Raw genomic sequence first — 57671 nt, 5'->3', positions numbered from 1 at the left:
ACTCCCTACTCCAAAGGTAAAAAGAAACAATACCAAAAGAATAATAGGTGCAAAAAGAATATATATGCTAAGTGGCACCCTGAATACTATCATCATAGCTGCGATGACACCAAATGACACCAGCATCTTAAAACCATTAACAAACATCTTTGATAAAAGAAGTATATATTTAGGCATATAAACTTTAGTAATGATATCCTTACCATTTCTTACCGTATCGATACTTCCATTGATAGTCCTTGAAAAGAATCCCCACATGGTGATACCGGTAAATATGAATATAGGAAAGTAATCTTCTTTGGCTTTAAAAACATAACCGAATATAACAGTATATATAAGCATCATACAAAAAGGCTCTATAAGCCACCACAGCCAGTTAAGATATGAACTTGCCACTTCAGCTCCAAGAGAAGCTTTGGCAGACCATATGGCATATGCCATGTATTTCTTAATATCTCTACCTGTTCTCTTACCATATCTTATAAATCCGCCTATAGTAATAGCATCTTCTGTAAAAAGACATACGATAAACGGAACTACAAATCCAAGCACAATACCAAGCGAGATGTACTTTAGTCTGTAAGACAATGTCATGTCACTAAATCTGAATCCCTTTACACCTCTTAGATATGATACAGAAAAAGAAATGGCGTTTGTTATGCAAAGGTACAGCACAAATAGAGCCAATTTCTTCCTTCTGGAAATCTCTCCATGTCGAAGATAACCATGTATTATAACTGAAAAAAGCCCTGGTACTATGAACATTGAAATAGTCAATAATCTGAGCATTATCTTTCTCTCTTTAAATAACACGTTCTTTCAAAATCCATAAATCTAAAGTGATTATAATCAGGATCAGCAATCTTTTATAAACTCATGATTTTCTCACATAGGTCATCAAAGGTTATTCCCACGGCCTGTGCTTCTTGAGGTATAAGTGAAGTTGGCGTCATTCCTGGCAGGGTATTACCTTCTAAGCAATATATTGTTCCTGTATTAGCCTCCATTCTAAAATCAAATCTTGCATATTTTTTTAGACGAAGAGCGGCGAATGCCTTTTGTGCTATTTCCTTCATTTTCTCTGAACTACAGGTATCAAGATTTGCAGGACAGGTTTCAACTGTAGCACCAGCTTTGTATTTATTTGTATAATCATAGAAACCTTCTTTAGGTTCTATTTCAACTATAGGAAGTGCATCTCCTTCTATAACTCCAATTGAAAACTCTCTGCCGGGAATAAAACGTTCAATGATTATTTCATCCCCATATTTAAAAGTCTCTGAAACTGCTTCAATCAAGTCAGAAGATTTTTGCACAATAGTTACGCCTATGCTACTTCCACCACATGAAGTCTTTACAACACACGGAAAGCCAACATTATTATCAAAAATCATTTTTTGAATTACGTCTATCCGCTCTAAATATTCCTTTTTCAAGCGAAAGCCTTCTGGAGACATAATGCCATTACTTAAAAAAATATCCTTTGTTATCCCTTTATCCATAGACAATGCAGAACTAATATAATCTGTTCCTGTATACTTTATCCCCAACAAATCAAAACAGGCCTGTATTTTACCATTCTCACCATTTTCGCCATGAAGAGCGATAAATACAATATCTGCTTCTTGACATATTGAAAGAACATTGCTCCCAAAATAGCCAACAGCATTATAATTATTGTCCCCGTTATAACAAGTCTGATCTATAACATATTCCCAGTTAATATCCCGATCAAACAACGTTTTAAAATCACAATTCACGGTTAGATCTTTGTCAAAACTTACTCCAGTAGATACATCTAATAAAATGACTTTATGACCTTTTCTTTTCAGAGCATTATATATCTCTTTACCGGAAATAATCGAAACCTCTCGCTCTGTACTAGTTCCTCCTGCAAGAACAACCACACGCATTCTATTCCTCCATTCAAATATACTATATTAGAGTCTACTTCTATATTTCTGGTAGAACCAACATATCTCCAACAATTCTATTCCATTCATCAGGAATAAATTTTTCAAAGCCACACCCCGGATGGAATGTCATCTCACCAACGCAAATCCTTGAATTGTTGTTATACAGATCTATTCTTACAAATGGGAAAGGTGCAGATAGCTTCTTAGCAACATCTATCATCTCGTCAAAATTATTAGGTTTTATTACATTAGGGTTCACTTCACCATCTTCTCTATAGCAAGGTAGAACATTCCATTCCATATCTAGAAATGTTTTGTTCATTTTTGCGGCGGTTCGATTCTCACACACTAAAACTATTTTGGGAGTACCATTAAAACAATGAATTTTATAATCCACTATATCCTCTGAACCATGTTCAATATACTTTTCAACAAAAATACACGGATTGACATTTTGATATCCCCAAAAGAAATGTGAATAAAACAAATTATTCCATGGCTGAATAGCATTACTCATTTTTGCTTTAATCCTCGCCTCATTTGCAGCCGCTTTATTTTCAACAACTTCAGAAAACTCAGGGCCATCTCCCCAGTTAACTTTAATAGCAAACTTATCCGGAAGTTCAGCAAATGATATTTCAGAAGGGCTATCGTATTTCTTAATTACATCTATGGTATAACCTTCTCCTATTCTTTCCTTAACGTATGTTTTCATTTCATACTTATCGCAACATTTTGTTATTAATGGATTATGATAATGCAGATTCAGCCAATGTATTTTCTCATTGAATGTCTTTGGGTTATCTAAATCTGGGAACTCTCCCAAACAATAATAGTATTTCTGTTCAATAAACCACCTCTTAATAGGTTCTCCAAACTCTTTCAATGCATAGTAATTTTTCAATCTCCATCTTGGAACATATATTGTCTGTGAAAACGGCAGTTTGTTGCTTTTTTGAACGCACTTTTTTCTAGTGATTTCAAATCCCATATAATTAAATATATGCTTGATGATATCAAACACTCTTTTTTTCAAATTATCCTCCATTAATCATATATGAACTGATGTCAAGTTCTTCACCTAATATTTTGTCCCATTCTTCCGGCTTTAACACGCTGAACCCACTTCCTGAATAAAAAGTCAATTCACCAACATACAGTTTCCCATTACTTTCGTAAAAGTCTACGCGGACATACGGAAATGGTTCAGCTAGTTTTTCAGCCATATTAATCATCTTTCTATAATTTTCTGGCAGTTTGTCCAATTCTACTTTGGGAATATTTCCAAACTGAAATGGTACTTCTTCGCCATTAGCATCATAGTATGCTCGTTTAGGATTCTTTCCAAAATAATCAATCTCCAAAAGACAGAACCTCATTTTGCCATTTATGCAGAAGGCTTTATATTCTATGGCCGGGTCGGAAAGTTCTAAGTATTTCTCAGCAAAAATAGTGGGTTTAACTGCTTTATACCCTCTATTAAAAGAGCCATAGTAGCTATTATTCCACGGCAAAGTCCACCGTTCTAAAGCTGCTCTAATATAATCTATGTCTGTATTTTGCTTATCTTTAACTATTATATTGAACCCAGATGCCCAGTTTACTTTTAAAACAAAACTATTTGGCAATCTATCTAAATCAATGTCAAATACTGAAGAATAAACTTCTAGTAAAGGAACTGTATGCCCTGGTCCCAACACTTCCTCTACGTATTTCTTCATCTCAACCTTGTCACACGCCCTCTTTATCAAAGGATTGTCATAGTACAATTTAAGCCACAGTACTTTTTCTGAAAAAGTTTTAGGGCTGTCGATATTTGGGTAGTAGCCAACATTCTGATAGAATAATTGTGATATGATAATCCTTTTTACTGACTCATCAAGGTTATCGTCAAGAAAAAAATTAAAGCGGAAATCATTTCGAAACCTTGCCTCCCTAAATGCACTATGCTCAGCTTTGCTTTTTTTATTCCTTTTAACATTTATGAGTATGCTTCTGCTTCCGACTTTAATTGAAAATCCTCTACGTATCCGATTAACTATGAACTGCTTTAATCCCATTATCTTATTTGTCCTTTCATTAAGATGACTTACCCAAAGCATTATTGTATACATTAAAAATTTCATTAACATTTTTTGACGTAGAATAATTTACTTCAGCAATTACTCTTCCGTTTTCAGCGATGCGTCTTGATGATTCTTTATTTCTTACTGCATATTCCACTTTGTTTTGCAAATCGTCTTTAACACCTGCAACATATAGAATTCCAGTTATCCCATCAGTAATAATCTCAGATGTTCCTCCACTATCTGCCCCTACAACTAAGCACCCACTCATCATAGCTTCAACTGTAACTCTCCCAAATGCTTCTGCTCTGGAAGCCATTACTACAATGTCTGATTTCAAATACCAATCTTGAACATTCTCAACATAACCTACGAATTCAAGAGTGTTCTCAAGGCCTTTATTTTTTGCATACTCTTTCAAATAACTAACATAGTCTTGTATACCTCTACCAATAATAAAAGCCTTTATATCCATTTTTCTTCTTAAATCAGCGATTGCATCTATAAATTCCTTTTGTCCTTTCCCATCGCATATACGTCCTACAATAGAAATTGTCGTTAATTTTTTTTTCTAAGATTTTTCTGTTATTACTGAATAATTTAGGATCTATTCCGTTGTATATTACACGTATTGAAGCCTTATTGTTATATAAGCGAATCTTATTAGCAACTGCATTTGATACAGGTATCACGTAATCTGCACTACAAATTGTGTTATAACTTCTTTTTTCATCCCAAAACTGCGCTCCATGATCCTCGGTTATGAACTCTCTCACATGCCATATCAGTGGCACCTTACACATTTTTGCAGCATAAGCGCCAATGTATGTATCACTGGCATTTATGTGGACTATATCAATTTTGTGTTTTTTTATAAAATAGAAAACTTTAGTAATTGAAATGAAATTTAGTAATTTCTTTACTGGAACTTTAATTGCTGCTAAAGAATCTTTTTGCTGTTCCACTGAATACACCCAATTAAATGATTTGATATATTTATAATTAATGCCTTTTTGACTAAGTATTCGCTGACCATCTCCTTTACACGGAAGGATAACAGTCGATGATACATTGAACATATTTAACGACTCACACAAAGTTGCCATACTCAAAAATGCTCCAGAAGATGCATCATTATCAGCAGAAAAGAATAATATATTCATTGTCTATTCCTTAGATAATTATCGATTATCAAAAGCTCACCCATGTCCATTACTTCTCTAGGTGTCTCAGATGGATAGATTCCACCATGCGGAGTAAATGTCATCTCCCCGAAAATTGCCCCATGATCTGTATCGTAAAAATCCACTCTCACAAAAGGAAATCCTTTGCTAAGTATCGATGCGGCTTCAACCATCTGCTTAAGATTAATAGGCTTTTCAGGGTTCTCAAAGCTTTTGTATCTCTCAAGTTTTCCTTCAATTTTATCCCACTCAACTGTCATAAAAGACGCTTTTATCTGTTCCGAATCTTCTCTATCTATTATTAAAATTGCCTTTGGTAATCCAGAAAAACAATAAATTTTATAATCCAGTAAACTATGTCCTCGAGCAGGAAGGAGATACTTCTCACACAATAAATACTTAGATCTGTTTTTGTATTGCAATTCAGAGTACACTCTCCAATACTTCTTTTTCCCCCATTCATTTAACAGGTCTGCTTTTTGCCACAGGTCTACTTTAGTCTTATCAGGACAGATGAAATTATAGCCACTACCAAAATTCCATTTCAAAACAAACGAATCTGGTAAATCTTCCCACGGAACATCAGTAACGTTTTTATAAGCTCCTATTAGTTCATTAAGGCACGTACCAAGACCGCACTTTATCACATAATCCCTAACTGTATATTTATCAGAGCATTTCGCGACTAAGTCGCTTTTTGAATATTCATTTATCTTAAGCCAGGATATTTTCTCAGAAAAGGATTTCGGATTTTTAAGGTCAATAGTATGACCATACATATCCAGAAATCTTAATTGAGTATTTAACTCCGGAGAAATCTCGGATGAAAAACGTAATATTCCTTCTTTTATTCTAACTAGCTCTCCATTTACTTTATTATTCATATTGTTATCAAGCTCGAGTTTTCTGATTATAGTAAAACGAGTGTATATTATGTTTGATACATCTACTTTGTCAAATATTAGTGTCTTAATAACATTTTTATTACTTGGACTAAAATAAATAATTACTGATGCTTCGGAATATATCCAAACTGAGAACATAGATGGTACTTAGATCTTTTCCTAAAATAGATAGGCTAGCATTACTGCATTTCACTTATAGCACAGATTTACTTTATCCTTATAGTGTGAATATCTAAACTAATTATAGTATATTTATAATATCTTATCAAATTATTCTGATACTTCACATATCTTTTTATCAAAAATACAATTCTTGCTACCTGTTTATACTGAGTTTTACGTTTATATTATTATTCCTATTAATATTTTTAGGAATAGACTCCATAATGAAAGTATAAATAGCGATTTCGATGACTGGCTCACATTTCTTGCTCAATTATTCTATTGATAGCACCTGTCAACTCTCCATTTTCATACAGATCTATAAGATGTCTGAAATGTTTATCTGATCTGTAACATGCAAGCCTATGCTGAATATTCCTTGTAATAGCTGTATCAATATATCTTCTGACTGTTTCATTGTCTCTAAATGGTATTAACATAATATGAATAGTATAAGATCTGTCATATAGCTCGTCGTCTGTTGATAACAGAAGTCCCAGGGAATCCGTTCCTGAAAGAATGATCTTCATACCTGTCATAGCATAGACATCCGACAATATGGATGCCGAATCAATTAACTCGCTTATAAGTGTGACTTCGTCTATAAATATGGAAAAGCAGCCCCAAGGCAACCCTAAAGCAACTCTAATGTTTTACATAAGGGTTGCTTTGGGATTGCTTTAAGGGCTGCTTATTTTTACTTCTTGTGTGAAATCTTTATGAAATCTTTCCTAAATAAAAAAGAGGTTAAAAGCATGGCGCTGTCGATGATAAAAAGCTGCTAGCTTGGCTGAATCTGCTCTTAATAAAGCAGATGGAAGACTGGACGAGATCTTAGATTATGCTTGCTCGTTCAGATTGCTTTCCCCAATATAAATTTATAAGCAGGTATTACTTCAATCGTACGACCATCTTTGGTAATTGTTCGTTCTTCCTCATTAGTCACTATTATAAGTCGCTGCACTCCTATAGTTTTTTCAGCGAAAGAGGTAAGACTTTTTGTTTCTCTATCTTCTGCTGCTTCTAAACTGTATGCAACCTGAATAGCACAGTTTTCATCAGGAAGGAAGAAATCAATATCTATTCCTGTTTTAGAGGATTTATAATAATAAACTTCTTCACCATATCTGCGCTTTAAGTATACTGCTACTGCATTTTCCAAAAATGCAGATGGCTTATCTACCAGAAACAATGACAAGAGACCATTATCATAAAAATAAAACCTTGGAGTAATCTCTTTTTCCGCAAACTTAGAGACATAATTTCTGTTTCTAAACAGAAGATAAGCATTTTCTGCGTAAGATACTTATTTTTTATTCTGTACATCACTGCCAATATATGCTAAAATATCCTTTGTGTTCACATCTAGAGCACTGTTATCACAGTCATTTGGCTGTCATGGCGAGTTCTCGCCAGTATTCCACTAACCGTTAGGTAGAACTGGAACTATATTTTTTACAAGGAAGGAAACTGTATGCAAAGTAAATACCAAAGTTTAAAGCACTATTTTCCTGTCATTAGGACACGTGAAGAGATACTTACGGAGATAAGGAGGTCACCTAAGCTTAGTACTATCTTCGATTCGTGGACTACCGAACATCAAGATCTGTTTCTTGATATCTGCACTGGATCCAAGGGGGTTAAGATGCTCTATGACAGCTATTTTAAGGAAATCCTGAATCCGGAGACAAAACCCGAGAGATTATCATGGCTTCTTTCTGTTATTCTGTCTCAGAAGGTAACTGTAAAGCATCAGCTTGCTAATGATAACAACAGATTAGGCGACGAAGCATCTCTTGTCATCACTGACATAGTCGTAGAACTTGAAGATGGGACAATCGCCAATATAGAAGTTCAAAAAATCGGCTACAAATTCGCCGGCGAAAGGGCTTCTTGCTACATGGCAGATCTTCTGATGCGTCAGTACAAACGCATCAAGACGAAGTGTAAGGATTCCAGCAAGAAATTTAATTATAAAGACGTGCCACCTGTCTATACCATCATATTCATGGAATCAAGTCCATCGGACTTCAAGAATTATCCTAACGTTCTGATGCACACCTTCAGGCATAGATCTGATTCCAGTTTAGAGCTAAAAAGCCCCCTAACTGTATTTTTATTCCTATTGATATTTTTAAGGATAGACTCCATAATGAAGGTATAAAAGATGACTTCGATGCCTGGCTCACATTTCTTGGGTGCGATGATATTGAGTATATCAGTACTCTGATAGAGAAGTATCCGGATTTCAAGCCAATGTATCAGGACCTTTATGATATATGTCTCAATGTGGAAGAGGTGATGCAGATGTTTTCCAAAGAACTCCAAGAACTGGATCATAATACAGTTATATATATGATTGATGAGCTTCAGGATCAGCTCGATGAGACAAAAGGTCAACTCGATGAGACAAAAGATCAACTCGATGAGACAAAAGGTCAACTCGATGAGACAAAAGGTCAACTCGATGAGGCTAACGCTACCATATCTGAGAAAAATGCTGCTATATCTATGAAAGATGCTACCATCGCTGAGCTTCAATTAAAGATCAAGGCATTAGAATCCAGATTATCAAAATAAAAAAGTAAAAACGGTCTGCCAATGCAGACCGTTTCATTGTATACAGTTTATTCAAAACGGTCTGCCGAAGCAGACCGTTTCTTTATACCCCTATCGTACCTCTTATCATGATTTTCGCACTATACTTTTTAGATATTCTTCAACATTGTAATAATGTATTCCACAGACTTCTTTCTCTTCTCCCCTGTACAGCACTACCTTCTCTGTTATTGTGCCATATTTAAATTCTGCTTTACTGCACATCTCTTCATTTATAAGATATCTGTACTGATGAGGATCGATCGTATCAGAATGTTTTATTTCATATAGTTTAATAGTATATTCTCTTTCATCTATCACGACCATATCGAATTCACCAATAGGGAAGCTGAGTTTAAACGCTCTCTTACCTTTTGGAAGTGTCTTTATAGTTTCCAACAAGACTATCTCCTCTAGCATACGTCCTTTGACATCTTCTAATATTTTATTGCACACTTCTCCTTTTTCCCTTGCCGGGAGCATATTAAAAAGCTCATCCTTCATAAGTGAAAATACGAGTGCCTGAGCCTGACAATACCGCATACCTGGTTGAGTGAACAGAATTCTCTCTTCAGGCGTACTGCCTTCAATAGATTCACTTGGACAATCTATTATCAGATCCAGCAAGAACAGATATTCTTTGATCTGCGCTATATGGTCTTTGCTGATCTTGACACTGCGCTCATCGCTATTTTTAATATCAAGTATTTCCCTAAGTCTATTAACAACCGCCTTCTCATCAATATAATCCAGAACACTTTCTTTACCTTCCTTGGCTTTTTTCTTCCTATCCATCTGTCTGGCAGAGCCAAGATCATGCGATACAAAATCTTTTTCCAAAACAGCTATTAAAAAACGGTGATTCATATCCTCGATTATTCGATTGATAGCGCCTGTTAATTCTCCGCATTCATACAAGTCAAGAAGATGTCTGAAATGTCCGCCTGATCTATAGCAGGCAAGGCTGTGCTGAATATTCCTTGCTATAGCAGTATCAATATATCTTCGGGCTGTTTCATCATCCCTAAAGGAAGCTTCTTCGTCCAAAAGATCATCTTCAAAGTGTGTCTCGCCAGCTTTAAAAGTGCCTCCGTATCTAATGTATTCATCTATATCGTCTATGCCAAGGAGCTGTGAATACTCTCTAAAAGGGATAAACGTAGTATGAATAGTATAAGATCTGTCATATAGCTCATCATCTGTAGATAGCAGAAGTCCCAGTGAATCCGTTCCGGAGAGAATGATCTTCATGCCAGTCATTGCATAGACATCAGACAATATGGATGCTGAATCAATAAAATCACTTATAAGTGTGACTTCATCTATAAAAACGTATTTGATACCAGATAATTCTAACTTCCTAAGATCTCTGTTGAGCATTGCCATTGTATCTGTTGTAAGCGCTTTGATATAAGCAGTTTGATTTAAAGGGAGTTTAGATATAGCCTGCAATACAAGAGTAGTTTTTCCTGTACGTCTTAGTCCATATACAAGGCAAACCTTACCATAAAAGTCATTTTGTATAAACTTCTCTAATAAGTCAAAACATTCTCTATGTCCGAACTTGCCAACACCTTTGTACATAGATTCAAGTGAACTTCCCATCACTACTCGCATTTCATAAAAAGCACCTGTATTCACCTTCTCTATATCGCTTAAATACAAAGTACTTGCTGTATTCATCTGGGACGTTAGTTCGGTATCCTCATAATCATTTATCAAAGTGCTCTTAAGGATTTTCTCTAATTCTTTACGTCTCTTAACTTTGTATATAACATCTTCTTCTTCAGCTTTTTTGACATAAGAACTCTTCTTAACGCCATCTTCATACCATTGAAGATACATCCTGCGCTTGCCTCGAATAGTCTTATATGTAATATTACCCTTAGGTAATTTTTCTATTGCATTTTCAATCTTTATGTCGCGTCTGTTTTCATACATATGGCAGTTCCTCCATATTTTTATTTTAATCCAAAGGCAGCCCTAAAGCAACCCCATCAACTCTGCTATGGAGTTGCTACAGGGTTGCTTTAAGGCTGCTTGATGGGACTAAAGTACAGCTTGATGAGGCTAAAGCTGCCATATCCGAGAAAGATGCTGCTATATCTATGAAAGATGCTGCCACCATTGATCTCCAATTAAGAATCAAAGAATTAGAATCCAGATTACTTAGATAATATATTTTAAACGGTCTGCCGAAGCAGACCGTTTCATTTTATATAAAAGAAAACTAAGTGAAATTGATAGATTATATATTATAGCTATAATCCATTGCTATTTTTACTCTACAAACTGCGCCAGCAGATCATATACTTCCTCTATAGTATACGCCGCAGTTCCAGTGACTCCTTCTCCGCCGCCTTCTACGCTTTCTGCAGAGTATCCGTCAAAATATACTGTGCTTTCAAGATTCTTGGAAGAATTGTACTGCTCACATCCTGCCATGTTGCCTTCTGCATCATACAGATACATGTCATATGCTATGACGCTTCCGCCATAAATAGTTTCTATTCCGGTCATGGTGCCATCTTCGGACCACATAGGGATACATACATTCCACGTGTCAGAGCTGGTATACATTCCGTATACATACTGTTTTGTTCCTTCATAGAAGTTAAAAGCGCAAGCCACCATAGTTCCCTCTGCGTTGTAGGACACTATGATATCCGGTTCATACTCGCCATACTGATAACAGGCATAAAACAAAGCTGATGCTACTGCGCCGTCCTGACCGTATACAGTTTTATATCTGACTCTTCCTGTGCTGTCCGAGTATGTATCAGACATAAGTTCATCTATTCTTCTTTGTATGTCATCTTCGCTTGTCATGAAGATCTCAGCTATTCCTGAATTATAACGCGCCGCTTTATTATCAGCATATTCACTATTATCAGTTTCTGAAGATGAGTCTTCATCATTATCTGCAGAATGGCTGTCACCAGATTCATCATCTAAATCCGAATCATAGTCTTCCTCTTCTGCATCATCAGATGATTCCACGGTATCTTCAGAATTACCAGTTTCACCATCTCCATTGCCTGCTGCGCCATCTTTGGCAGCAGATTCCGATACGTCACCTGATTCTTGCATAGAAAGTTCTTCATCAGAAGTTTTTTCATCAGATGCCCCTTCCAAGCCGGAACTATCCTCTCCCGATGAATTCTCAGATGAATCATTTGATGTTGCAGCCAAGCTTCCTCCAGTCGCTGAACCCGCGCCTGTTGCACCAGCATTACTTTGTTTCTGGGCTTTAAGCAGTTCATTGGCCTTATTAAGAAGCTCTATTGCTTCATCCTTATGCCCTTTTCTAATAAGAACCTCTGCCTGGCCCAGATAGCCATCCGGATTATCAGGATCTAATTCCTGCAACTTGATAAAATCAGCTTCTGCGCTGTCAAAATGCTCTATGCTATCTCCAAGACACAGATAGGCACTGCCTCTGGCCTTATAAGCATCTGTAAGGCCATCATCTATCTCTATCGCCTTATCGATATACTCGATAGCTTTGCCTGCAGCCACATCGTTGACGCATCTCCAGCTAAGAATCTCCAGCGCAGGATCCAGATACTCATAAGGATCCTGCAAGGGTTCTTCTAGTGTTGATGCACTGCCTGCAGCATCACTTACATCTTTTGGCGAACCATCCGGATTTATAGCGATAGCTTCCGATCCTATATCAGGGTCTTTATGCACGCATCCGCTTGCAAAAGTCATATATACCGATAATGTTAAAACGCTAACTATTAGTAGTGATCTTCTTTTCAAAAAACTCTCCCTGTTTTATGTATTTTTTATCCCATTCATTACTATACTAACATCTTAACCTTTAAAAACGCTTAATTATCCTCAAATGCATGTATGAACAGTCCGCTAAGGAGCTTTGGTTCAAACCATGTAGACTTAGGCGGCATGAGTCTTCCTGCATCAGCGACTGCGAACAGCTCACTAATAGCTGTAGGATACATTGCAAATGCCACCTTCATATCCTCATGGCATCTTCTTTCAAGCTCCTTAAGTCCCCTTATTCCACCTACAAAGTCAATCCTCGAGTCATTCTTAGGATCTTTAATTCCAAGAACAGGTCCCAGTATCTCATTTTGAAGTATTGATACATCAAGTCCCTCCACCGCATCATCTGTGCGCACGGATTCTTTGGCAACAAGTTTGTACCACTTATCATTCATGTACATTGATACATAGTATTTGCCGGAAGGCTTAACAGCATCACTCCCTGCTTCTTCCACATCATACTTTTCCGTAATTTTGTCCATGAATTCCTGATCTGTAAGACCATTCAAGTCCTTAACCACACGGTTATAGTCCATTATCATGAGCTCATTTTCCGGGAAAAGAACTGATAGGAAAAAATCATATTCCTTGTCACCCGTAGGATTTGGATCCTCCCCGCGCCTTTTTAGTGCGACCTTAACAGCTGACGCGCAGCGGTGATGACCATCTGCAATATATATCGAATCTATAGTTTCAAAAGTATCGCTAATCTTCTCGACATCATCCTCATCAGCACAGACCCAGACTCTGTTAAGTGTCCCGTCACCTGATGTGAACTCATAAACAGGTCTTTGCGTATACTTTATCTTCTCTACAGTTTTATCTATCTCTTTGTTATTCCTATATCCCAGGAAAATAGGCCCCGTCTGAGCATTACAGCTATCGACATGGCGGATACGATCCTGTTCTTTTTCTCAAGAGTATTTTCATGCTTTTTGATCACATTATTTATATAATCATCAACACTTGCACATCCTACAAGGCCTGTCTGTGTCCTGCCATTCATAGTCTGTTCGTATACATAAAAGCATGGAACAGAGTCCTGAACATAAGTCCCATCACCTATACGCTGCCATAGAAGATCATGAGCCTTCTGATACACATCGTCTGCATACATGTCGTGCCCCTCTTCAAACTGAGTTTCAGGGCGGTCTATCGCAAGAAATGAAAGCGGCTCCTTGTCCACTTCTTTTCTGGCTTCTGTGGAATTATATACATCATAGGGAAGTGCTGCGCATCTTGCAGCAAGTGATACTTCAGGTCTAAATGCTTTAAAAGGTCTTATCGTTGCCATATTTACCTCATCTTCTCTTTGTAGCCGGTGTACTATTTCAAAAAACGGCTGCTACACCTTGTTATTGAATGATTAAAAATATATCTTATTCAGATCTGTTACTGAAAAAATATATGACTCAAACTTTCCTCTTGGACAGTGAAGTTTGAATATATGAATCTAAAAGAACAAACACATATACAATGATATCAAATTTTGAGTATCATTTGGCATTTTTTATGTGTTTTTTGGTATGTTAATATTTTCTTTTACAACATAACAATGATCTATAAACAGATTGTCCCGGCATATCCATTGGTAATACTGCCCCGGCTGATCGAGTAGGCTGACTCCTACTCGATTTCGCACACGAACATTCCGCACTTAGTGCTCCATGTTCTTACGACCGGCAAATGAATTTGTAGGTCTTGTGCAACAAAAAGGATGCCACGCCCAAAACGCGACATCCTCTATCCGATGCTAAGGACTATGCTATTACCTGTACATCGCAGTGTTGGTTAAAGGACCCAAAATCCGGGTCTGTAAGAGATAACTCAATAAATCGAGTTATCTCTGGGCCTAAAATCCAGGCCTGTAGGAGATAACTCAATAAATTAAGTTATCTCCGGACCTAAAATCTAGGTCTGTTGGAGATAAATTGCTATATAGATCAACCTATCTCCAGCCCTCAAAGGGCTTATCGAAAAAGTCTGCAATATAATATCACAGATCCTTACGAACTACTCTTACGCGGAATACGCCTTCGATCTCCTGAAGCTTCTTAACAGTTTCATCCTTAATGGCATCTTCGAAATCCATGATCGTATATGCATATTCACCCTTGGACTTATTAGCCATATCTGTGATGTTGATGCCTTCATTACCAAACTCTCTTGTGAACTTGGTGATCATGTTAGCAACATTCTTATGGAAGATTACAATACGAGGTCTTACACATACACCAAGGTTTACATCAGGATAGTTAACTGAGTTGGAGATGTTACCATTCTCAAGATACTCCATCATCTCCATAACAGCCTTGATAGCGCAGTTATCTTCAGACTCTTCTGTAGATGCACCAAGGTGTGGGATTACGATACAGTTGTCATGACCTGCGGTAGTTGTATTCGGGAAGTCAGTTACATACTTGCGGATCTTGCCGGAATTGATTCCTGACAATACTGCAGCTTCATCGCACAGAATATCTCTTGCAAGATTAAGAAGGATGACACCCTTTTTCATCTTAGCAATAGCTTCTGCACCGATCATGCCCTTGGTAGATTCAAGAAGAGGTACATGAATAGTAATAATATCACACTTTGAGTATATATCATCTACATTAGTTACATGGTGAACATCTGAAGACATGTTCCATGCAGCATTAACAGAAAGGTATGGATCATAACCATATACATCCATTCCAAGAAGCTTAGCAGCATTGGCAACTCTTACGCCGATAGCACCAAGTCCGATGATACCGAGCTTTTTGCCCATGATCTCATTACCTGCAAATTTCTTCTTAGCTTTCTCTGTAACCTTGGCGATCTCAGGATCTCCGGCATTAGCCTTAACCCATTCTACGCCGCCGATGATATCACGTGATGCAAGGAGCATAGCAGCTATTACCATCTCCTTAACACCGTTGGCATTAGCTCCTGGTGTATTAAATACTACGATACCCTTCTCAGCACACTTCTCAAGTGGGATATTGTTAACGCCTGCACCTGCTCTTGCAATGCAAAGAAGATTGTCTGAGAACTCCATATCATGCATTACAGCACTTCTTACAAGAATACCATCTGCATCGTCTACATTATCAGTTGCTTCAAAATTCTCTGTAAAGTTATTAAGACCGATCTTGGCAATCGGATTTAAACATTTATATTTGTACATAGCTCCTCTTTCTGATGCCTGAATGCATCAAGTATATGATCTAACGACTTATTGACCGTATATATCAAAAAATGTATTTTTGCATGTTTCGTGATTCAGTGAATCGGAAAGCAATAAGGCCTTTCGAACAATTCAGACCATGCCTTATCATTCACTGTGTTTTATAAAAAATCAGCCATTAGCCTTCTCGAACTGATTCATGAATGCAACAAGCTTCTCAACACCTTCCTTAGGCATTGCATTGTAGATAGAAGCTCTCATACCGCCAACTGTTCTGTGTCCCTTAAGTGATACAAGCCCCTCAGCAGTAGCCTCTTTGATAAACTTGGCATTGAGCTCTTCAGAATCTGTTACAAATGGAACGTTCATAAGAGATCTGTCTTCTGCACGAACTGTTCCCTTGAACATCTTGGACTGATCAAGATAGTCATAGAGGATCTTGGCCTTCTCTTCATTCCTCTTCTGCATCTCTACGAGACCGCCCTGAGCCTTGAGCCATTTGAATACAAGGCCGCAGATGTAGATAGACCAGCAGTTAGGTGTGTTGTAAAGAGAACCATTGTCTGCCTGAGTCTTAAACTTGAGCATTGTAGGTGTGAACGGAAGTACATCATCACGGATAAGATCCTCACGGATGATAGAGATAACAAGACCTGCAGGTCCTACATTCTTCTGAACACCGCCGTAGATAATTCCGTACTTGGAGATATCTTCAGGCTCTGAAAGGAAGCAGGAAGATACGTCTGCTACAAGGTCTTTACCCTTAGTATTAGGAAGTGTGTTAAAGTGTGTTCCATAGATCGTATTGTTCTTGCAGATGTATACATAGTCCATATCATCTGTGATAGGAAGATCAGAACAATCCGGAAGATATGAGAATGTCTTATCAGCGCTGGAAGCAAGCTGCACAGCTTCACCATAGATAGAAGCTTCCTGACATGCCTTCTTAGCCCACTGACCTGTGATAATGTAACCTGCCTTCTTATTCTTCATAAGATTCATAGGGATTGCTGCGAACTGCTGACTTGCTCCTCCCTGAAGGAAAAGAACTTTATAGTTATCAGGGATGTTGTACAGATCTCTCAAGTCCTGTTCAGCTGTCTGGATAATAGAATCAAAAGTTTTGGAACGATGGCTCATCTCATTAACTGACATGCCACATCCATGATAATCAAGCATTTCTCTCTGTGCTTCTAAAAGAACCTCTTCCGGAAGAACTGCCGGACCAGCTGAAAAATTGTAAACTCTAGACATTTCAACCTCCACCTGAATATATATTATTTTTCACTCCGCCGCTTTAATCTGCGAAAATTTAAATGTTAAATATATTCTAGTCTTTAGTCTGAAAATGTCAATATCACAAAATTAATTTATTTTGATTTTTAAAAAATTAATTTTGCACATTCGTCTTAAATTATCACTTGTTATTTTATTCTGTGAAAATTCCTGTTTTTGTTGTTGTTACTAACTTTCCAGCAATTTAACATATTTATCTCAGCCCCTCATCAGCCTATTTTTGGGACCAATTTTTCAAATATTTTTCAATGCATCTATCAAATTTTTGAGGATTTTTTCAATATTTTTTTTCATTTTTTCTTTTGAAAACACAGATTAAATTCACTCTATCATAATCTATATTTACGTTTTACAATACCCTTATTCTTTTTATACCGATATTTGGCACATTCCCGCATTCTCTAACAGCTTGCATCCATGCATTTTTATGCACCAAATACACCTTAATCATGCATTTTTACCCCATGTCACAGACCAAGCAACTAACAGTTAAGCTTAAGGAATCTCGCTACATCAATTCGGGTTTGAAAGTGGAAAACTTTCAAACTTCAGCCTTTAATCTAATGCCGCTAGCCAAGCAAACAACTAACAGTTAAGCTTAATGAATCTCGCTACATCAAGCCGAATTTAAAAACGGATCATTTTCAATCTTATCATCCATCACTAATCTTTCTTTATTGAACCCGCGTTATTTCAGAGTCGAAGGGATGTTCTCAGCTTTACTCTTGGCCGCAGCGGTATACTCGAAAACTTTGCCGAGACTGACGGAATATAAAACATTGCCGCGCTATTTAATTGTTTTATAAAATTCATGAGCGTGATAGATGGAGCTTTTTATTCTGCCAGGGGTCCACATGTCTGAGCGAAGCGAGTTTGGACCCCAGAATAAAAAGCTTCAGATATCATGCCATGAATTTATAAAACAATTAACAGCGCGGCAATGTTTTATATTCCGCCAGCCTCGGCAAAGTCTTCGAGTATACCGCGACTCAATGATCAAGCCAACTCACCAGTCGAAGTTTGACTGGTCATAGGTATGCCTACTTGCTTTTTGCTGTCGTTATGTTATTATAGAAATAGTCGTCATATCGTTTCTTTTTTCAAAATGAAAGGACTAGGAATATGGCAGTTGGAGCTATAAAAGCAATGCGTGCATATAGCAGTGTTTCTTTTACTCAGCCTCTTAATTATGCCCTTACCAATAATTCCGAGGTATCATCTGCATATGCACAGTCTGTACAAAAACCATCAGAAGTATCTGGTACTATTGACCCTGTAAGTCCTGTCGGATATCCCAATGCTCAGAAGATCACCAAGAAACTAGATCCCACCAAAGCCAGTGCTATGTTCAATGAAGTTGCCAAGTCTTTTAATGGCAGCATAACTGGGTACGGATCCAAAGGAACAGGAAACTCCTACAATACAATTGGACAAAACATCGACATTCTGGTTTAAGAAAATTCACTACCAATTTAAGTATTCATCGCCAAAACTAATCCAGCCACTTTTTTCAAAAATGCACTTCCTGCCTGGCTCAATGCTTTTGCGCTTTCGTCAAGTAATGCTGCTATGACATTTACAATGAACATTTGCATCTAAAGCACACAAAAAAGGATGCCACTTGATTGCTTTTTTGCAATAGCGGCATCCTTTTATCATGTCTTAAGAGTATATTTGGGTTTGAAAGTGGAACACTTTCAAACTTTCATTTCCTAAAATATAGATCACTCTTTCTCGAAAGTGATATCATTAATCTCAATTTCATCATCATCAAACTCAAATCTTGATGTGTAATATGTGTGATAGAATTCGGAATCTTCGAACTCTAAGCCATAGAATACAACATATACATCATGGCCATCATCATAGCAATAATAGGATAATGTCTCATCATCACCATCATTATCATATGTAAGTTCGCCATTCTTGAATGTAAGTGTTACATCTTCTGCGTCATCAGAAACATATGTTCCGTTTGGTCCTACCTTATAGTTCTCTGCATAGTAATATTCTATTCCGTCCATAGTAAGGACCTTTTTCTTCTTGTCATACTTGTAGCTTGCAGATGGATCATCTTCCATATCATCTACAAGATCGTCAAGCTCATCCTGGATATCATCCTCATCCATATCAAGCTCATCTTCAAAATAATCAAGAGCTTCTTGTGTAAATGCAATAGACTTTGAATCTAATACGATCTTGTCCTTTTTAACCTTGTACTTGGCAGTAAACTCTACGCCCATCATGTTAAATGTTATCTTGCTGCCTTCAAAAGTCATAGTTGTATAACCATTAGTGTAAGTGCCCTTTAATCCACTTCCTCCAAAGATTGCCTTTAAGATAAAGATAACTACGATAACAGCAACAATACCTGCGCCGATCATGCCAAGCTGCTTGTTGTCAAGTTTCTTGACAACATCCTTAGCCTTAGTTCCTGCTGCATTCAGGCTCTGACCTGCATTCTGAAGTGCCTGATTCATCTGCTGAGCCTGAGACTTTGGTGCCATTGCTGCTCCGCAGTTAGGACATGTAGATGCTCCTTCAGGTACCTGTGTTCCACAATTTCCACAAAACATGCTTTTCTCCTCCATTTGAGTAATACTTTTTTTCAATCTTTCATACTTTACCATATATCACATACAAAGGCAACTGCGACGCTACATAATAACCACAAAAAACGGTATAAAGGCACCAGAGTCTAAATGCCTTTATACCGCACATTATAACTATTCAGATATAAACATGATCACTTCTTATAATCTGTACTGCCAATAGTAAACTTATCTTTCTTGGCATTAAATGAAAAACTGCTCACATAAGTTTCTTCATAGAAATCAGACTCATCAAATTCCTGTCCGTAGAACAGAACATATACATCTTTTTTATCGACATATACATAGTAACTAAACTCTTCGTCATCACCATCATTGTCATATGTAACAGTGCCATTCTTGAAGGTCATGGTGATGTCATCATCATCTTTGTTTGTATACTTGCCACTTGGGCCTTCCTTGTACTGCTGTGCATAGAACAACTTTTCTTTTGTCTCTTTATTCTTCAGAGTATTGGCTTTCTTGTCATAGACATAGATAAACTCATCTTCATCAACATCCATTTCTTCGAGTAACATCTCTATAAGTGCATCCATATCGTCATCTTTGTATGCATCATACAAAGCCTCGCCATACTCACTGTATTCTGCCATTTCTTCAAGAGAGTCTTCGAGTTCATCCTCATCGATATCTAAAGAATCAGCTACAACTTCCCAGAAATTATCTGAAAGCTCCATTGATTCAGGATCAACGATTATCTGGTCTTTCTTCTGGGTGTACTTAAAAGACATCTCCATACCGGAAAAAGTATAGCTCATACGACCTTTCTCAAAGACAGCAATAAACTCTCCGTTCGTATAAGCTCCCTTAGGTCCGCCACTACCACCAAGAACAAACACTAAAACAATAGCAAGTACTGCAACAGCTACGCAGGCGCATATAATACCTATAAGCTTACCACTTATCTTCTTGGAGGAGCCGTCTTCTGCACCTGTCTGGCTTGTTGATACTCCCTGAGGATTCTGATACTGATTATTCTGATACTGCGCACTCTGTACGGGATCCTGAGTCCGAGATTTTGGCGCCATCTGTGCTCCGCAATTAGGGCATACGCCAGATCCGTCCGGAACCTGTGCTCCACAATTTCCACAAAACATTCTAATACCCTCCGAAATAGTTTTTGAATAGATTAACAACACCATCACTTTAGCGCCATCACCGGATTATAAGCAAGGCAATCCGGCAAGTTACAGAATTATATGTGACGCCTATATCATTATACCACATTTCACTTTATATAATATATAAATGCGCGTTATATAGTATTTTGACTTTTTATTTAGTCATATTATTTATAGTTTCATTGTAACATTCAAGGTATATCCATACCCCCAAAAAAGCCCCCACATAACCAGTGCAACGTCCCCGAAAACATCGTAGGGCATGTACCCTCAAACATACAGAATACAAATTATTGCCACGCTTTTTATCATTTTATAAAATTCATGAGCATGCTAGATGGAGATTTTTATTCTGCCCGGGGTCTGCATGTCTGAGCGAAGCGAGTTTCATACCCCAGAATAAAAATATCCAGATAGCATGCCATGAATTTATAAAATGATTAAAGCGTGGCAATAAGTTGTATTCTGTATGCTTGAGGGTACATACCCCCACGATGTCTTCGAGGACGTTGTGCCATCAAACTATAATTTAGTTTTTGTGTTACAGATTCTTTTTCTGCTGAGCAAGCTCTTCCATCTTCTCATCAGTAAGTATATATTTCTTACGGAACCAGAAGAAAGCGACTACAAGAAGTGCTATAGGAATAAGAGTCATTATCATACGAAGGCCCATCTTAGCGCTTTCCGGAACTGCCAGTGAGAAGTCGATATTGTGCTCTTCTTCCGTTGTAGCAGCATCACTTAAATTAAAGATTCCAAGTGCAACTGAAGCTACAAACGCAGCGATACCGCTTGCAAGTTTAACTACAAAGGTCTGCATAGAGAAGATAACACTCTCATCGCTTCTGCCAAGCTTAACAAGGCCGTAGTCTACAGTATTGGCAAGGAAGATCGTGATAAGTACGTTGTTAACACCACTTGCTGCCATAACAAGTACACCAGGGATAAGGTATATAGGAGCAACTCCAGCGCCTGACATAGCTACTGCAAGGATCACAATATATCCTACAAGAGACATTCCAATACTTACATAGAATATCTTGATACTTGTCATGAATTTTCTAAGGAATGGGAACAGGAACATCATAGCAAGGATCTGTGATCCTCCGCCCACCATATTGAACAGAGTATAGTCATCATACCAGGTCACACCGCCAAGGTCATATTTATAGAAATATATAACAAGGTTAGATGTGATATAAAGTGCCGAGTTCACAAGTACTATGGTGATTACTGCTGCCATTGCCTGATCGTTCTTAAGAAGAGCTGAGAACATCTCGCCAACAGAAGCTGTTTTCATATCAACAGTAGATTTTTCCTTAATAGTAACACAGGTAATTACGATGAATAATACAAATAAAACACCTACAACACCTGCAAGGATCATGAAACCAATTCTCTCAATATCCTTGGCTGACTGACTTGCTGAAAATTGTGATCCAAGCTTTTGTACCAGCTGCATTGTGAAGATCGTTGTAATAGCAGATCCAACACCTGCGCAGCTTCTGGCAAGTGTAGTAAGGCCTTCACGCTCTTTGCCACCTTCTGTAAACGCAGGGATCATTGACCAGTAAGGGATATCCATCATGGTATAGGTAACGCCCCACAGGATATAGAACACTGCTGCCCATGCCGTAAGACCTGCAGCATCAAGTTTAGGCGGACAAGCGAACATCAGGAAAAGAACTACTGCATTAGTAAGTGTACCGATAAGAAGCCATGGGCGAAACTTTCCCCATTTGGTCTTGGTCTTAGCAACGATAACACCCATGATAGGATCGTTAAAAGCATCAAATACTCTGGCTACAAGAAGTATAATTCCCATTGCAAAAGCATTAACACCTATAACATCCTGGAAATAATACAGTACATAGCTGGCAGAAAGCATATATACCATATCTTTACCGACTGCCCCCAGTCCATAACCGGCTTTTTCAACCGCACTTAGTTTTTTGTTATCCATAATCATTAATCCTCTCTTTTAAGCCCCATGGCTATTTTGACTACATTATAAGCACCGTCATAAAGACCGGCTTTCTTATTACTTACGATATTCATGCACATATTTTCAAGGAAGTGTTCGTCCCAAAGGAACATATCCAGCATCTGCACCGTATGTCCCATATCACGGCACTCAAGTGTTCCATCGCCTACTTCAGCAGAGTGGATAGCTCCCCACATCTCATGCTTGCCTACTCTTCTGATAAAGAGCTTTGGAACTGGATAGAACGCCAGCTCTGAAGGCTTGGTAACAAGCACGTCACAACTTCTCATAAGGAGGTTGGTCGCATATACAGCTTCAAATATGTTCTCATGATAGAATCCATGAATACCTGTTATATCGTTTGCAGGATCAAGCGCCTTAGCAGCAAAATCCTCTGTGTCTTCCCAGTTATTCATATGCTCTGATACACATGCTCTCATTCCCGGGATCTCATTTAAAAGTTCATCCCACACATTCCTGTAATCGCCAACATTGACGTATAAGGCAGCCCTGCCTTTCTCAATAGCAGGAAGCAGATGCTTTATGATACCTGCAAAGATTTCTTTCTGAGCGCCTGCTCCTCCAATTGTAAGAAGGAATCTTACAGGTTTTCCGTTCTTTTTTCTATCGATTCTGGCCTGGCAGTCTTTTTCTATATTAGAGACAAGCTCATGATCAATATAATGTCCAGTATAGACAAGTGCCTGATCCGGCATCGGATTACAGGTCTTCTTGCCATTCATTCCATTAAGGATCCTGTAGCCCTGGTATGAATTATGAGTCTGGATCGTATGTACGCTGCCTTCAGATAAGTGAAGTGCCATAGGCCAGTTATCCGGTATTGCATTGACAACATACTTCATTCCTGCATGTATAGCCGCCTGAGCAGGCCATACATGGGTTCCTATAACAGGTATTTCTTTTGGTATATTCTTGTAAACCGGCGCCATAAGCTCAGCGTTCTTTTGATCTGAGCAGTTATAGGACAGTCTTCTGAACAGCTCATAGTTGACAGGTTCCCATACAAGCTTATTGAACACCGGATTCTTAGAAAGCCTTGATCCAAGTGAATACAGCTCGTTCTGGCCTCCTATAAGCTTGGTACAAGTTGTTGCAGGAAAAGAATTAAGATCCAGCCAGTAAGGCTTGTATCCAAGAGCCTTGGCCGCTGAAGCCATCGCCATAGAGATTCTGTAATGGCCAAATCCCATTCTTATGTTGCCTACGATGATTCCTTTTTCAAGGTCAAAAGAAGTATCGCCGCTACCTTCATTAACTCTTATATCCGATACTCCAAGAGACGGGCCTATATATGGATTGTCTACTATCTTCACATCATATGAGGCATTTGAATCATCGCCGTATTTAGCGGCATTTTTTATCTTAGACTTTACAGCACTTTTGTAAGTCCTCTCCGGCATTTCGTTACCAAAGATCACTTTTGCTCTATCCGTCATATCATTCCCCTTTTTGCATTTCTATTATTATTGGCAATTGAACTCTACAGTCCTTGTTTCAAACTCCGTCTGAATAGTAAGACTTGCCTTGCCATTTTTGCCGGTAGTTTTTATATAGCAGCCTCCCATTCCGCCCTGAAGCGACGCAAGTGACGGTCCATATATTTCTATAGGTCCACAGGTCTTGAACATCACAGGTTCACATGCAAAAGGTGCTACGTTACCATTTTGGTCTACTGCTTTTATCCTTACAGCCGCTACATCATAAGTCTCCGCCTCTTTGAGATCTGTATGATCGATCTTTATATCAAGGCGAAGTTCCTTAGACGGTGACTTGATCACCGTTTTGACAACCTTTCCATCTTTAACTGCTTCAAATTTGAACTCAGTGGATTTACCGCCCCAGTCACCTATATATTTATTATATAGTTTGGTGGCATCTTCAAATGTCATATGCTTGATAGTCACAAGCTTTCCAGCTTTCAACGCTCCCTTAAGGCCTATTCCGCCCATTCCAAATCTTGCTGCCCTGTTCATAAGATATTTGATATCATCACACTGCCTTTTTGGTAATGACTCATTTTCTCTTATCTGATCTCCTATATAGTCATCTATAAGCAGCGGACCATGAAGCATATTCTTGTACGGCGAATCAGCTTTTTTGTATTCATGAATGAATATATCGTTTTTATAAAATCTCACACTATCAGCATTGGTGATCATCCATACATCACCTCTGATGCACTCATCATGTTCACCTATATCCATTGATGATGATATTTCAAGGACCGGATGTTCATCTGACTGGCTTTCATATACAGCTGCTGCAAGCTTTGGATTTCTGAACATATCCATAACTCCGTGATAGCATATCCTGTCGCCTGAGCCAAAATCCTTGTGGGTGTTGTAATCAAACATACACCAACCAAAAGAACCTGCAATATCACTATAAGATGCTACCTTATCAATAACATTGGCATGTCTTATTGCATGCTCTGCACGCCTTTTTTCCGTATCAAAGCTCTTGGTAGGGAACATATGCCCGTTATATTCGGTTATAAGATATGCGTGCTTGTCATCATCCGTGATCCTTTTTCTGGGCGCACATCCCGGTCTCTTACCATCATGTGAGAAGTCATTATATGTATATACATCCTCAAAAAGGTGGCTGTGATCCTTGGCTCTTACGCCGCCAGTCTGCCTGCTGTCATCAAGGTTGTGTGCAACCTCATTGGTCTTTTTGTAAAAGTCATCATCATCGACAGATTCATTGATCCTGACGCCCCACAGCATGATGCTCGTATGATTTCTATACTGTGTGATCATCTCTTTAAGATTTATAAGCGCCTGATCCTTCCACTGACTGTCTCCGATATGCTGCCATCCGGGGAATTCCATAAATACCAGAAGTCCCAGCTCATCACATCTTCCAATAAAATCATGTGACTGAGGATAATGAGATGTTCTTACAGCACCTAGAGATAGCTCATTACGGAGTATATTAGCATCCATGACCTGCATGGATCTTGGCATTGCATATCCTGCATAAGCATAGCTTTGATGCCTGTTAAGGCCTCGTATCCTAAACTTCCTGCCGTTAAGATAGAATCCGTCATGTTTGAATAGCATCTTCCTAAATCCAAATCTGACTTCCTTCTCATCTATAACTTCAGTGCCTCTTATAAGTTCTACTCTCAGCACATACATTGCCGGATACAGACTATCCCACAGCGACACAGGAAGTGTCCTATGACTTATAGCCTTGACCACGTCATCCATCTGCGCTGTCCCAAGCAAGGTCTCCTCGCGGTACATATCCGTCTTAAGATTATCTGATTCTATGTCAAAAGCACTTCTTGCACCTGCAGGAATATTAGAATCCCCGGCAAGGCCTGCTTCTGTAAACCTCCTAAGCCTAAGTCTTACATTAAGACTCTTATCTTCCTGTAAAAGAGTTATGGAAGCCTTGATCTTTGCTTCTGTTTTATTAGCAGAAGGTTCTCTATCGTTATAAACATATCCACCTGGGATAATGCCTCTTACAAATATATCTTTTATATAGTTATCAGGCACGATCTGCAATGAAACAGGTCTGTATATCCCTGTATAAGTCATGTAATCAACAACATGTCCAAATGGTGGTACATTATCCTTCTCAGTTCCCGACACTCTTAGAGACAGAACATTGTCCTTATCATATCTGATATGATCGGTGATATCTGCTTCAAAAGCTGTATAACCGCTACCATGACTGCAAATATATATATTATTAATATACACATCTGATACATGAGCCACTGCTTCAAAATGTATGATGATCCTCGACCCCTTCCAGGAAGGATCTGCCTTAAAGCACTTACGATAACCGCATACTTTCTGATATACAGACTCATCAAAATAGTGAAAGCCTGTAACCTTAGCTGTATGCGGAATACGCACAACTTCAAGATCCTTGTCATCAAAAAAATCTGTGTGGATCTCTTCGCTGTAATTATCTGTGAATTTCCAATTGTCATTAAATGGGATATATTGTCTCAAATCAGCCTCTTTCATAAACGTCAATCTGATGGAAACGCTTTTATTACATTGCCGTTTCTATATACTTATTGTACTAATATGCTGCTAAATTAACAAGAAACCAAAATGACGAATTTCGTTTCCACAAATTGTGCACTTTTCCAGCAGATATAGTAGAGATCAATTTTGGGCATCTTGTACTTTTTACTATAAAAAAAAGCCGGAGATCACTCTCCAGCCTTTTATACCATTTCTTTTTTAAAGTTCAAATGAACCTGTTTCCTTGCCATTGGCAACATAATAAACTCTGTTCTCTTCCGGTTTAACATAAAGATCAAGACTCTTAAGATCCTCAGCCTTCTTGCCAAGTTCTAAAGTCCAGAACTCTTTGGCATTCTTTACGATATCATCGTAAGAGATGTTCTTTTCAGCATACTGAAGTTCAATCTTTGTTTTGACTGAAGCAGTAGCTTTCTTTGTAACTGTCTTCTTTGCAGCCGGCTTCTCAGCAGCCTTCTTAACCTGTGCCATAACTTTTCCTCCTCATAGGAAGCCTGTTAAAAGTACTCAGGCCATATTTTTTCTTCTATGCTTACAAAGAAAAATTTACGCTTTTTTGTTAATCTTGTCAAGCCGCGCCGCTACTACTTGTTATAGAAAAAGGATATATGACAGCAAGTTTTCATCCGCTTTCCACTAATGTCTGACTTCAGAATAGCCAAAACCATTGCATATAGCTGTGATTCTGGTTCCATCCTGACACATCTTACAATTGTCATGACTATAAGAGACATAGTCAGGAATGTCGGATTTATTAAAGAGAGTGTTGATCTCATATCCGGCAACTGATGTCCCGGCTGAGAATATTGTAGATACGCCGCTCACATGTCCGCCGTAATACTTGATACCCTCAATAGCTCTTGTTACAGTCGTACCTGTAGTCATAGATGCAAGGAGCAGAAGTACATGCTTCTCATTGACCATCATAAGCATATTGTCACGGAATATAAGCTGGCCGGACTGATCATACTCAGGAGTCACAACATAGATAGTCTTATGCCTGTTCATAGACAGAATTCCGGCTTTGGAGAGTTCATCTGCAAGATATGCTCCGATCACCTCAGTTCCATCCATGCAGATAATGGTATCAATTACTGTTGTAGCCATATAACTCTGACTCATAGCCATAGCTACAGCTCTTGCTTCTGACTGCCTTGTTTTCATGGTAGTCATATCCATATAGTAATTGATATGAGAATTGGGTGTTACGAAATGACCTGGAATAACCTTAAGTGCGATATCCGGGTACTTCTTGGAATAGATCTTTGTATACTCTAACATCACTTCTCCGTTCCGGGAGCAACTAACTCCCATAGACATGTTGATGGATACCAAAGTTAATACAAATATGACAGCCTCTTATATACCGACTGTATAATGATCACATAAATATTTTATCACAATATCGTTTGTTTTTGGTAGAATATATTATTGATATTTTATACAAAAAACGCAGAAGTCTTCATCATATCCTTTTTGCAAAGAAAAGTTTGAAAGTGTTCCACTTTCAAACCCAAATTGATGGCGCGAGCTCCATCAATTTGAACCATTAGCCACTCGCTTAGCTCGTGACATGAGGTTAAAAATGAATCTTCTGCGTTTTATCTATTTTAGAGAAAATAACTTATATAAGCTGACTATACAAAACTGATCATGAAAAATCCAATAGGTGTGTTGCGATCGTAAAATATGCAAGAAGCGATATTGCATCTACGATAGTTGTGATCATAGGGCTTGCCATTACAGCAGGATCAAGGCCGATCTTCTCTGAAAGCATAGGAAGTATGCAGCCTACACACTTAGCTATGATAACAACAAGGAACAATGTCATGCATACGATCAAAGCAATCGAAAGACCTATCTTATCAAAAAGCAGCAGCTTGGCAAAATTGGTAAGAGCAAGTGTGGCACCGCACATAGCAGCAACTCTTATCTCTTTCCAGACAGTTTTGAAAAGATCCTTGAATTCAATCTCATCAAGTGACAGTCCACGAATGATCGATACACTAGCCTGTGAACCGGCATTACCGCCTGTATCCATCAGCATTGGTATATAAGCTGTAAGTACAACATACTTGGCAAGCGCATTTTCAAAGCTTGTGATGATAGCTCCTGTAAATGTAGCACTTATCATGAGCAGAAGCAGCCATGGCATCCTCTTTTTGTAAGTAGCAAATATACCTGTCTTGAGGTATGGCTTATCAGATGGCACGATAGCTGCCATCTTCTCGATATCCTCTGTAGCCTCCTGCTCCAGGATATCCACTACGTCATCGACAGTTATGATGCCGACCATACGATTTTCGTTATCAACTACAGGCATGGCTGTAAAGTCGTACTTCTGTATCTTACGAGCCGCCTCTTCCTGGTCATCCATTGTTCCTATAGAGATGACGTTGTCATTCATGATGTCACCGATGATAGAATCTTCGCTAAGTATCAGAAGATATCTAAGGTCAACGGTTCCAACCAAAACACGTCTTGCATCCAGAACGTAGCAGATATTAACTGTCTCCGAATCAAGACCTATTCTGCGGATTCTCTCTATTGCCTGTCCTATAGTCATATCCTTTTTAAGATCGACATACTCCACCGTCATGATAGAGCCGGCCGAATCATCCGGATATTGAAGCAGCTGATTGATATCCTTGCGCGTTTCAGGATTGGCATGCGCAAGAATCCTCTTAACGACGTTGGCAGGCATCTCCTCTAAGAAATCCGCAGCGTCATCAGCATACAGGTTGTTTACAATGTTTGAAGTTTCTCTGTCTGACAGGAATCGTATAATGTACTGTTGGTCGTCAGACTCAAGATTAGCAAATACTTCAGCAGCCATATCCTTGGGAAGAAGTCGGAAAAGTTTGAGTGAATCTTCATCCTTCATTTCTCCCATCACAAGAGCAACATCGACTTCCTGCATGTCAGCGATGAGCTCACGGAGTTTGGTATACTGCCTGGTTTCGAGGAGATTACGAACGATCTCCTGATAGTTCTTTTCTTCCATGGCTATTCTCCTTTGGTTTTAATGCTGTGCATAATCGGGGCGCAGGGTTGTCGTTACTTGATTTATGACTTTCCTTCATTAAAACCACCTCCTTTACCATGGATTATCCTACAAAATCCGCATAGCGGACCTATGAATCAAACTCGGGTATCCTCATGTAATATAGCATGAATCTGATCCTGGGATTAAAAAGTCAGAAGCAGAATGTGCTTCAACTTTGAAAGGCCGAAATCGTGTTTCAGCTATTCGATAATAACACAATTCCGGCCAAATGTATCCCCATTTTTTTGATTTTTGCAAAAATATTTAATCTTAATTATTTCCCCGCTATTTATTAACGTGATCTCGATATTTTTCTTCGAATTCACTAACAGGAAGCGGCTTGGAATAGTAGTATCCCTGGAATATATCGCATCCAAGTTCACGCAATGACTTGACCTGATGTTCATATTCCACACCTTCTGTAATAACCTTCATTTTAAGTTCATGAGCAAGGCTTATTATGGATTCAAGGATTTTCTTACTCCTTTGCTCATTTTCTGTCTCATGAAGGAATTCCATATCGATCTTTAGTATCTCTGCAGGCATATCTTTTAACAGACTAAGAGATGAATAACCTGTACCAAAATCATCAATCTCAAAATCAAAGCCAAAATTGTTGAGCTTGCCTATAAGAGTCAGCTGCCTTGTAGGTTCTATCATAAGTGCAGTCTCTGTAATCTCAAGTTTGAGCTTGGAAGGTGATATATCATACTTATTCACAAGTCCTGTGAATTCCTTAAATACATCCAAATAGTAGAAATCTTTGGGCGATATATTAACGGATATATTAAGCCTTTCAAAAGGTGTGCCCTTCCATGCTGCCAGCTGCCTCGCCGCAAGCTCCCATACATGAAGATCAAGCTTGTACAGACATCCTGTTTTCTCCAGAATATCTATAAACACTCCGGGAGTTAGTATTCCGCGCTTCGGATCATCCCATCTTACAAGGGCTTCAGCCCCTATCACTTCGCCAAGAGAAGTAACTTGTGGCTGAAGGAATATAACAAACTGATTCTTGTCTATAGCCTGCTCTAATTGATTAGCAACCTGCCTGTCATGGAGGATATCCGACATCATTTTGTCATCATAAGTAACTATAGTATTGCCGGGCTCATCGCAGATGGTGCTGATAGCCATATTGGCTCTATCACACATGAGAGATACTTCCATCTCAGGATTGGTTATATTATAGATTCCGCAATGGATAGTCATGCTGTAATAAGAGCTTGCTATCAGTTTAGACACCTCTGCAAGCTGCTTACTCATGTCAGCAGCATCGTACCTGTCTTTGGCGGTCAGAATAGCGAACTGATCCGCAACTATTCTTGCTGTGACATCTTTTTGATACGTACCTGTATTGATCAAAGCCGCGATCTTCTGGATTATCTCATTACCTTTGTCAAATCCAAACAGATCATTTATTATCTTAAAATCTCGTACGTTAGTGCAGATAAGCATGTAATCAGATCTGGGTTCTTTTTTTAAAGTCTCTTTGACAGCCTCATAGAAACCTTCCTTGTTATAAAGACCTGTAAGCTCATCGTGGGTCAATTTATAATGCTCGGATATAATGGCGTTCTGCTCAGCAGTATGATCAGACATACTATAGAATCCGCCGATCTTATTTCCTCTTCTATCCCTAAGAACGCCTCCATCTATCTGAATATACTTTGTGCCAAGATCTTTGCCTTTTATTTCTTCGATCCATCTGTCGTATATCTTATTACGGCCATCTCTTTTTTCAAGGAGTTCATCTATTTTGGCCTTCAGCGCATCCAGATCATCTGCAGGAATATTGAGAAGTTCAAAAGTTATCTCATTGACAAGTGCAAGATTGCCATCATTATCATAAGCCACAAGTCCGCTGCTTTGCCTCTTAAGAGACTCTTCCATGGTTCCGACCTTGATCTTCTCCGGTACATAGTAACTCATGATGTAATAGTTAAGTATTATCATAAGAGTATTTAGAAAAAGAACTACAGGAACCGGAAAATCCAAATAAAAATTAACTCCAAGTATAGCTTCAAGGCCTCCAAACAAAGCAACTATCGCTATATATCTTATCTTATAGATTCCCTTGGAAGTAACGATCCTTATTATCGATGGCACCATAAATGTAAGCGATATAATAAGGCACACTACATAATGAAAATATGCCGGTTCATGATTTTCTACAAAAATTCCAAGATCGAGGAATCTGACCGGCTTGCCATCAATTACATGTACAGAAAATACAAATCCTGTAAACATGTTGAATATAAGTAAAGCCGTATCTACAACCAAAAGGCCTCTTAGGATATACTCTACGGTTTTAGTTTCATTAGATGGGTATATATAGCTGGTAAAAAGCTTATAGAACATAAAGAATTCATATGCGATGAAGATATAGTACATCGACTCGCACGCCATCACAACACCACTGTATGTAGTGCATGCAATGACTATATTTGCTGTTATCGACAGCATAGATGCCCCAAGCGCCCATACTGAATAGATGCTATAGAGCTTGCCAAGCCTGTTAACAACATATATAGATATGGCATTAACTATTAAGATCAGAAAAAGGCATATAATTGCCGCATAATTAATCATAAAAACCACCCGGTTATTATTGCTGTTTAGGATGTCTTGGATTTTGAGATATGATTCCGATAGATCTTATAATCTCTTGAACCACCATGGCATCATATTGATTGTTCTGAGCTTCGACATTTAGAAAGATCGCACCCTTTTCAGAAGATGTATATCTTGGCGGCAGATGATTAAGCGCAAGATTGGCTATATCCTGTTTGCATTCATCACAGGTGCACACATTGGGAAACATTGTGAGCACATTATCAAGCTTATCTACAACTATTTTTTCCATATAATTTGTGAGCTGCATATTAACCCCTTCTCTACGTAATCACCTTATTCCAAATAACATAGTTCAGCCAGTCGTGATAAGGTAGATCATTTATGCAAGGCAGGCATAGGCGGTGCCTATGTTCCTTATGAAGAACGGATTTATGTTTATATTTATGATCATGTAAAAAAATATGATCATTCCCCGTAAGTTTATCGGTTAATTTCATTGAATTATTAACTTCGCCTTATTCTCATAAGTCCAAAAAAATCCCACACCGTCATCTGCTCAGAATCCGGTGTGGGATTTTAGTATTTATAATAAATATATTCAGTTGATCATCTTACGATGTCTTCATCGCCAAATGGATCTCCGCATTCAGGACAGAACTTAGGAGGATTGGAAGGATCTTCAGGCTCCCATCCGCACTTATCGCACTTATATACAAGAGCTCCTTCAGGTTTCTTCTCGCCGCATTCCTGACAGAACTTGCCCTGATTGAGTTTGCCGCACTTAGGGCAGTTCCATCCAAGCTGAACTTCCTCCGGCTTCTTCTCACCACAGTTCTGACAGAACTTACCAACGTTCTCAGTTCCGCACTTAGCACATTTCCATGTGTTAGCATTTTTAGGCTGCATTGTAGCTGCACCAAAACCGCCATCTGCTGCTGTGTTGTAATTATTAGCAGGTGCCTGTCCATAATTACCCTGGAAATTGTTCATAGCGCCCATGCCTGCATTCTGAGCCATGTTCATGCCCATGAAGCCCATCATAGCACCGTTAGTGTTCTTAGCAGCATCTCTCATAGCATCTGCTGTAGCACCAACCATAGTAGCCTGTGCCATACCAGGATCTCTATTAACTGCAGATTTCTGGATATCCTTGATCATCTTCTCATCTTCTTCAGAAGCCTTTACAGAAGATACACCGAATGATGCGATCTCGATACCGCGCTGATTTCTCCACTTGGATGAAAGCTCCTCGTTAAGAGCCTGAGCAATTTCTGCTGTGTGTCCAGGTATTGCAGAATATCTTACGCCCATGCCTGAAATCTTAGCAAATGCAGGCTGAAGAGCTGTAAGAAGCTCTGACTTAAGCTGTGAATCGATCTGTGATCTGTTGTAATCAGCAGAAACGTTACCACATACATTAGTGTAGAAAAGAATAGGATCGATGATCTTGTAGCTGTACTCACCAAAGCACTTGATAGAGATATCAACATCAAGACCAACGTTCTGGTCTACTACTCTGAATGGAACAGCATTAGCTGTACCATATTTGTTACCCATAATTTCTTTTGTATTAAAATAATATACTCTCTGATCCTTAGGAGCTTCGCCGCCAAATGTAAATCTCTTACCAATGCTTGCGAATGTTGCTCCAATGCCTTCTCCAAGGCTTCCTGAGAAGATTGATGCCTCTGTAGAAGCGTCATATGTGAATTCACCAGGTTCTGCACAAAGCTCAACGACCTTGCCCTGATCTACGATTATCATACACTGTCCGTCTGCTACTGCAATAACAGAACCTGTAGTAATGATATTGTCACTTCCCTTTGTATTAGATGAACGACCTGAAACTCTCTTGCTTCCTTTGGTTACAAGAACATCGTTCGGAATAGACTCACAATAGAAATACTCTTTCCATGAATCAGCAAGAACGCCACCTGCTGCCCCTGCTATAGCTTTAATAAGACCCATTAGAATATCCTCCTTATAATTCCATGATAGCTATACAATTGATAATGTGCCGCATCTGTATAACATTATATCAAAGACATATTAATATTTCATTAATAAATTACAAGGATATAAACCATCTAATTTAGTTTTTACGCTAGAATAAACGATGCTATTTTTTTAAGATAAAGTTTGAAAGTGTTCCACTTTCAAACCCAAATTGGTGTCGCGAGCTCTACCAATTCAAACAATTTAGCTGCTCTCTTTGCTCGCGACATAAGGTTAATGATCAGGTCAAAATATCTTCTTGATATTTTGAGTCTATAGAAATTATAATAGTAGCGGCCAAATTTGGTTAAATTTTTTAAATCAGGATAGATCATTATGGAAAACAAATCTAAAAACCCTTTAGGAAGTAAGAAAATATCAACTCTATTAAAAGAGTTCGCGATCCCCAGTATCATAGCCATGCTTGTTGGCTCTCTTTACAATGTTGTCGATCAGCTTTTTATCGGACAGAATATTGGAGAACTCGGCAATGCTGCAACCAATGTTGTATATCCTTTAGTACCTGCCTGCATTGCAAGTGCTCTTTTATTCGGAATAGGAGGAGCGTCCAACTTCAACCTTGCAATGGGAAGAGGCGAAAAAGACGGAGCCAAGTATTATATAGGTAACGCTGCATCCATGGCATTTCTGATCGGATCTATAATTGCCATATTCTCAGAGATAGCATGTAATGACATGCTGGTATTTTTTGGTGCATCCTCTAATGTATATCCTCTGGCAGAAAGCTATTTAAGGATCACAGCCGTAGGCTTTCCCTTCCTTATCTTCTCTTCCTGCGCCACACATATCATAAGAGCAGACGGAAGCCCCAAATATTCTATGAAGATGAATCTCACAGGTGCTATTACCAATATCATACTTGACTATATATTTATCTTCATATTCGGATGGGGGATGTTCGGAGCAGGATTTGCAACAATAATAGGTCAGATCATCTCAGCTGTAATGGGAGCTGTATACCTTACAAGATACAAGACAGTCAGACTAGATATAGCATCTTTTATCCCCAGATTATCAGTTGTTATCAGTATCGCTTCACTGGGTGCAGCCAACTGTTTCAACCAACTGGCAATGATGGTTCTGGCTATCGTACTCAACAAAAGTCTTAATTACTATGGCGGACTGTCACACTATGGTACAGATATCCCTCTTGCAGTATCCGGTGTATCTCTTAAATGCATGCAGATAATGATGGCCTTTGTGATCGGTCTGTCACAAGGACTTCAGCCTATCGCAAGCTTCAACTATGGAGCAAAACAATATGCAAGGGTTAAAGAAGCCTTGTTTGGAGCCTTAAAAACAGGCGCTGTGATAAGTTTCTTAGGTTTTATCATCTTCCAGGTATTCCCTCATCAGGTTATCGAGATGTTCGGCCAGGGTTCTGAAGAATACTTCGAATTCGGAGTCAGATACATAAGAATCTATTATCTATTCCTGTTTACTTATTTCATACAGCCAATAGTTTCAAACTTCTTCTCAGCTATCGGCAAACCTATCAAGGGAATCTTCCTATCGCTTACAAGACAGGTAATATTTTTCCTTCCTCTTCTTCTGCTGCTTCCAAGGTTCTTCGGAATAAGCGGAATCCTCTATGCAGGAGCAATGACAGATCTTATCGCTGCAAGTGTATGCAGCATCGTAGGACTTAAGGAGATAACAAAGCCACAGTATTCAAAGGCTTCCGATAATTGAAAACGCCATATAATGCAGCAATAAAGACCGTGAGGATTATTCACGGTCTTTTTGATTATCTGATCATGTATACTGAAAGTATTAATCAAAGCATATATCTATGAGGTAGGTGTCAAAAGTTCTTTTTGGCATCTTATGCCAGTCTGAAGTTCTTATATGCTTCCAGCCCCTCAGTAGTCCTTTGGACATATACAATTCCCTTATGTCCTGCAGCTTCCTTGATAAAATCTATAGCAGCTTTCCTCTTTTCAGGAGTAAGTCCCCTAAAAGGTTCATCCATTATCAGAACATCCGACGGAATGCAGCAGGCTCTGACTATACATATACATCTTCTTACATCCTCCGGAAGTTCACAGACAGGTCTTCCCAGATATTTTGTGTCAATGAGCATCTCGAGTTCCTGGGCTGCCCGTCTTTCGGAATATCTGTTATTTACCAAAACAATATTTTCTTCTGCAGAAAAATACTCACAAAGTCTGTCTTCCTGAAATACTACTCCTGCATTGACCCTGTCATATTTATAGTCTCCAAGCAGTGATACGTAGCCCTTATCCGGCTTTCTAAGCCCCAGTACTACATCTACAAGAGTAGACTTGCCGCTTCCTTCAGGGCCTGTAACAGCCCATGTATCGTCTGAACTTATCTCAAATGTCACGTTATCAAGAACTTTCTTGCCATCCAAATTTACAGTTATATTCTTTGCCTCAATTGTCATATTAACCTCTTGCAAGCTTATGCATTTTCTAGTTTTATTAATTCACTTCTTATTTTATATTCATTCTTCTACTTTGCTTCCCTTATTAAGCCGGTTCTTATACATATTTGGAAAAAGAGCCGGAAGATATATATACTTAATTCTTGTCATAAATGACAGATGATATATATCCGCCATCTCAATCATTTTTGGATCAACTTTCATTTTCTTTTTCTCCTTTATCTCTATTTGGATGTTGCTTTTTCAAACTTCCCACTTGGACGATACAACGTCTTCAAAGGATTTGCAGGGACGGGCTGTATATAGATCATTGCCATGCTTTTTAATCGTTTTATTAACTTCATGAGCATGATAGATGGAGATTTTCATTCTGCAAGGGGTCCACCTGTCTGAGCGCAGCGAGTTTGGACCCCAGAATGAAAAGATCCGGCTATCGTGCCATGAAGTATAAAACGATTAACCGCATGGCAATGATCTATATACAGCACGTCCCTGCAAATCCTTTGGAGATGCTGTATCGTCCAAGTGGGAAGTTTGAATTATTTATTTAAAATAATGTGCGATTACTTCTTGCACCAATCGCGCTAATATGCTATTATTATGAAGTTGCAAACGCCGGTGTGTCGGAATTGGCAGACGAGGCAGACTCAAAATCTGTTTGGGGCAACTCAGTGCGGGTTCAAGTCCCGCCACCGGCATTTGTATGAAGGAATTTATAGTTTAGGCTATGAATTCCTTTTTTATTATGCCCCGGATCCACATGTCTTAGCACAGTAGGTATAGACCCGGGGCATAAGTAATTCCAGTTATCATTCCATGAAATTATAAAGCAATCATCCCTCACTCAAAGAGGTCAAGCCCCCATATATAGCCCCAGCCATACTCCCAGCTTACATCGCTGTCTTCCTCGATCTTGGCTTTAGTGTCAGTAAAGCGCTTCTCTTCTGCCGAGTCTATAACTGCGTTCTCACCATAAGCATAATCAACAGTCATTGTGATACCTATCTTGTCATAAGAATACATAAAGATTTCATTAAATTCTTTTATCTTCTCATTGATCGCATCACAATCAAAGTCCTTCATAGTAATAGTGATTCTCTTAAGCCTATGATCTTCACTATCAAAATAAGCAGTTATATCAGCGTTAGGAACAAGCCCATAAGTCTTTATATAACTCTTTGGAATATCCTCATAAATATTTAATTCATCTATTGTTTTTACAATGGCATTAGGATTTAGCTCACCAGTTACTTTATAATAGTATCTGTCGTTTATCTTAGCCTTATCTTCTGCCAGTTTCAAGCTTCCATTAAGGTATGACGCATTTAAAAGAGCCGTTATGATATATGAATTATATGAATCATCAATTGAATAACTATTTGCTTCGTGCCTGCTAAGTCTATATGTATCACCATTTAAATGATCCAATATGATATAAGCGATATTACCATCACCGACAGAACTGGTATCTTTTACATACAAGCTGTCGCCTTGCCCTTTCCATACCTCTGTAACTTCTTCTATCCTACTGCTTTCAGACTTATAGCTTGTACTTTTCTTACAATCAATCGTTGTCTTGATCTTAAGTTTTATATTTTCATAAGAATCAAGGCCATAAGCGCTCTCATTGATAAGACTATACGCAGTTACTTCGTTCACAATTTCTTCTTTATAAAAGACTCTCTTCAATGTAAAAGTTCCTGCAAGAATACAGATAACAGCAACGGCAAGAGATACTATCAGCTTCTTTTTGCTTATCTTTTGATGTATCTTTTTAGTATCCTGCAAAGCATTCTTACTATCCGGAGTTAAAGTAACCATTCCGGATATTTCATCTATCACATGGGATTTCATCTCATTCCTGGCATTGATTATCTGCTCAGGTTTGATAACCGGAACCTTAAGCTCCATCTCATCTGTGAGCTGTTTCATGGATCTGGTTCTTAGTTCAGGAGTAATTGCAAGTCCGTGCATAAGTGCATCTTCCTGTCCGCCCAGAATCTCAGCTCCCATCTTAGATGGTCTTAACAATGTGTCCCCTCCTACTCTTTCATCTGCGCTCACAGGATTAACTCCCGTCAGCATATAATAGAAAGTAGCACAAAAAGCATAGACATCAGTCCATGGTCCCAAAGATATGTTCTTTTGGTATTGTTCTATAGGGGAGTAGCCTGACCTAAGAACCAGGATCTCATCACTATCATCCGGCTTATCAAAACGACTTGCAGATCCAAAATCAAGGAGCTTGGCACGTCCATCCGGAAGAACCATGATATTGGAAGGACTTATATCACGATGAATAAGCCCTCTTTCGTGTATACGTTCAAGGACTTTGATAACCGGACTTAACATTTTATAACAGAAGTCAAATGTTACATCAGGATTCCTCTTACGGAACTGCTCAAGGGTCATGCCCTCAAGATATTCCATAACTATATATACTGTTTCGTTCTGATTGAATATGTCACTGACCCTGACAACACCCGGTTCATCTGCAAAATCACCAAGTGTTCGTGCCTCCAGAAGGCACTTGTTCATTTCATGATCATAGACTGACTTTTTAGAAGGATTTATTAAGACGACATTATCGGATACCTCTGTATCTCTTTGAACAAGACGATCCGGATAATACTCTTTGATCGCAACCTTCATATCAAGGCGCAGATCACAGCAGCTATAAGTTATTCCGAATCCACCCTGACCTATAGCTGCTCCGATATAATATCTATCCTGCAGAACTGTTCCTATCTGCAGCATATATTTTTCGTTTTTGACTTTTACATCTTTTCCGCAAAAGCCGCAATGTGTAAAATCATCAGGAATCATCTCCTGACAATGCGGACATCTGATAATCCCCAATTATGCCTTCCTCCGACAGCTGCCCCAAAATATGATCAAGCGAATTTGATACTGAGCCTGATCTTGCCCACTACAATCTCTGTTCCTGAGTATATAGCAGCGCTTTCTTCAATCTTCTGCCCATTCACAATGAGCGGATTAGTCTTACTCTTGTTCTCGATATATGTCTTACTTCCGGCACAATAGATACGACAATGTACGCCTGAAACTGTATCATCATAATCAAGGCATACCTGATTGCTCTTATCATAGCCTATATATACACCTGACTCAGACAAAGGAAGTTCAAATATCTTATCAGGTCTGTCTATATCATTTATCCAGATTTTGCCGGGAGAATCAAACAAAAGCATTGTATCTCCCGAATCTCTGTCTCCAAGATCTACAAACTTAGTACGATGTACATTATCACTTTCAGCTGCTTTTTTAACACTACCGCCTTTACCTGCAACATTCTTTAATGCTTTGTTTGCAGTTTTGTTTGCAGCTTTTTTTGCAGCCTCGTTCTGTCTATTATATTCTGCATTATTTTTTTATATATACAAGAAGGACTATTATGAAAGCTATCAGCAATACAATAATAGCCACCAGAATATACCAGTATTTTTGTAATATTTCCATTACTTATCATGCCCTTTCACTTTTAGATAACAGATATCTCATCTGTTCTGCAAGCTTTACTGTTTTATCAAGATCTTCTTTCAAGGCATCTGTTACAGCATCTTCTTTGGTTCGGAACATGTCTGCCTCTTCGCCTTTCCATGAATCAAATGTCTTTTCATCACTCTCAACTATGACATTAAGTACATCTTTCTTAAGGGCATCTGCAAGCTCTTCTATCTTAAGTACCCTGTCTTTCAAAAGTTCAGGAGTTATCGTATTTTTATCTGCCATAAAACACCTCTATAATCAATTCAACAGATCAGAATCAAATACATCTGTCTTAGTGCTTGTCTTCGTATCTTCCGGGAAGTGATCCGCATAATCCATAGCATCATCAATGATATCTGCAAAAATATCCTGATGCACCTCACTGCTTTCACTTTTCCAATAACCGCTCATATTTCTGACGGTATTGCTTAGCTGCTCTATTTCTTTTTTCATATTATTCATAATACAACCTCTTGTAAAGACCGTAATCTCGTGCATGTGATCAAATAAGAAACTGATCCTTATATACTGATTGAAGAGATAACATCACGAACTTCGCTTCTCATTCTATTATAATTATCAGCTGCAAAACGTATACAACGGCTATACTCTTCTATACCGCTTTCTACGTTATCCCCCTGCTCTTTAAGCTCCTTGGGCTCGTCCTGTCTTAAGTTTCTGATCCTTGTAAGGTGCTCTGAAACTGACTGGGAATCTCTTACAAGCTGATCTATATCCACCATTATCCTGCTCAACTTTCTTCACCTCCTATGTTCCTTAGACTATCGCCACTTACAACACGTTCATAGGAAGCTCGCAGTGGTTCAAGATCATTGAGGATTCCGAGCTCTCGTCCCTTGATAATAAAGCCTGTTCCATCAGAATGATCAGCGATAAGCTTCTCTCCATCTTCATAAATTCTGGATATGCTGTGAAGAGCTATACCCATCTGTCTTATTCTAAGGATATCCTTAATAAGACCTGCATTGATATCCCTAGCCTGACTACATATATCATCAAAACCCTCATAAGACTCCAGTTCTTTGATAAGCCTTTGAAGTTCAAGCGATCTGTCTTCCAGCCTCTTACAGATTTTAACTCTGCTGTCAGCTGCCTCTTTTAAAATATCTGTATCAACTCTCATAATCAACCTCTACTAAAACAATAGCAAGCGCTCTGCGCTACGTACCCCCTGCTGAGAAAGCGTTTTACCTTTTTCCAAGATCCTGTTTTGTGAGACTGAACATAGCATAAGATCATCATCGTCTCCCATCATCTCACACTGTTCTTTCTGGCACAGGATATCTTTGATCTCTGTTATAAGTTCAAAGACAGTCTTGGACTCATCCAGACTGAACTGATAATGCCTGTCAAGAGATACAACCTGCAAATCAACAAGTATCATATATTCGCCCACATCTTCTCATAAGCCGGCCATACTTCCATTCCTTCATCCTCTGAAAGAATATCTCCTGCCGGACACTCTATGCACCATTCTGAAAATCTGCCACGAAGCATCATTCTGTACTTGGTCACAACACCGTCACTTCCTCGCATGAATGACATCGCAAAGACAGGAGTAAGTCCTGAACTTTTAGAAGCTTCATCCATCCATGTTTCAAGATCCATAACATCCATCTTCCTGACTGCTTTGAGATTCTCTCGTTCAATATCTTCAGGATCTATAGCCTTTATGAATTCATTGCTGGCATCCTCTGATCCTGGAATATTCTCTTCAAGATCAAAAGATTGTCTGAGCCAGTCTTCAAAATCCTCTTTATCAATAGCTGTGACGATTATTCTGTCTTGTCTATGGCTGTCAGCTTCAACTAAAGTAACTCCTTTATCGCTGATATAGATGAATTTCTGATCCATCTCCTTGTCATAAGGAACCAGCATTATCACTTTCTGAGCAGAAAGTAAAGGCTCCATAAAATCCATAGCCTCTTTAGAAGGATGGATATCATCTGCTCTCATGGCAGAATCCCTTTTACTTTCATCAAGCACATCCTCATTTACAGGAACTTCAAGCAGACCGTCTCTTGCAAGTCTGAATGCGCTTGAAAGCATCTGAAGATCGTCAATTTCGTTTGCCTTTGGCAGAGCCAGTGAACAGATTCTGTCCTTTTTAGCAGATAAAAGAAGGACTGAAAGATCAAGTCTGCTCATTATATAACCGTTATTCATTTTCAATTCCATACTCTTTGATTTCCTTCTTATATGTTCTAGATACAGGTACTACGTCACCATTCTTCATGATGATAACGTTCTCCGAAATGATAATGCTGTCTGCATGAAGCATATTGACTATAAAACTTCTGTGACATCTTCTAAAATGATCCGGAAGTTTCTTTTCAAGATCATCAAGTGTCTCATACAATCCGTACTCCTGATTCTTGATCCTGACAAATACCTTCTTATCTCTGGCTTCAAGAAAATCGATAAGGTCAAGCTGGAGATATTTCTGTGCATGACCTGTATAGACACTTATAAGCTGACCTCTGCTCTTGGAGAGCCTGTCACGGATAAGATCAAAAGACTCCTCTAATACTTTATCAAGAGCAACAATATCGAAAGGCTTTAAAAGAAGCGCATCCGGTGCTATTCCGGCTCTTACATAGAGCATGGGATTGGTCCTGCTGGAAGCAAAGAGGAACAAAAAGGCTGTCGGGTTGTCTTTTCTTAATGAAAGAAGCTTATTGCCCGCTCCTCTGACCGTAGTATCCCATACTAAAATATCGTGTTTCCTGACTTCTTGGAGCCTCGCCATTGCCTCATAGAAATCTTCTGTATAACAAAAATCCCAATAATCATCAGTATACTTGGCCGCATAATCCGGAACGAGTTCTTTCAACATGCGAGTTTCAAGCATACTGTCCACTAGTGAAAGATAATAAACCATATTAACCTCATGTGTTATAAATTGTTTGAATCATAAGCGCCTTATGCAAGCGGAATCACTACCTGTACCGAGCCCTTATCATTATATGATGATGTGATACCGGATCCGGGCTTTCCTGCAGCAGTCAGCTTCCTATACGGAACACCATCAAATCTGAGTATACTCTGTGAATCAGCCATACCGCCGAGATGTATACCATTTTTATAAGATGTAAAGCTTTCGTATACCGAAAGTCCTGCAGCATCCATTCTCTTTTCGTCGTCATAGGCTGCAAAGAAATATATATCAAGCAGGCTGCCTTTCTCAAACAGATTGGTAATTGCACCCGCAAGATTATGACTTGCGCCTTCCGGACTATGCATCATCAAAGTAAAGCTCACAAGATCATCTATGAAAATAAAATACGGATGACCTTCTTTTCTGATCTCACGAAGGATATCTTCATCACTTACGCCCTCATCTTTAAGTTTGGACTTAAGAGCATATCTTTCTTTAAAAACAGGAATTATATTTTTAAGCCATCCAACCACGCCGTCTACTTCCGAAACATATCCAAAGCCCATATTTGAAGCATCGTTTTTAAGCTCTTTTCTGCCGCTTGTTTCAAATACAGTCACTTCCCTGGCGCCGATAAAGCGGCAGGTTCTGGAAAGTATACGGATAAGATTGGTCTTACCGCTTCTGGGTCTTCCACTTATCAGATACAGATATGTCATATCAAGATCAATACTCTCGATACGTGCACTTGTAATATTATAACCGAAAGGAAGCAATCCTGCATCAATATTTGTTAAAGAATCCTTAAACAATGACCATGACGGCTTATCAGGAATATACGGTATAGCCATAGCTTTAGGCCCATGATAGCTCATAGTCTCTTTAGAAAGTATATCTTTGATACTTTCAGTCCTTGTCAGATCATCTTCGCACACACTAAGCGCTGTCTGGAACTCAAGCGTATGACCGGATGATATTATAAGGCCCCTTCCTGCTATGGATTCCTGAGGCATTATCTCTATCTGCGATGTACGAAGTACATCCATGTAGCCGACTTTATCAGCCATCTGCAAGCAGAATATGTTACGTATACTCTCAGACATTCTACCGGGGATATCCCTCATTCCAAATCCGCTTCCGGAGATAAGAAGATATATACCAACAGATGCACATTCCCTTGCAATCTGAATGATGGCATCATCATATGCTCCTTCCGTCTTCTCACGCAGTGAAGCCATGTCATCGATCACAACAATGATCACGGGATCCTTAAAGCCTTTTTCTGCACGAAGTCCGTCAAATCCTGCTCCCGCATACTCTTTTCTTCGCCTTATGATCTCATCCTGTATCATACAGATAAGATTGGGAACTTTCTGGATATCTGTATCATATACTATTCCGCCTGTATGGGCATCATCTTCAAAAGCTTCAAACGCTCTTCCGCCAAAATCAATGATATAAGCGTTCAGCATAGAAGGGTCATAGCTTTGATATAGTGAAAAGACAACCGTCTGCAAGAACGTACTCTTACCACTAAGTGTCATACCACATACAGCTGTATTGCCACCTCTTGAAAAATTGATAATAAGAGGCATCTGATACTGGTTAACAGGATCGTCTATAAGACCTGCATAAGCCTTGATATCAGCGCCGCCCATAATATGTGGCCATCGGCCGCTGTTATAGGATGCCTTCTTGTAACCATCGAGCAAGTCCAGTGATAGTTTTTTGGGCAGTTCAGGAAGCCATAACGGACTATTATTGTAGAGCTCAAGTTCATTCGAACATTCGATTATATATTCAATTACACTTTCAAGCTCAGTTTTTTCACGTCTTTGAGGCAGTCTTATATTCTCCGTCTCAGAGCGCTCTATGATCCTGTCTGCAAGAGCATCATGATCCTTGTCAAGCTCAGGTTCTGCCGCAAGTATCTCATCTCTTAATCTTACAAAATTAAGATAGAGCATATCTTCATAAGCTGTACCTACAAGCGAAGCTTCATTTTTGACAAGATCAAGGATGAATTCATGACGAAGAGCAGCTTTGCGGCGGCTTTCAAGATAGTTACCAATAAGTCCTTCACGACCTGTGTTAGTGAGAAGTCTTGCTGTTATCTTGTGACCTGATCCATCCTTATCATAGGCCTGACCTGTATAACCTGACTGAAACTCTTTATAAAGCTCATCACTTCCTACCTGCAGGATAGCTCTACCTGTAGTTGACAAAAATGCTGCGTCGCTTTTGTGGAGCATCTCAATACTATCCTTCTGGTCCTGTACACGCAGACAGATTCTGAACTTTGAGTTACTCCAGATATTATCATCCACAGTTCCTGAGGGCTTTTGAGTAGCAAGTATCAGATGTACTCCAAGGCTTCGACCTATCTGCGCAACACTTATAAGCTCGCGCATAAAATCAGGCTCTTCAGCCTTAAGCTGTGCAAATTCATCTATTATTACCAAAAGATGCGGAAGCGCAACTTTAGTCTCACCGTTTTTATAAAGCCTTGTATATGCATCAATATTATTAACACCGCTTTCTATAAAAAGGCGCTGCCTGCGTCTGTTCTCACTTTTTATTGCAACCATTGCGCGGCGAACAAGCGCTCCGGACAGGTTAGATATCTGGCCGGCCACGTGTGGAAGCTTTGCAAATGCATTGCCCATTCCGCCTCCCTTATAATCGATAAGGAAAAAGGCAATATCTTCAGGGCTGTATTCCACAGCAAGCGACAAAATAAATGTCTGCAGAAGTTCAGACTTACCACTACCTGTAGTACCTGCTATAAGTCCATGAGGACCGTGATACTTCTCATGAAGGTCAAGAATGCAAGGACGCCCACCGGCTATCTGGCCGATACGTCCTCTTATTCCTTCATAGGTGCGGTTTCTGCGCCATCTGTCCTTAATATGCAGATCTTCCGGGCTTGATACACCATACATATCAAAGAAGCTGACTTCATCCGGAATCTCACCGCCTCCGCCTTCATTATCAACTACAACAGTTGACAAAGTACCTGAAAGCTCATACAAGATCTCAGCACTTATATTGTCAAATTCTATCTCTCTTCCGCTGCCTCTGCCTTCGCGGATGTAATACATACCTTTATAGTTATTATCATTTTCTATAACAAGGTTGCAGGCATTTGGAAGATCAGCCACATCCTCAGCCATAAGAAGTGTTGTAACAAAAGGAGCATTCTCGTGATCTGAAAGATACTTGGTTATGAGCTCTCCTTCAAGAAGAGACTGATCCTCTACTATGATCACATAGTGCGGATGCTCTTTTTCAGGATTCTTGACATATTCCCTGAACACAGAAGTAAGGTCATAACATACATCACTTACCTCTTCCTGTTCAAAAGCTATATATCTCCTCTTCCTGTCTTCAGACCATACATGAGGAAACCAAAGGGCAAAGGACCAGGATTCATTATTGCCTGATATATCACTTGCTGTAATGAAAGCAAGCTTTACATCCGTATAGCAGTTCTGAGTTGTGATCTGGGCTATAAGATCATAAACTATCTGGTATGAGCCCCTTTTACCGTTACCACCGACTATACCAATAAGATTCTCTCCGGAGAGGTCCACACATACAGGTACATCTTCAAGCATCTTGTATTTTTTGGATATATCAAGGCACCTTTTATCAAGCTCATCATCATAGAAAACATTGTCACCTTCAGGCAGTTCCACCTTCATCTGAAAAGGTATACTGCCCTTGCCGACTCTGTGATACAGAAAATCCTTGTGGGTAGTATTTCTGCTCCAGAGATTATCCGGAAGTCCCTTTTTAAAATCGCAAGCCTCTTCAGCGCTCTTATATCTGTCGTTTAAGATCTTCTTGTTTCTTTCACAGCTTGATGAGATCTTCTCTTCCATCACATCAAGATACTCAGAATAGTCCTCTCTTATACGATTTATCTCTTTGGACACCCTTGTATATGGCAAAAGAGAATCATTGGCGATCATATGGGCACTTGCAGGAAGATGCTTTAGGATTATCTCATCTGAACAGAGCCTGTCCATATTACGAGGAGGTCTGTGATAGATAACCTTATAATTGTCAGGCATCACCGCATAATCAGGTGCCTTTTCATCTCTGCCGGTATCTACGCTACCCTGCAGCTTATTATCTATCCGCACGAGCTTATCTGACAGAGTCATATGCGAAGTCTGATCTATAGCAAGCACATCACCTGCATAGACCATATATAGTCCCCAGATATTGATCCTGTCGCCAAAAATCAGCTTTCTGGAACCATGTATAGCAATATCATTAATAAATGTTCCGTTAGTACTCTTATCTGTCAGTATCCATCCGCCTTCTTTAGTGTCAGCTTCCATCACGGCATGAAGGGATGAGATAACCTCTCTGTCAGATATATGAAAAGAATACTTTACATCACTATCATCAGCGCTTCCTATAGAAAGTTTTACTATATTACTAAGATCATACTTCTTGTATGCAATAAAGGGTTGTTCTTTTTCCCTTACCATGACCGCAAGACGTTCACCGTATCTTGTACGCAAAGAAAGGCTATCGCCCTCTTTGAGGTCGTAGCCGGCATTCTCAATCTTGCAAAGTGGAAGTTTTACAGAGTTTATTTCATCAGATGATAGAAATCTCCATTTTCCGCCTATATTTTCCAAAAGAACCGCAACATCTTCTTCGATACGGAACTTTCTGCTCTCTATACGAAGAGCAAGCCTTCTGTTAACTCCCGCCGGAAGAACAAATTCCTTAAAGGCGCTTTCGGAATATATCGTAATAGCTATACTCATGTCAGTTCCTGCACTATATACTAATTATAGTTTTTTATCTTTTCTTGTATTTATTTAAATATATTTCTTTAAATATAATTCTTTTGCTGTATTTCTTTTTACTGCTTTTCTTTTACTGCTTTTTTACTGCTTTTTCTTCTTGGCCCACGTAACTTCATAACGTCCTCTGTCAAGGATCTTGCTAAAGTCATTGTAGTTAAGCGGCTTATCAAAAAGAAATCCCTGTGCACTGCTGCATCCAAGTCTTAGCAAAAAGTCAACCTGATCACAGTTGTCTACGCCCTCTGTTATGACCTGAAGTCTTAAAAGGCGGGCCATAGCAATGACAGATCCAACTATAGCTTCATCCTCTCTTGTCAGGACCTCTTTGTCGATAAAAGATTTATCGATCTTGATCTCACTTACAGGAAACTCACGTATTACAGACAATGATGAATAGCCTGTACCAAAGTCATCAATAGATGTAGATATATCATTATCTCTCATCTGTCTAAGGAATGATAAAAGTCTCTCCTGCTCATCTGAATAAGCTGTCTCCGTAACTTCTATAATGATCTCATCCTTATCAACACCGTATTTGTCCATTATATTAGTTATGATCGAAGAAATATCGGGTATCTCCAGATCCCTTTTTGAGAAGTTAACAGATATCGGCACTACAGCCTTTCCGGCTCTCTTCCTCTCAGCGATCATACGGCATACCTGTCTTAAAATAAAGAAATCAAGCTCACTAATTCTGGTAGATTTCTCAAGAATCGGAACAAATCCATCAGGAGAGAGCATCGTTCCTTTATAGTTCCATCTTACAAGAGCCTCTGCACCTATTACTTCTCCTGTCTCAAGATTGACTTTGGGTTGATAATAGGTTGTGATATTCCCGTTATTGATAGCACTTGTAAGCCCGTCATAGATCTGCTTGTCATAATCGATCTCATTCTTGATCTCAGATGTCATCCATACAACATTTCTGCGCTTCCTTCTTGCATAGTTGAGCGCAGCTCCGGGCTGACCTATAACTTCGCCTGGATGGTGGATGTTGCCGCTTTCAAGATCATAGATTCCAATAGTTGATTTAATAGTTACAGGTATTCTCTTACCCTTATACATTCCATAAGTCTGAATGGACTTGATCTGGTTTAAGAAATACTCTGATCTGTCCTTCTTGATAAAAGCAACAAAATTATCTCCTCCAAGATGACCTACTTCTTCATCTTCGGTGAGTCTTTTCTTTAATTCTCTGCCGTAGCGTTTTAAAATGACATCAACTTCCTTTTCATCGAACTCATAATTAAGAAGTCCGAAACCACGCAAGTTGAAATAGAAAGCAGTGTAGGCATCATAAGAGTTCTTCTTCACACATTCAAGAACTTTTGCCATATATCCCACCTGATTGGGAAGCCCGGATACTTTCTGGGTTACGTAGGCTTTTTTAAGTCCCTTCTTCAGATACATCCTTTCGACATGAATATACATTTCAGAAAGAAATGTTCTAAGTATCTCTTTCTCTTCTTCTGTAAAATGTCCATCTTCACAAGTTGAAGTACACAAAAAACAGATATTCCTGTCGGCAGGGCCAAAAGAAAATATCTCCTGATATTCTGACAGCTCCAGTCCCTTATCTTTTACAAACAAGGGACGGGAGACTCTTTTTTTATCAATAATAATGTTAGTATCATTTGGTGTAAATGATACTTCTAAAACAACCTTCCCCAATGGCAACCACTTTGATACTGCCTCAAATGCTTCCTGAGATATCTTGATGGAATTATCATCCTTCAACAAGATCTCTGAAAACTCCCTAAGTGTTTTGCTTTTTAATACCTCGTTCACTATAGTCCTTTCCCAATAAGATTTCAGATGATCAACCTTCTAAGGTGTCTACGATTGTAGGCAGGAACTGTTTCTTACGTGACACAACGCCTTGCAGATATGCTCCGTTATTTCTAGTTTCAACTGAAAATCCATTTTCTATAATACTCTCTGCACCGTTTCCTGCGAATACGACGTCAGATGATTCTTTTAATATATTTGTAAGCAGGAAGAATATCATGTCTATTCCGTCTGCTGCAAGTGTCTTATCAAGTTCAGATACAACTTTCTTCTTGATGTCGGCAAGCTCTTCTGCGCTCATGGAGTTGATCTGTCCTATACCGATAGTCTTATTGTCAACCGTGAACTTCTTGAAATCCTGATGTATGATCTCAGGACCTGTTTTAGAGCCAAGATTACTACCTGCATGGAACATCTCCATAGCAAACTCTTCTGCATTAACACCGGCGATCATCGAAAGCTCTGCACCGGCATTCTTGTCAATCTGAGTGCATGTAGGGCTTCTGTACATAAGTGTATCAGATAAAATGGCAGCCATAAGAAGACCGGCCGTCTGAGGATCTATATCAACATGATTCTCTTTATACATTAAGTATACAATAGTAGAAGTTGATCCCAGAGGCTGATTTCTAAAGAAAACAGGTGAAGACGTAGAAATAGTACCAAGCCTGTGGTGATCTATGATCTCTAAAAGCTCAGCAGATTCTATGCCTTGTACTGCCTGATTCTTCTCATTATGGTCTACAAGTATGAGCTGTTTCTTCCTTGCACCCAGGAAATTACGACGTGATATCATTCCCACATATCTGTCGTACTCATCAAGGACAGGGAAATATCTATGACGCTCCTGAGCCATAACTTCCTGAATGTCCTCAATATAATCATCCATATGGAAGGATACAAGTCCCTCACTCTTCATGAAGTGATCTATAGGCATACTACTGTTAACAAGTCTTGATGCCGTAAATGTATCATGAGGAGTAGTGATGATACGACAGTTGTGAGCAACTGCCTGCTTCTGTATAGTCTGTGCAACTTCTGCGCCGTCGCAGACTATGATACAGTCCGCATCCATTTCAAGAGCGCACAGCTGAGTCTCATAACGATTGCCAAGGATAACAACATCTCCGGAATCGATGATATTCTCCATAACTTCAGGGCTGGCTGCAGCAACTACGACTTTACCCTTTTCGACATTGCCTTCTTCACTTCCTACTATCATCTTGCCATCAAGAGTCTTGACTATGTTCTTGTATGAAGTTCTGGCACTTGCGAGTATATCTGAATCATATACATCCATGTAGGATGTAACGATATCATTGGTAGTGATGATACCCTGAAGCTGGTCATCCTTGGTAACGCACACAGTTACAACTCCGGCATTACGCATGATCTCCCACGCATCTTTCAAAGATGTATCGCCTGCTGCGCCTGCAAGGTCCCTTATCTCCAGATCCTTGACCTGAGTTCTTACATCAGTCAGCATCAAAGGCTTTTCTACTTCAAATCTATCAAGAACATAGCTGGTCTCCTCATTAAGATGACCTGCTCTTCTTGGTTCGTATGCTTTTCCTGTTATGATAGTCTTAAGCCTTGCATAGGCAATAGCAGCACAGACGCTATCAGTATCAGGATTCTTATGTCCAACTACAAATACAGGACGTTCTTCTTTCATATAATAACCTCATAAATTTAAATCTGCACAAATACATTCAATTCTTTTCGTCAATTTTCCAAAAATATTATATCATAACGCTTAATAGTACAGACTAGAAATAGTCGTATAAAAATTATTAGTTTTTATACAACTTCAACAATAGCACATAAAACATCCAGATTAAAACACCTATATTCTTGAATAGATATCGCTATCAAAGCAGTGCATCAATCTGCATAATTGATCCTAAGCCCCTTAGGATAGTGATTTTTAAGTCTTCTTCCATCACTCTTGGCCCAGCCAAGGCTGCATCCATCTGTCAGGATAAGATACCATCCATTGTCAAGAGAAGCCGTAAGAGATAGTCCAGACGTGAAGTCCTTTATCTCCTTACTGTCACTTGGATAGTCATGGCTATTTTTCACATCCTCTTTTCTTAGGAAAAGAGCCAGTGAATGCGATGGTTCAAATCTGCCCTTCTTCATAGTTCCAAGATGAAGCCCGGGGCGCATGACTTTAAGTCTGTCGGTCGACGGCATAAGGAAAGGCGCCAGATATACATTCTCTCCGAAAGTAAAAAGAGTTCCGTAAAGTCTGTCCATGCCGGATTCGCTAAGTACTTCCCCAGCGAATTCTTCCCAAAGCTTCTTGGCAAGTTCAAGATCGCTGCCGCCTTTAAGAGCCTTATTTTGCGCTCTTCCGGCATTTTTATCCATAAGTCTTCTGTCTTTGGCTTTTAGTTTCTTCTTGGACTTCTTATCAGCAGAATCTGAGTCTATCTTTTCTGCGCCGCCAGAAGCATTAGCACCTTTACTATCGAAATCGTCTATGTCTTCTCCCAAGCAGGAACTATCAAGAGGATTTCTTTGCTCTATCCTTATTCCTCTTTGGAAACCGCCGGGACAGTAGGTTATTGTAGGAGCTTTCTGGTCTATATCACTAACAGACTGCTCACCATTTTCCTGACTTATATCATTAACAGACTCGTCAGCCTCCTGGCCCATATCATTACCATGCAGCTCACCAGCTTCCTTGGCACTATTTATTTTAACGTCAACATCTGAATTTTCATTAACCCTTTCAAGCACCGCAAGGAAGTGTCCTTCACCCTTAAGATGATGCGGCCAGAGCCTTATACAGTTTGCAAGCTGGTCTGCAACTTCTTTATTCAGCTTTTCTTTATTAGTTTTAACTTCATCAAGGCATCCTTCAAGACCATAATCTTGATCATCCTGTGTGGAAGCGGCATTATATTGAAGGTCCGGCACAGTCCAGGTGCTTTCATCACTAGTGTCAATAAGCGCCCATGACGGATTGCCATGATCCATTCCTTCGTATAATGGAACCTCTACAACTCTAAATTCAGGGTGACGCAGCAGGAATCTGTATATAGTACCCTCATCTTCATCCGGAGCAAATGTACAGGTAGAATATACCAGCCTTCCTGATGGAGCCAGCATGGATGCTGCATTATCCAGAATCTCATCCTGCCTGTCAGCGCAGAGTCTTACATTCTCAGGAGACCAATTAGTTACTGCATCCTCGTTTTTCCTGAACATACCCTCGCCTGAACATGGTGCATCGATGAGGATCCTGTCAAACCAGCCTTCAAATCTGGCTGAAAGATTCTGAGGAGTCTCATTAAGGACCATGGCATTGCCTATGCCCATTCTTTCGATATTCTCAGATAGGATCTTGGCTCTGCCTGCATTGATCTCATTAGAAACAAGGATACCTCTTCCCTGCATCCTGCCTGCTATCTGGGTACTCTTACCACCTGGTGCAGCGCACAGATCCAATACCCTCTGGCCAGGCTTGGGATCAAGATAAGCTACAGGCGACATTGCACTTGGTTCCTGTATATAATAAAGTCCCGCCATATGAAGTGGATGTTTGCCGGGTTCATCTTCATCCTTATATACAAAGCCATTCTCTTCCCACAAAATCTTTTTGGTCTCAAAGGGAAGCTTTGAATACGCATCCTCTCTTCCACCCTGAAGTTTACAAGGGTTAATGCGAAGAGCCTTACTTCTTACACACTCAAAAGAGACCAGAAACGCATCGCATTCCTGGCCAAGCATAAATTTCATTCTGTTTGTGAACTTACTTGGGAGCATTTATTTCCTTCCGCAATAAGCCGTTATTGCGCTTATTTACTATTCTCCTTAAGGTACTTCTTAATGCCGGCAAAAGTGCTGACACTAATAATATGTTCAATCCTGCAAGCATCTGTCTCTGCCGTCTGCTCATCAACTCCGGCTGTAAGCATCAGAAACTTTGTAAGATTGGTATGTCTGTCATATACGCTCTTGGCCTTTTCAAGTCCAAGCTTCGTAAGTACAAGCTCGCCATCCTCTTCCACAGTAATATATCCATCTTCTTTCAAAATACCGACAGCTCTGGATACACTGGGTCTGGAAAAGTTAAGCTCATTGGCAACATCTACAGAACGCACACTACCATTTCTCTTCCTGAGAATATAAATGGTTTCAAGATAATCTTCACCTGATTCGTGCATAGGGTAAAGCCTCCTGTCTTTTAAAATAAGTGAATTAATCAACAAAAATATGTTAGCATATACTAACGAACTTCACAAGAGCATAGCAGTTTTCTAATTGTAAAACATTTATAAACACAGTGCAATAAAAATAAAAGAAAAAACAAAATTTATACCATTCTTCCAACCATTTTATCAAGCTCATAAAGTATCCTTTTTATTGATTAATTCAAAAAGAGCCGAAGTAACTTCGACTCTTTTATAGTTTTCAATATTTGGTTTTAATGCAACTTCGCAAGTATTATTTTGCGAAATCTGTTGCTCTGCTCTCGCGGATGACATTAACTTTGATCTGTCCGGGATATTCCATCTCAGCTTCAATCTTCTGAGATATATCATGTGCCAGAATAACCATATCGGCATCTGTAACCTGATCCGGAACAACCATAACACGAACTTCACGTCCGGCCTGAATAGCATAAGAGCTTTCAACGCCCTTGAAGCTGTTAGTGATATCTTCAAGCTGTTTAAGTCTTGTTGTATATGTCTCCAGCGTCTCTCTTCTTGCACCTGGACGAGCTGCTGATATAGCATCTGCTGCCTGTACCAGAACTGCGATCAGAGACTGAGGTTCAACATCACCATGATGTGCCTCTACAGCATTGGTGATCAGAGCTGACTCCTTGTACTTGCGACAGATATCTGCACCCAGCTGTACATGTGAACCTTCCATCTCATGGTCAACGGCTTTACCGATATCATGAAGAAGTCCGGCTCTCTTAGCGATACGGATGTCAAGACCAAGCTCGCCTGCCATCAGTCCGCAAAGCTGAGATACTTCAATCGAGTGTTTAAGAACATTCTGGCCATAACTTGTACGGAATTTGAGTCTTCCGAGAAGCTTGATGATCTCAGGATGAAGTCCGTGAACTCCAGCTTCCATAGATGCTGCTTCACCTTCTTCTTTGATCTGAGTGGCAACTTCCTTCTTAGCCTTCTCAACCATCTCCTCAATTCTTGCAGGGTGGATACGACCGTCTACGATGAGCTTCTCAAGAGCAACTCTCGCAACTTCACGACGGATCGGATCAAAGCCGGATATAACTACAGCTTCCGGTGTATCATCTATGATAAGATCTACACCTGTCATTGTCTCGAGTGTACGTATGTTACGACCCTCACGTCCGATAATACGTCCTTTCATCTCGTCACTAGGAAGCTGAACAACTGAAATAGTAGATTCAGAGACATGATCTGCAGCGCATCTTTGGATAGCTCCTATCACAATCTCCTTAGCCCTCTTATCAGCTTCTTCCTTAGCCTCGGCTTCGATGTTCTTGATCATGACTGCCGATTCATGCTTGACATCATCTTCAACGATCTTGAGCAAGTACTCTTTAGCCTGATCAGCTGTAAGTCCTGAGATCTTCTCAAGTTCCTTACGTCTCTCCTCATCAAGCTTCTGAATCTCCGCGGTCTTCTTGTTAAGATTTTCCTCACGGGCACTCAGGCTCTGCTCTCTTCTTTCAATCGCCTCAGATCTCTTCTCGACATTTTCCTCTTTCTGCTGTATACGTCTCTCAGAGCGCTGAATTTCGGCTCTGCGGTCACGAACTTCTTTTTCCAGGTCATTCTTAGTCTTCAGAGACTCTTCCTTTACCTCAAGGAGTTTTTCACGTTTCGTATCTTCTGCAGATTTGAGGGCATCGTCAATGATCTTTCTTGCTCTTTCTTCAGCACTGCCGATCTTGGCCGCATCATTTTTCTTATGACGGGCATTGTTAACATTAACGGTAATGATGACAGAAAGTGCAGCTACTACTACTGCTATAATTACAGCCATAGTAATACTCATTACAGGAGCACCTCCTTATTCAGTTTTCATTGTACAATATTTTGTATATCATGCCCAAAATCAGCATTTGTTTATACAATTTTACAACACTTTTAGTTTACCCCTGTAAAGGCTCTCTGTCAAGGCTACCATGATACTTCCAAGGCTATAAAAAGAGCTGTATTCTGGTTTTTACAAAATACAGCTCTTTTGCCTTTACTTATTTTGCGAAAGTCATTTATAAAAAGCCTTAATTATCGCTTTGAGATTCACCGGAGCTTTGCTGAGTTCCCATCTGTCCGCCGTTTCGAGAGCCCATTCCACCTCCCATGGGAGCACCCATGGATGATCCTGTAGAAGATGCATCCCCAGAGCATACTGAGTCAAGTGTTATCTCTTGTGTTTCTTCATTAACCGTAACAGTATAGGTCTCTCCAATGGTAAGCTGTTCACTACTGAATATCACTGCATTACCGCTCTTTGCAGCTGTGTATTCGTAGATCACAGCGCCTTCTGCATCTGTTATCGTTATAGTATCTCCTGATTCATAGCCGCTTTCGATAGTAACTATAAATGAATTCTGCTCAGAGTTATCTGAGAATGCTTCTATCATTCCAGTACTTCCAAGAGCTATAACTGTTCCGCCATTGACGATCAGTTCGCCGCCGCTCTCAGTTCCGGAATCAAGTGCTGCATTGCCGCCATTCTCAGGTCCGTCTACGATCACGTTGCCGCCATAGATGATAAGGTCTCCGTTGGAATCAAGACCATCGCCTGCTGCATTGACATATATATTGCCACCATAGATCGCCAGACACTGGATCTGTGTAGTAGTTGTTGTAGTATTATCAGTATCAGAGTCACTGCTACTAGCTGCTTCTTCAGTATTTCCACTAGGCATTGCACCTTCTGGCATATTCTGATCAGTTGCAGCATCTGTACCCTGTGATGCATTCTGGTCAGTTGTAGCATCTGCACCCTGTGATGCATTCTGGTCAGTTGCACCATCTGCATCCTGTTCTGTTGAAGTATCTGCATCCTGCGATACATTCTGATCTGTTGTAACATCTGTGTTCTGAGACCCGTTCTGCATAGTTGTTCCATCTGTATTAGGAGCCATCTGAGCACCGGAACCTGCGTTCATGCCACGGCCACCCATGCCGCCCATGCCTGCGCCGCCCATCATCATAGTCGATGTATCAGAGCCGCCTCCGGCGTTCATACCATCATCAGTAGCTGTTACACTTACATCACCGTCGTAGATATAGATATAATAACCTTCTATGCCTTCATAGCTTGTCTCTATTACTATAGTACCGTTTTCAATATCTACCTGATTCTCTGCATGTATGCCATCATCACCGGTGGATATAGTAATATCACCATCGGATATAAGAACATCTCCATCACTGTGGATTGCATCATCACTACTGTTAATATTAAAGGTTCCACCGGATATAGTGATGCTATTACCGGCTTTGATACCTTTATAGCTATCTGATTCTTCTGTTGTATCATCACCTGTAGTATCTGAATCTGTTGTTTCTGTATCCGCTGTTTCTATATCTGCTGAATTTGTATCTGTACCTGCTGTATCTGCCACTTCCGAGGTACCTGGTTCAATCGCCGCATCTGCGCCAGATGATCCATCGCCTTCTCCTGCGGCATCTTCACCACTCATATCAAGTGTATCACTACCTGCCTGCGGCATTTCACCGCTCATATCAGGTGCTTCTCCGCCTGCCTGCGGCATCTCACCGCTCATATCAGGCGCTTCT

Annotated in this window: 45 protein-coding genes, 1 tRNA gene and 2 pseudogenes (2 of these 48 running past the window's edge); 5 read left to right on the top strand and 43 right to left on the bottom strand. The window is 39.5% G+C overall.

What is annotated here, in order from left to right; all coding sequences use genetic code 11:
* From I7804_RS09725 to I7804_RS09685, 9 genes and pseudogenes are all read right to left on the bottom strand, one after another.
* Nucleotides 1-789: the 5' portion of an ABC transporter permease gene (locus tag I7804_RS09725; RefSeq protein ID WP_248403165.1), read on the bottom strand. The gene continues 309 nt to the left of window position 1, outside the view; only the first 789 of its 1098 coding nucleotides appear in the window; it begins with the start codon at nucleotides 787-789; its stop codon lies off the left edge, out of view.
* Between the two features lie 77 nt (nucleotides 790-866).
* Entirely contained in the window at nucleotides 867-1913 is a 1047-nt protein-coding gene (locus I7804_RS09720; protein WP_248403164.1) for a D-alanine--D-alanine ligase family protein, read from the bottom strand.
* 40 nt (nucleotides 1914-1953) lie between these two features.
* Nucleotides 1954-2952 carry an ATP-grasp fold amidoligase family protein gene (locus I7804_RS09715; RefSeq protein ID WP_248403163.1) on the bottom strand — a complete coding sequence of 333 codons (999 nt, stop codon included), beginning with the start codon at nucleotides 2950-2952 and terminating at the stop codon, nucleotides 1954-1956.
* 1 nt (nucleotide 2953) lies between these two features.
* Nucleotides 2954-3976 carry an ATP-grasp fold amidoligase family protein gene (locus tag I7804_RS09710; protein ID WP_248403161.1) on the bottom strand — a complete coding sequence of 341 codons (1023 nt, stop codon included), beginning with the start codon at nucleotides 3974-3976 and terminating at the stop codon, nucleotides 2954-2956.
* Nucleotides 3977-3995: 19 nt separating this feature from the next.
* The gene (locus tag I7804_RS09705; protein ID WP_331477888.1) at nucleotides 3996-4487 is read right to left on the bottom strand and encodes a glycosyltransferase family 4 protein; all 492 of its coding nucleotides are present in this window, start codon (nucleotides 4485-4487) and stop codon (nucleotides 3996-3998) included.
* Nucleotides 4471-5145 carry a glycosyltransferase gene (locus tag I7804_RS09700; RefSeq protein WP_248403159.1) on the bottom strand — a complete coding sequence of 225 codons (675 nt, stop codon included), beginning with the start codon at nucleotides 5143-5145 and terminating at the stop codon, nucleotides 4471-4473. Before I7804_RS09700 ends, I7804_RS09705 begins: the two co-directional genes overlap by 17 nt.
* The gene (locus I7804_RS09695) at nucleotides 5142-6050 is read right to left on the bottom strand and encodes an ATP-grasp fold amidoligase family protein (protein WP_248403157.1); all 909 of its coding nucleotides are present in this window, start codon (nucleotides 6048-6050) and stop codon (nucleotides 5142-5144) included. Before I7804_RS09695 ends, I7804_RS09700 begins: the two co-directional genes overlap by 4 nt.
* A 440-nt stretch (nucleotides 6051-6490) precedes the next feature.
* A complete protein-coding gene (locus I7804_RS09690) occupies nucleotides 6491-6772 on the bottom strand; it encodes a hypothetical protein (protein ID WP_248403155.1) in 282 nt (93 codons plus the stop codon).
* 314 nt (nucleotides 6773-7086) lie between these two features.
* Nucleotides 7087-7524, bottom strand: a pseudogene (locus I7804_RS09685) (ATP-binding protein); the annotation flags it as partial.
* A 183-nt stretch (nucleotides 7525-7707) separates the two neighbouring features.
* On the opposite strand from I7804_RS09685, the gene I7804_RS19130 reads away from it, so the two are divergent.
* Together I7804_RS19130 and I7804_RS19125 are read left to right on the top strand one after the other, a co-directional pair.
* Nucleotides 7708-8397: a PD-(D/E)XK nuclease family transposase gene (locus tag I7804_RS19130; protein WP_331477791.1), complete on the top strand. Its 690-nt coding sequence runs from the start codon at nucleotides 7708-7710 to the stop codon at nucleotides 8395-8397.
* Between the two features lie 143 nt (nucleotides 8398-8540).
* The gene (locus I7804_RS19125; protein WP_331477790.1) at nucleotides 8541-8813 is read left to right on the top strand and encodes a hypothetical protein; all 273 of its coding nucleotides are present in this window, start codon (nucleotides 8541-8543) and stop codon (nucleotides 8811-8813) included.
* A 105-nt stretch (nucleotides 8814-8918) separates the two neighbouring features.
* Here I7804_RS19125 and I7804_RS09675 read toward each other — a convergent pair whose 3' ends face one another.
* From I7804_RS09675 to serC, 5 genes and pseudogenes are all read right to left on the bottom strand, one after another.
* Nucleotides 8919-10772, bottom strand: coding sequence for an AAA family ATPase (locus I7804_RS09675; protein ID WP_248403151.1), 1854 nt, complete (start codon nucleotides 10770-10772; stop codon nucleotides 8919-8921).
* Between the two features lie 339 nt (nucleotides 10773-11111).
* Nucleotides 11112-12596 (bottom strand): tetratricopeptide repeat protein, encoded by a 1485-nt coding sequence (locus I7804_RS09670; protein ID WP_248403149.1) that lies wholly within the window; start codon nucleotides 12594-12596, stop codon nucleotides 11112-11114.
* A 71-nt stretch (nucleotides 12597-12667) separates the two neighbouring features.
* Nucleotides 12668-13914 (bottom strand): annotated as a pseudogene (locus I7804_RS09665) (DUF1015 domain-containing protein).
* Nucleotides 13915-14616: 702 nt separating this feature from the next.
* Entirely contained in the window at nucleotides 14617-15786 is a 1170-nt protein-coding gene (locus I7804_RS09660) for a 3-phosphoglycerate dehydrogenase family protein (RefSeq protein WP_022752961.1), read from the bottom strand.
* A gap of 171 nt (nucleotides 15787-15957) precedes the next feature.
* Nucleotides 15958-17040 carry a 3-phosphoserine/phosphohydroxythreonine transaminase gene (gene serC, locus I7804_RS09655; RefSeq protein WP_248403148.1) on the bottom strand — a complete coding sequence of 361 codons (1083 nt, stop codon included), beginning with the start codon at nucleotides 17038-17040 and terminating at the stop codon, nucleotides 15958-15960.
* 1164 nt (nucleotides 17041-18204) lie between these two features.
* Between serC and I7804_RS09650 the strand changes: the two genes are divergently transcribed.
* On the top strand, nucleotides 18205-18537 hold the full coding sequence (locus I7804_RS09650) for a hypothetical protein (protein ID WP_022752958.1): 333 nt from the start codon (nucleotides 18205-18207) through the stop codon (nucleotides 18535-18537).
* Between the two features lie 269 nt (nucleotides 18538-18806).
* Here I7804_RS09650 and I7804_RS09645 read toward each other — a convergent pair whose 3' ends face one another.
* The 11 genes from I7804_RS09645 to I7804_RS09595 all read right to left on the bottom strand — a co-directional run bounded on the left by I7804_RS09645 (nucleotide 18807) and on the right by I7804_RS09595 (nucleotide 34424).
* Nucleotides 18807-19658 (bottom strand): zinc ribbon domain-containing protein, encoded by an 852-nt coding sequence (locus tag I7804_RS09645; protein ID WP_248403146.1) that lies wholly within the window; start codon nucleotides 19656-19658, stop codon nucleotides 18807-18809.
* 170 nt (nucleotides 19659-19828) lie between these two features.
* Nucleotides 19829-20791 (bottom strand): zinc-ribbon domain-containing protein, encoded by a 963-nt coding sequence (locus I7804_RS09640; RefSeq protein ID WP_248403145.1) that lies wholly within the window; start codon nucleotides 20789-20791, stop codon nucleotides 19829-19831.
* A gap of 565 nt (nucleotides 20792-21356) precedes the next feature.
* Nucleotides 21357-22784, bottom strand: coding sequence for a glycoside-pentoside-hexuronide (GPH):cation symporter (locus I7804_RS09635; protein ID WP_027204922.1), 1428 nt, complete (start codon nucleotides 22782-22784; stop codon nucleotides 21357-21359).
* On the bottom strand, nucleotides 22784-24256 hold the full coding sequence (locus I7804_RS09630) for a DUF6937 domain-containing protein (protein WP_248403143.1): 1473 nt from the start codon (nucleotides 24254-24256) through the stop codon (nucleotides 22784-22786). The genes I7804_RS09635 and I7804_RS09630 overlap by 1 nt, the downstream gene beginning before the upstream one ends.
* 27 nt (nucleotides 24257-24283) lie before the next feature.
* Nucleotides 24284-26794, bottom strand: coding sequence for a glycoside hydrolase family 2 protein (locus I7804_RS09625; RefSeq protein WP_248403141.1), 2511 nt, complete (start codon nucleotides 26792-26794; stop codon nucleotides 24284-24286).
* Nucleotides 26795-27031: 237 nt separating this feature from the next.
* A complete protein-coding gene (locus I7804_RS09620) occupies nucleotides 27032-27304 on the bottom strand; it encodes a DUF6465 family protein (protein WP_051199576.1) in 273 nt (90 codons plus the stop codon).
* A gap of 165 nt (nucleotides 27305-27469) precedes the next feature.
* Complete coding sequence (locus I7804_RS09615; protein WP_022752950.1) at nucleotides 27470-28114, bottom strand: phosphoribosyltransferase; 645 nt, start codon at nucleotides 28112-28114, stop codon at nucleotides 27470-27472.
* A gap of 370 nt (nucleotides 28115-28484) precedes the next feature.
* Nucleotides 28485-29837, bottom strand: a complete 1353-nt coding sequence (mgtE, locus tag I7804_RS09610) for a magnesium transporter (protein ID WP_027215468.1) — start codon at nucleotides 29835-29837, stop codon at nucleotides 28485-28487.
* Nucleotides 29838-30164: 327 nt separating this feature from the next.
* Nucleotides 30165-32471, bottom strand: coding sequence for a putative bifunctional diguanylate cyclase/phosphodiesterase (locus tag I7804_RS09605; protein ID WP_248403139.1), 2307 nt, complete (start codon nucleotides 32469-32471; stop codon nucleotides 30165-30167).
* A gap of 16 nt (nucleotides 32472-32487) precedes the next feature.
* Nucleotides 32488-32745, bottom strand: a complete 258-nt coding sequence (locus tag I7804_RS09600; protein ID WP_051212129.1) for a late competence development ComFB family protein — start codon at nucleotides 32743-32745, stop codon at nucleotides 32488-32490.
* A 317-nt stretch (nucleotides 32746-33062) separates the two neighbouring features.
* The gene (locus I7804_RS09595) at nucleotides 33063-34424 is read right to left on the bottom strand and encodes an SPFH domain-containing protein (protein ID WP_248403137.1); all 1362 of its coding nucleotides are present in this window, start codon (nucleotides 34422-34424) and stop codon (nucleotides 33063-33065) included.
* A gap of 363 nt (nucleotides 34425-34787) precedes the next feature.
* On the opposite strand from I7804_RS09595, the gene I7804_RS09590 reads away from it, so the two are divergent.
* Nucleotides 34788-36164 (top strand): MATE family efflux transporter, encoded by a 1377-nt coding sequence (locus I7804_RS09590; protein ID WP_248403135.1) that lies wholly within the window; start codon nucleotides 34788-34790, stop codon nucleotides 36162-36164.
* 133 nt (nucleotides 36165-36297) lie between these two features.
* Here I7804_RS09590 and I7804_RS09585 read toward each other — a convergent pair whose 3' ends face one another.
* Both I7804_RS09585 and I7804_RS09580 read right to left on the bottom strand, forming a co-directional pair.
* A complete protein-coding gene (locus I7804_RS09585) occupies nucleotides 36298-36879 on the bottom strand; it encodes an ATP-binding cassette domain-containing protein (protein WP_027204928.1) in 582 nt (193 codons plus the stop codon).
* A 60-nt stretch (nucleotides 36880-36939) separates the two neighbouring features.
* Complete coding sequence (locus I7804_RS09580) at nucleotides 36940-37083, bottom strand: hypothetical protein (RefSeq protein ID WP_155243817.1); 144 nt, start codon at nucleotides 37081-37083, stop codon at nucleotides 36940-36942.
* A gap of 410 nt (nucleotides 37084-37493) precedes the next feature.
* On the opposite strand from I7804_RS09580, the gene I7804_RS09575 reads away from it, so the two are divergent.
* Nucleotides 37494-37577, top strand: a tRNA-Leu gene (locus tag I7804_RS09575).
* A gap of 142 nt (nucleotides 37578-37719) precedes the next feature.
* On the opposite strand, the gene I7804_RS09570 is transcribed toward I7804_RS09575, so the two are convergent.
* The 16 genes from I7804_RS09570 to I7804_RS09495 all read right to left on the bottom strand — a co-directional run.
* Nucleotides 37720-39738 (bottom strand): serine/threonine-protein kinase, encoded by a 2019-nt coding sequence (locus tag I7804_RS09570; RefSeq protein ID WP_248403133.1) that lies wholly within the window; start codon nucleotides 39736-39738, stop codon nucleotides 37720-37722.
* 35 nt (nucleotides 39739-39773) lie between these two features.
* Nucleotides 39774-40091, bottom strand: a complete 318-nt coding sequence (locus I7804_RS09565; protein ID WP_248403131.1) for an FHA domain-containing protein — start codon at nucleotides 40089-40091, stop codon at nucleotides 39774-39776.
* 274 nt (nucleotides 40092-40365) lie between these two features.
* A complete protein-coding gene (locus I7804_RS09560) occupies nucleotides 40366-40632 on the bottom strand; it encodes a hypothetical protein (RefSeq protein WP_022759040.1) in 267 nt (88 codons plus the stop codon).
* 15 nt (nucleotides 40633-40647) lie between these two features.
* Complete coding sequence (locus tag I7804_RS09555; RefSeq protein WP_022752939.1) at nucleotides 40648-40851, bottom strand: hypothetical protein; 204 nt, start codon at nucleotides 40849-40851, stop codon at nucleotides 40648-40650.
* A 59-nt stretch (nucleotides 40852-40910) separates the two neighbouring features.
* Nucleotides 40911-41144: a hypothetical protein gene (locus I7804_RS09550; protein ID WP_022752938.1), complete on the bottom strand. Its 234-nt coding sequence runs from the start codon at nucleotides 41142-41144 to the stop codon at nucleotides 40911-40913.
* Nucleotides 41141-41533, bottom strand: coding sequence for a hypothetical protein (locus tag I7804_RS09545; RefSeq protein ID WP_022752937.1), 393 nt, complete (start codon nucleotides 41531-41533; stop codon nucleotides 41141-41143). The genes I7804_RS09550 and I7804_RS09545 overlap by 4 nt, the downstream gene beginning before the upstream one ends.
* Nucleotides 41534-41545: 12 nt before the next feature.
* Nucleotides 41546-41794: a hypothetical protein gene (locus I7804_RS09540; protein WP_022752936.1), complete on the bottom strand. Its 249-nt coding sequence runs from the start codon at nucleotides 41792-41794 to the stop codon at nucleotides 41546-41548.
* Entirely contained in the window at nucleotides 41791-42588 is a 798-nt protein-coding gene (locus tag I7804_RS09535) for a hypothetical protein (protein WP_022752935.1), read from the bottom strand. The genes I7804_RS09540 and I7804_RS09535 overlap by 4 nt, the downstream gene beginning before the upstream one ends.
* Nucleotides 42569-43291 (bottom strand): LytR/AlgR family response regulator transcription factor, encoded by a 723-nt coding sequence (locus tag I7804_RS09530; RefSeq protein ID WP_027204931.1) that lies wholly within the window; start codon nucleotides 43289-43291, stop codon nucleotides 42569-42571. The genes I7804_RS09535 and I7804_RS09530 overlap by 20 nt, the downstream gene beginning before the upstream one ends.
* A 41-nt stretch (nucleotides 43292-43332) precedes the next feature.
* Nucleotides 43333-48075, bottom strand: coding sequence for an FtsK/SpoIIIE domain-containing protein (locus I7804_RS09525; RefSeq protein ID WP_248403129.1), 4743 nt, complete (start codon nucleotides 48073-48075; stop codon nucleotides 43333-43335).
* Nucleotides 48076-48198: 123 nt separating this feature from the next.
* Nucleotides 48199-49905 carry a GGDEF domain-containing phosphodiesterase gene (locus I7804_RS09520; protein ID WP_248403128.1) on the bottom strand — a complete coding sequence of 569 codons (1707 nt, stop codon included), beginning with the start codon at nucleotides 49903-49905 and terminating at the stop codon, nucleotides 48199-48201.
* Nucleotides 49906-49936: 31 nt separating this feature from the next.
* A complete protein-coding gene (locus I7804_RS09515; protein ID WP_248403126.1) occupies nucleotides 49937-51580 on the bottom strand; it encodes a putative manganese-dependent inorganic diphosphatase in 1644 nt (547 codons plus the stop codon).
* A gap of 209 nt (nucleotides 51581-51789) precedes the next feature.
* The gene (locus tag I7804_RS09510) at nucleotides 51790-53679 is read right to left on the bottom strand and encodes an RsmB/NOP family class I SAM-dependent RNA methyltransferase (RefSeq protein WP_248403124.1); all 1890 of its coding nucleotides are present in this window, start codon (nucleotides 53677-53679) and stop codon (nucleotides 51790-51792) included.
* Between the two features lie 32 nt (nucleotides 53680-53711).
* Nucleotides 53712-54080: a metal-dependent transcriptional regulator gene (locus I7804_RS09505; RefSeq protein WP_022752929.1), complete on the bottom strand. Its 369-nt coding sequence runs from the start codon at nucleotides 54078-54080 to the stop codon at nucleotides 53712-53714.
* 280 nt (nucleotides 54081-54360) lie between these two features.
* Nucleotides 54361-55914, bottom strand: a complete 1554-nt coding sequence (gene rny / locus I7804_RS09500; protein WP_022752928.1) for a ribonuclease Y — start codon at nucleotides 55912-55914, stop codon at nucleotides 54361-54363.
* Nucleotides 55915-56143: 229 nt separating this feature from the next.
* Nucleotides 56144-57671, bottom strand: partial view of a carbohydrate-binding domain-containing protein gene (locus I7804_RS09495; RefSeq protein WP_248403122.1) — the 3' portion only. Its footprint extends 1076 nt past the window's final position; 1528 of the gene's 2604 nt are visible here — the last part of the coding sequence; its start codon lies beyond the right edge, outside the window — the gene reads right to left on this strand; its stop codon occupies nucleotides 56144-56146.

The organism is Butyrivibrio fibrisolvens, from assembly GCF_023206215.1.
Classification (GTDB): Bacteria; Bacillota; Clostridia; order Lachnospirales; family Lachnospiraceae; genus Butyrivibrio; species Butyrivibrio fibrisolvens_C.
This window is presented reverse-complemented; position numbering and strand designations above follow the sequence as displayed.

Excerpts from the sequence above, each read along its gene's own strand:
- I7804_RS09720 (WP_248403164.1), bottom strand. The coding sequence starts at position 1,913 with ATGCGTGTGGTTGTTCTTGCAGGAGGAACTAGTACAGAGCGAGAGGTT.
- I7804_RS09710 (WP_248403161.1), bottom strand. The coding sequence starts at position 3,976 with ATGGGATTAAAGCAGTTCATAGTTAATCGGATACGTAGAGGATTTTCA.
- I7804_RS09700 (WP_248403159.1), bottom strand. The coding sequence starts at position 5,145 with ATGAATATATTATTCTTTTCTGCTGATAATGATGCATCTTCTGGAGCA.
- I7804_RS09695 (WP_248403157.1), bottom strand. The coding sequence starts at position 6,050 with ATGAATAATAAAGTAAATGGAGAGCTAGTTAGAATAAAAGAAGGAATA.
- I7804_RS09690 (WP_248403155.1), bottom strand. The coding sequence starts at position 6,772 with ATGACAGGTATGAAGATCATTCTTTCAGGAACGGATTCCCTGGGACTT.
- I7804_RS19130 (WP_331477791.1), top strand. The coding sequence starts at position 7,708 with ATGCAAAGTAAATACCAAAGTTTAAAGCACTATTTTCCTGTCATTAGG.
- I7804_RS19125 (WP_331477790.1), top strand. The coding sequence starts at position 8,541 with ATGTTTTCCAAAGAACTCCAAGAACTGGATCATAATACAGTTATATAT.
- I7804_RS09675 (WP_248403151.1), bottom strand. The coding sequence starts at position 10,772 with ATGTATGAAAACAGACGCGACATAAAGATTGAAAATGCAATAGAAAAA.
- I7804_RS09660 (WP_022752961.1), bottom strand. The coding sequence starts at position 15,786 with ATGTACAAATATAAATGTTTAAATCCGATTGCCAAGATCGGTCTTAAT.
- serC (WP_248403148.1), bottom strand. The coding sequence starts at position 17,040 with ATGTCTAGAGTTTACAATTTTTCAGCTGGTCCGGCAGTTCTTCCGGAA.
- I7804_RS09650 (WP_022752958.1), top strand. The coding sequence starts at position 18,205 with ATGGCAGTTGGAGCTATAAAAGCAATGCGTGCATATAGCAGTGTTTCT.
- I7804_RS09645 (WP_248403146.1), bottom strand. The coding sequence starts at position 19,658 with ATGTTTTGTGGAAATTGTGGAACACAGGTACCTGAAGGAGCATCTACA.
- I7804_RS09640 (WP_248403145.1), bottom strand. The coding sequence starts at position 20,791 with ATGTTTTGTGGAAATTGTGGAGCACAGGTTCCGGACGGATCTGGCGTA.
- I7804_RS09635 (WP_027204922.1), bottom strand. The coding sequence starts at position 22,784 with ATGATTATGGATAACAAAAAACTAAGTGCGGTTGAAAAAGCCGGTTAT.
- I7804_RS09630 (WP_248403143.1), bottom strand. The coding sequence starts at position 24,256 with ATGACGGATAGAGCAAAAGTGATCTTTGGTAACGAAATGCCGGAGAGG.
- I7804_RS09620 (WP_051199576.1), bottom strand. The coding sequence starts at position 27,304 with ATGGCACAGGTTAAGAAGGCTGCTGAGAAGCCGGCTGCAAAGAAGACA.
- I7804_RS09615 (WP_022752950.1), bottom strand. The coding sequence starts at position 28,114 with ATGTTAGAGTATACAAAGATCTATTCCAAGAAGTACCCGGATATCGCA.
- mgtE (WP_027215468.1), bottom strand. The coding sequence starts at position 29,837 with ATGGAAGAAAAGAACTATCAGGAGATCGTTCGTAATCTCCTCGAAACC.
- I7804_RS09605 (WP_248403139.1), bottom strand. The coding sequence starts at position 32,471 with ATGATTAATTATGCGGCAATTATATGCCTTTTTCTGATCTTAATAGTT.
- I7804_RS09600 (WP_051212129.1), bottom strand. The coding sequence starts at position 32,745 with ATGGAAAAAATAGTTGTAGATAAGCTTGATAATGTGCTCACAATGTTT.
- I7804_RS09595 (WP_248403137.1), bottom strand. The coding sequence starts at position 34,424 with ATGGGTCTTATTAAAGCTATAGCAGGGGCAGCAGGTGGCGTTCTTGCT.
- I7804_RS09590 (WP_248403135.1), top strand. The coding sequence starts at position 34,788 with ATGGAAAACAAATCTAAAAACCCTTTAGGAAGTAAGAAAATATCAACT.
- I7804_RS09585 (WP_027204928.1), bottom strand. The coding sequence starts at position 36,879 with ATGACAATTGAGGCAAAGAATATAACTGTAAATTTGGATGGCAAGAAA.
- I7804_RS09580 (WP_155243817.1), bottom strand. The coding sequence starts at position 37,083 with ATGAAAGTTGATCCAAAAATGATTGAGATGGCGGATATATATCATCTG.
- I7804_RS09565 (WP_248403131.1), bottom strand. The coding sequence starts at position 40,091 with ATGCTTTTGTTTGATTCTCCCGGCAAAATCTGGATAAATGATATAGAC.
- I7804_RS09560 (WP_022759040.1), bottom strand. The coding sequence starts at position 40,632 with ATGGCAGATAAAAATACGATAACTCCTGAACTTTTGAAAGACAGGGTA.
- I7804_RS09555 (WP_022752939.1), bottom strand. The coding sequence starts at position 40,851 with ATGAATAATATGAAAAAAGAAATAGAGCAGCTAAGCAATACCGTCAGA.
- I7804_RS09545 (WP_022752937.1), bottom strand. The coding sequence starts at position 41,533 with ATGAGAGTTGATACAGATATTTTAAAAGAGGCAGCTGACAGCAGAGTT.
- I7804_RS09540 (WP_022752936.1), bottom strand. The coding sequence starts at position 41,794 with ATGATACTTGTTGATTTGCAGGTTGTATCTCTTGACAGGCATTATCAG.
- I7804_RS09535 (WP_022752935.1), bottom strand. The coding sequence starts at position 42,588 with ATGGAATTGAAAATGAATAACGGTTATATAATGAGCAGACTTGATCTT.
- I7804_RS09530 (WP_027204931.1), bottom strand. The coding sequence starts at position 43,291 with ATGGTTTATTATCTTTCACTAGTGGACAGTATGCTTGAAACTCGCATG.
- I7804_RS09525 (WP_248403129.1), bottom strand. The coding sequence starts at position 48,075 with ATGAGTATAGCTATTACGATATATTCCGAAAGCGCCTTTAAGGAATTT.
- I7804_RS09515 (WP_248403126.1), bottom strand. The coding sequence starts at position 51,580 with ATGAAAGAAGAACGTCCTGTATTTGTAGTTGGACATAAGAATCCTGAT.
- I7804_RS09510 (WP_248403124.1), bottom strand. The coding sequence starts at position 53,679 with ATGCTCCCAAGTAAGTTCACAAACAGAATGAAATTTATGCTTGGCCAG.
- I7804_RS09505 (WP_022752929.1), bottom strand. The coding sequence starts at position 54,080 with ATGCACGAATCAGGTGAAGATTATCTTGAAACCATTTATATTCTCAGG.
- rny (WP_022752928.1), bottom strand. The coding sequence starts at position 55,914 with ATGAGTATTACTATGGCTGTAATTATAGCAGTAGTAGTAGCTGCACTT.